Source organism: Mycobacterium sp. MS1601 (assembly GCF_001984215.1).
Lineage (GTDB): Bacteria > Actinomycetota > Actinomycetes > Mycobacteriales > Mycobacteriaceae > Mycobacterium.
On the sequence record NZ_CP019420.1, the window covers coordinates 1,873,687 to 1,929,323 of the forward strand.

The window sequence follows — 55,637 nt, forward strand, 5'->3', positions numbered from 1 at the left end:
CGAGGAACTGATCGCCATGCCCGCGCTGAACCTCGATGTGGCGCTGACCCATCTCAATCTCGGTGACGTGCACGGTAATGCGGCGTATACCGGCATAGATCCGTACTTCGACGACCTGTACCTGATGGCGGCGCAGAAGCGGCTGATGAGTGTCGAGAAGCTGGTGTCCACCGATGAGCTGGTGAAAGCCGTTCCGCCGCAGGCACTGCTGGTCAACCGAATGATGGTCGACGCGGTGGTGCAGGCACCCGGGGTGCGCACTTCACCACCGCCGAACCGGACTACCGCCGTGACGAGAAATTCCAGCGGCACTACGCCGAAGCCGCGGGCAGCCAGGACAGCTGGCAACAGTTCGTCTCGACATATCTGTCCGGCAGCGAAGACGACTACCAGGCCGCGGTGCGCGCGTTCAAGGAGGCCCAGGCATGAGCGACCCCACCCGCGCGGAGATCTGCGCCGTCGCCTGCGCCGAACTGTTCCGCGACGCCGGCGAGATCATGGTGAGCCCGATGGCGAACATGGTCTCGATCGGCGCTCGGCTCGCTCGCCTGAGCTTTGCTCCCGACATCCTGCTGACCGACGGCGAAGCCCGGATACTCGCGGACACACCGGCGATGGGCGCCGCCGGTGCCATCGAGGGTTGGATGCCGTTCGGCCGCGTCTTCGAGACCCTGGCATGGGGCCGGCGCCACGTGGTGATGGGCGCCAACCAGATCGACCGCTACGGCAACCAGAACCTCTCGGCGTTCGGGCCGCTGCAGCACCCCAAACGGCAGATGTTCGGAGTCCGCGGGGCGCCGGGTAACAGCATCAACCACACCACCAGCTACTGGGTGGGAAACCACACCGCGCGGGTGTTCGGTCCGGTGGACATCGTTTCCGGAATCGGCTGGGACAAAGTTGATTCCAACAATCCGGCCTACCGCTTCGTCAACGTCTACCGGGTGGTGACCAACCTGGGGGTGTTCGACTTCAACGGTCCCGACCATCAGATGCGGGCAGTGTCGCTTCACCCCGGAGTGGAGGCGGCGCAGGTCGCCGAGAACACCGGTTTCGAGGTGCACGGGCTACACACCGCCGAGACCACCAGGACACCCACCCACCAGGAGATCGAGCTGATCAACACCATCGATCCGAAATCTCTGCGCGACAGGGAGATTCGCGCGTGAGCAAGCTGGTCACCCCACTCACCGAATTGGTGGGCATCGAACATCCCGTGGTGCAGACCGGTATGGGCTGGGTGGCCGGCGCGCGTCTGGTGGCGGCCACGTCCAATGCCGGCGGACTGGGCATCCTGGCCTCGGCAACCATGACGCTGCAGGAACTGCAGACCGCCGTCACGAAGGTCAAAGCGGTATGTGACAAACCGTTCGGCATCAACATCCGCGCTGACGCGGGTGACGCGAACGACCGCGTGGACCTGCTGATTCGCGAAGGCGTCAAGGTCGCCTCCTTCGCGCTGGCCCCCAAACCGGACCTGATCACCAAGCTCAAAGAAGCCGGCGTGGTGGTGATCCCATCGGTCGGCCTGGCCAAGCACGCCAAAAAGGTCGCGGGCTGGGGCGCCGACGCGGTGATCGTGCAAGGTGGCGAAGGTGGCGGTCACACCGGTCCCATCGCAACGACGCTGCTGTTGCCGTCGGTGCTCGACGCCGTGGCCGGCACCGGAATGCCCGTGGTTGCCGCAGGAGGCTTTTTCGACGGCCGCGGCCTGGCCGCCGCGTTGTCCTACGGGGCCGCGGGGGTTGCCATGGGGACCCGCTTCCTGCTCACCTCCGACTCCACTGTTCCCGACGCGGTGAAGCAGCGCTACCTGTCTTCTGCCCTGGACGGCACCGTGGTGTCCACCCGCGTCGACGGCATGCCGCACCGGGTGCTGCGGACCGGACTGGTGGAGAAGCTGGAGAGTGGCTCACGCGTGCGGGGATTCTCCGCCGCGATCCGCAACGCAGGCAAGTTCAAGAAGATGTCGGGCATGACGTGGAAGTCCATGGTCACCGACGGCCTCGCCATGCGGCACGGCAAGGATCTCACCTGGTCGCAAGTGGTCATGGCCGCCAACACCCCGATGCTGCTGAAGGCCGGCCTGGTCGAGGGGAACACCGAGGCCGGGGTACTGGCCTCGGGTCAGGTGGCCGGCATCCTGGACGACCTACCGTCCTGTGCCGAGTTGATCGACGAGATCGTCCGGGATGCGGTCAAGCACCTGCAGTCGGCGGCCGGTCACATCATCAACTGATCGGGAAGGACCACCGCAGAGCGCCAAGCGGCTCCGCGGTGTCCTCGCCCGCTGCTCTCTACAAGCGTTCGATGATGGTGACGTTCGCCGTGCCACCGCCCTCGCACATCGTCTGCAGGCCGTAGCGACCGCCGGTGCGCTCCAGGGTGTTCAACATCGTGGCGAACAGCTTGGCGCCGGTGGCGCCCAACGGGTGACCGAGAGCGATGGCACCGCCGTTGGGATTGACCTTGGCAGGGTCGATCTTGGTTTCCTTGATCCAGGACAGCACCACGGACGCGAAGGCCTCGTTGATCTCGACGGTGTCGATGTCCTCGATGGTCAGGCCGGTCTTCTCCAGGGCGTACCTGGTGGCCGGGATGGGACCGGTGAGCATCAGGACCGGATCGGCACCGCGCGCGCTGATGTGGTGTATCCGCGCCCGCGGCGTGAGGTTGTGGTCCTTGACCGCCTGCTCCGAAGCCAGCAGTACCGCCGAGGCGCCATCGGAGATCTGGCTGGCCAGCGCCGCCGTCAGCCGGCCACCGTCGACCAAGGTCTTCAGCCCGGCCATCTTCTCCAGCGACGTCTCGCGAGGGCCTTCGTCGACGCTGAAGCCGTCGATCGGGATGATCTCGTTGACGAAGTGTCCACCGCGGATGGCGGCCAGCGCCCGCTGATGGCTGGAGAGGGCGAACTCCTCCATATCCTCGCGGGAGAGATTCCAGCGCTCGGCGATCATCTCCGCGCCACGGAACTGCGAGATCTCCTGATCGCCGTAGCGGTGCAGCCAACTCTTCGATTCGTTGGTGGGTGAGGTGAAGCCGTACTGCTCGCCTGCGGTCATGGCCGACGAAATGGGGATCTGGCTCATGTTCTGCATACCGCCGGCGACGATCAGATCAGCGGTGCCCGCCATGATCGCCTGTGCACCAAAGGAAATGGCCTGCTGGCTGGATCCGCACTGGCGGTCGACAGTGACGCCGGGAACTTCCTCCGGGTACCCCGCGGCCAGCCAGGAGAGTCGCCCGATGTTGCCCGCCTGGGCACCGATGGCGTCGACACAACCGGCAATCACGTCGTCGACGGCGCCGGGGTCGACGTCCACGCGGTCGAACAGGCCGCGCCAACCGGCTGCGCCCAGGTCGACTGGATGCAGGCCGGCCAGCGATCCGTTGCGCTTGCCGACCGCGGTACGCACGGCTTCGACGACGTACGCCTCTGGCATGGGGACTCCTCTAGTGTTTGTCGGCGGCTATTCCACCGAGAACGATCGAAAGATACTGTGCGCCAACCTGTTCTGCGGTAAGGCCACGATTGGGCTGGTACCAGCGCACGGAGACCCAGGTGGTGTCGCGAATGAATCGGTACACGAGGTCGACATCGATATCCGGGCGGAAGTAGCCCTCCTCGATGCCCTGGTTGAGCACGTCCACCCACATCTTGCGCTGCTCACGGTTACGCGCCTCGAGGTAGGCGAACCGGGGTTGCCCGGACAGCCGCTTGGCCTCGTCCTGATAGATCACCACCTGGGCGTGGTGATGCTCGATGGCCTCGAACGACGCCATGAACAGCCCTTTGAGCCGCTCGAGGGGATTGGGTTCGGTGTCGATGATGTGTTGGTACCGCTCGAACAACCAGTTCAGGAAGTTGCGTAACACCTCGTCGACCATTTCTTCTTTGGACTTGAAATGGTGATAGAGACTTCCCGAGAGAATCCCCGCGGCGTCGGCGATGTCACGAACGGTGGTGGCACGCAGACCACGTTCGGCCATCATCGTCGCGGCGAGCGCAAGCAGCTCGTCACGGCGGGTCGGCGCGGCGCTGTCCATCAGCCCAGAGTACCAACCAAGCACTTGCTTGGCGAACTGGTCACGCTCGTTGACTCGACACCGAGATCACCTCGCCGGTGAGGTAACTGGAGTACTCGCTGGCCAGGAAGGCAATGGTAGCGGCCACCTCCCACGGCTCGGCGGCCCGGCCGAACGCCTCGTCCGAGGACAGCCGGTCCAGCAGATCCGACGAACTGGTCTTTTCCAGGAACTTGTGCCGGGCGATGCTCGGCGAGACTGCGTTGATGCGCACACCGAACTCAACGGCCTCGATGGCGCTGCAGCGGGTCAGCGCCATCACTCCGGCCTTGGCCGCGGCGTAGTGGGCCTGAGAATGCTGGGCACGCCAACCGAGCACACTGGCGTTGTTGACGATCACTCCGCCGTGGCCGGCATCGCGGAAGTAGCGCAACGCGGCCCTGGTGGCCCGCATGACCGAGGTGAGTGTGACGTTGAGGACGCGGTCCCACTCGTCGTCGGTCATGTCGACCACCGGCGTCTGCCCGCCCAGGCCGGCGTTGTTCACCAGGACGTCCAACCGTCCGGCTTTGGCAACCGTCTCCGCGATCAGCGCGTCGACGGCGGCCGTCGAGGTCACATCACACACCACCGCCTCGACCGTGCCCAGTCCCAACGCAGCCAGCTGGTCCCGGGTCTCACCGAGCCGCCGTTCGTGATAGTCGGAGACCACCACGTCCGCGCCCTCGAGCAGAGCGCGTCGGGCGGTGGCCGACCCGATGCCCGTGCCTGCAGCCGCGGTCACCAGAACGACCTTGCCGCGCAGCAGTCCGTGGCCGTCGATCTCCTCGGGTACGTCCGCCAGAGTCATCCCTTCACCTCTCGAGGAAGTCCGAGCACCCGCTCGGCGATGATGTTGCGCTGGATCTCGTTGGACCCGCCATAGATGGTGTCCGCGCGCGAGAACAAGTACAGCCGTTGCCATTCATCGAAATCACCGCCGTCGAGGGTGAGCGACGACTTGCCCATCACGTCCATGGCCAGCTCACCAAGGCCGCGATGCCAGTTGGCCCACAACAACTTCGAGATGTTGTCCTGACCCGGCTTCTCGACATCCATGGTGGCCAGCGCGTAGGACCGCATGGCCCGCAGTCCCACCCACGCGCGGGTGAGACGCTCCCGGATCACCGGGTCGTCGACGGAACCATTGCGTTGCGCCAGGTCGACGATGCCGGAAAGCTCACGTGCGTAACGGATCTGCTGACCCAGGGTGGATACGCCACGCTCGAACGTCAGGGTGCCCATCGCAACCCGCCAACCGTCACCGGGCTCCCCCACCACCAGATCGGCATCGGTACGGGCACCGGTGAAGAACACCTCGTTGAACTCGGAGTCGCCGGTGAGCTGGACGATGGGCCGGATCTCGACACCCGGTTGATCCAACGGAACCAATAGATACGACAGCCCGGCATGACGTTTGGAGCCCTTCTCGGTGCGCGCCACCACAAAGCACCACTGCGCCCAGTGCGCCAGCGACGTCCAGACCTTCTGGCCGTTGAGGATCCAGCTGTCACCGTCCAACTCGGCGGTGGTGGACACATTGGCCAGGTCACTACCCGCCCCGGGCTCCGAATAGCCCTGCGACCACAGTTCGGTGACGTCGAGGATGCGGGGCAGGAAACGCTGCTGCTGCGCGGGCGTGCCGAACGCGATCAGGGTGGGACCCAGCAGTTCCTCACCGAAGTGGTTCACCTTGTCCGGGGCGTCGGCGCGCGCGTACTCCTCGTAGAACGCCACCCGGTGAGCCACCGACAGCCCGCGGCCGCCGTGCTCTACCGGCCAGCCGAGACAGGTCAGTCCGGCCTTGGCCAGATGCTGGTTCCACGCCCGTCGTTCCTCGAATGCCTCGTGTTCTCGTCCCGGGCCGCCGAGGCCTTTCAGCGCCGCGAATTCACCGACCAGATTGTCGGCCAACCATTCGCGGACCTCCGCCCGGAACTTCTGGACCTCCTCCATCCCTGTAGGCTAACCTACCAAGCACTTGCTTTGTTAGGAGCGTCCATGACGAGCGTCCCGCAGACCACGCCTGCGGTGTTGGACCGGATCGCACACGAATTACCCGAGCACGAAGCGCTGGTCACCGCCGAGAAGACATTCACGTTCGCACAGCTGCGCACCGAGGTCCGCCGCGCCGCCGCGGCCATGCTCGACCTCGGTCTGGCAGCCGGTGACCGGGTGGCCATCTGGTCTCCCAACACCTGGCACTGGGTGGTGGCATGCCTGGCGACGCACTACGCCGGCGGTGTCGTGGTGCCCCTCAACACCCGCTACACCGCCGGCGAGGCCGCCGACATCCTGGCCCGCACCGAGGTTCCCCTGCTGATCGCGATGGGCGAGTTCCTGGGCTCCGACCGGGTGGCCGACCTAGACCTGGCTGCGTTACCCGCGCTGCAGAACATCGTGCGCATTCCACTCGACAAGGCCGACGGCACCTGGGACGAGTTCGTCAGGCGCGGTACCGACCTCGACGCCGCCGATGCCCGCGCAGCCGCCGTCACACCGGACGACATCTCCGACATCCTCTTCACCTCCGGCACCACCGGCCGCAGCAAGGGTGTGCTGTGTGCACACCGGCAGTCACTGTCCGCACCGGCGGCGTGGGCGGCGTGCGGTGAGGTGACCAGCGCCGACCGCTATCTGTGCATCAACCCGTTCTTCCACAATTTCGGGTACAAGGCCGGCATCCTGGCCTGCCTGCAGACCGGCGCCACGCTGATCCCGATGCAGACCTTCGATCCCGAGAAGACCATGGCGGCAGTGGCCGAACACCGCGCCACCGTGCTACCGGGCCCGCCGACCATCTACCAGACCCTGCTCGATCACCCCAGGCGCGCCGACTACGACCTGTCCTCGCTGCGGTTTGCCGTCACCGGTGCGGCGGTGGTGCCGGTGGTGCTGATCGAACGCATGCAGTCCGAACTCGACATCGACATCGTGCTGACCGCGTACGGGCTGACCGAGGCCAGCGGTTTCGGCACCATGTGCCGCTCTGACGACGATGCGGTGACGGTGGCCACGACATGCGGGCGACCCATCGCCGATTTCGAGCTCCGCATCGACGACACCGGCGAGGTCCTGTTGCGCGGCCCCAATGTGATGCTGGGCTACCTCGACGACCCGACCGCCACCGCGGCCGCCATCGACACCGACGGGTGGCTGCACACCGGCGACATCGGAACCGTCGACGCCGCGGGCAATCTCAGCATCACCGACCGCCTCAAGGACATGTACATATGCGGCGGGTTCAACGTCTACCCCGCCGAGATCGAGCAGGTGCTCGCGCGTCTGGACGGGGTGGCCGAGGCCGCGGTGATCGGTGTCCCGGATGCTCGGCTGGGCGAGGTGGGCAAGGCATTCGTGGTCACCTTGCCGGACGCCGTGCTGGACGAGGACGCTGTCATCGCCTTCACAAAAACGCACCTGGCCAACTTCAAGACGCCCCGTTCGGTGGAGTTTCTCGACGTGTTGCCGCGCAATCCCGGCGGCAAGGTCGTCAAGCCACAGCTGAGAGAAAGAACCTGATGGATCTCAATTTCGGAGACGACGCCGAAGATTTCCGGGCCGAGGTACGTGCCTTCCTCGCCGACCACACCGCCGATTTCCCCACCGAGTCCTACGACACGGCACAAGGTTTCGAGCAGCACCGACGCTGGGACAAGATCCTGTTCGACGCCGGGCTGTCGGTGATCACCTGGCCTGAGAGGTACGGCGGCCGCGACGCCACGTTGCTGCAGTGGGTGGTGTACGAAGAGGAGTACTTTCGTGCGGGCGCCCCTGGACGGGCCAGCGCCAACGGCACCTCGATGCTGGCGCCAACCCTGTTCGCTCACGGAACTCAGGAGCAGCTGGACCGGATCCTGCCGAAAATGGCCAGTGGCGAACAGATCTGGGCCCAAGCCTGGTCGGAACCGGAATCCGGTAGCGATCTGGCCTCACTGCGGTCGACGGCCACCAGAACCGACGGCGGCTGGAAACTCAACGGGCAGAAGATCTGGAGCTCGCGCGCGGTGTTCGGTGAGCGCGCCTTCGGACTGTTCCGCTCCGATCCACAAGCGCAACGGCACAAAGGCCTGACCTATGTGATGTTCGATCTGAAGGCGCCCGGAGTGACGGTGCGGCCCATCGCACAACTGGGCGGCGACACCGGATTCGGCGAGATCTTCCTCGACGACGTGTTCGTGCCCGACGAGGATGTGATCGGCGAACCGCATCAGGGCTGGAAGGCCGCCATGAGCACGTCGAGCAACGAGCGTGGGATGTCACTGCGCAGCCCGGCCCGTTTTCTGGCGCCTGCCGAACGACTGGTCGCGCAGTGGAAGAGGAATCCGCTGCCGGAGTTCACCGATCGGGTGGCCGATGCCTGGATCAAGGCACAGGCTTACCGGCTGCACACCTTCGGCACCGTCACCCGGGTGGCCGGTGGAGGCGAGTTGGGCGCCGAATCCTCGGTGACCAAGGTGTTCTGGTCTGAGCTGGACGTCGACATCCACCAGACCGCGCTCGATCTGCGCGGTGCGGACGGCGAGCTGGCCGATGCGTGGACCGACGGGTATCTCTTCGCCCTCGGCGGACCGATCTATGCCGGCACCAACGAGATTCAGCGCAACATCATCGCCGAGCGACTGCTGGGTCTGCCCAGGGAGGCCAAATGAACTTCGAGATCGACGAAGACCAGCGCGATTTCGCCAAGTCCATCGACGCCGCGCTGGGCGCAGCCGACCTACCGGCTGCGGTGCGGGCCTGGTCGGACGGCGATACCGCTCCCGCCCGCAAGGTGTGGGCCACCCTCACCGATCTCGGCGTCACCGCGCTGGCCGTACCCGAGGAGCAGGACGGCATCGGAGCCCACCCCGTGGACCTGGTGGTGGCATTGGAACGGCTGGGCCGCTGGTGCGTCCCGGGCCCGGTGGCCGAATCCATTGCGGTGGCCCCGGTTCTGCTGGCCGGCGACGAGCGCAACACCGCCTTGGCGGCTGGTGAGCTGATTGCCACCGTGGCCATACCCGAGGTGCAGCCGCGCGCGGTCGACACCGAATTCGCCGGGTTGATCCTGGTCGGGTCCGGCACCGAGGTGCGCAGCGGTACCGCCGGTGAGAAGCACCGCTGCGTCGATCCGAGCCGCACCTTGTCGGACGTGAGTGCTGGTGGCGACCCGTGGACCGCCGACGTCGACCGCGCCGTCGAGTTCGGTGCGCTGGCCACTGCCGCGTTACTCATCGGTGCAGGGCAGGCCATGCTGGACATGTCGGTCGAATATGCCAAGCAGCGCAGCCAATTCGGCCGGGCGATCGGCAGCTATCAGGCGATCAAACACAAGCTGGCCGACGTGCACATCGCGCTCGAACTGGCCCGCCCATTGGTGTACGGCGCGGCCCTGTCACTGGCCGACCGATCCCCCGATACCGCCCGCGACGTCAGCGCCGCCAAGGTCGCCGCCTCCGATGCCGGGTTGCTGGCGGCCCGCTCGTCGCTGCAGACACATGGCGCCATCGGATTCACCGCCGAGCACGACCTGTCGCTGTGGTTACTGCGGGTGCAGGCACTGCGCGCGGCATGGGGTGACCCTGCCACGCATCGCCGACGGCTTTTGGAGGCCATCAGTGTCTGACGAACGCGACCTGCTCATCCAGACCCTGCGGGACCTGGTGGACAAGCACGCCGCACCGGAAGCCGTCCGCGCAGCCATGGATTCGGACAGCGGTTACGACGAGAAGCTCTGGCGACTGCTGTGTGAACAGGTAGGTGTCGCGGCTCTGCTGATACCCGAGGAACTCGGGGCGCCGGCGGCGAACTCGGCGATGCCGCGGCGGCCTTGGCCGCGCTGGCTCGCAACCTGGTACCCACCCCGTTGCTCGGCACCCTGCTGGCCGAATGGGCACTGCTGTCGGTCGACGAGCCCGACGCCGAGACGCTGGAGATGCTGGCCGCGGGCGAGGCCACCGGCGCGGTGGTGTTCGACGCCGGTTTCGTGGTGGGCGGCGTCGGAGCCGACATCGTGATCGCCGTCGAAGACGGCCAGCTGGTGCGCTGGACGGAATTCACCGCCCAACCGCTGACCACCATGGACCCCACCAGACGGCTGGCACGCGTCGAGCCCACACAGTCCGCACCCCTGGGACCCGATCCCGGGCTGGCCGACGTCGCGGCCCTGCTGCTGGCCGCCGAAGCTGTGGCCGCCGCAGGTCGCGCCCTTGAGCTCACCGTCGAGTATTCCAAGGAACGGGTGCAGTTCGGCAGGCCCATCGGCAGCTTCCAGGCCCTCAAACACCGCATGGCCGATCTGTATGTCAAGGTGCAGACAGCGGGTGCCGTCGTCGACGAGGCGGTGCAGAATTACGCGGTCGATCCGTCACCGTCGGCCGCCTCACTGGCGTTCGTCATCGCCAGCGAGGCGTTCACCGATGTGGTGGCCGACGCCGTTCAGATCCATGGCGGCATCGCGATCACGGCCGAGCACGATATCCAGCTGTATTTCAAACGGGCGCATGGCACTTCGCAGCTTCTGGGTCCGGTGCGCGAGCATCTGCGCAAGCTCGAGGATGAGGTGCTCTCGTTGGATGTGGACGAGCCCGTAATCTGAGACGGTGAAGACCGCGCTGCGGGCGGGCATCCCGCCGTTCTACGTGATGGACGTGTGGCTGGCCGCGGCGCAGCGCCAGCGCACCCACGGTGATCTGGTGAATCTGTCGGCAGGCCAGCCCAGTGTGGGAGCACCGGGGCCGGTGCGCGCCGCGGCGATGGCCGCCCTGGACAGCGGCCAGCTGGGCTACACCGTGGCGCTGGGCATCCCGGAACTTCGCACGGCCATCGCCGAGTCCTACTCGACGGCGCACGACATCTCTGTTGATGTCGACGACGTGGTGGTGACCACCGGATCCTCCGGTGGCTTCCTGCTGGCGTTCCTGGCCTGTTTCGACGCCGGTGACCGGGTGGCGGTCACCAGCCCCGGCTATCCGTGTTACCGCAACATCCTGACCGCGCTGGGCTGCGAGGTAGTCGACCTGCCGTGTGGTCCCGATACCCGCTTCCAGCCCACCGCTGCGATGCTGGCTGCCGTCGACCCGCCGTTGGACGGCGTGATCGTCGCCAGCCCGGCCAATCCCACGGGCACCGTGATCGCACGGGAGGAACTGGCCGCCATCGCCACCTGGTGCGCCGAGACCGGGGTGCGGCTGATCAGCGACGAGGTGTACCACGGCTTGGTGTATCCCGGTGCGCCACAAACCAGTTGCGCGTGGTCGACGTCGCGCGAGGCCGTGGTGGTCAACAGCTTCTCGAAGTACTTCGCCATGACAGGTTGGCGGTTGGGCTGGATGGTGGTGCCCAAGTCACTGCAGCGCGCCGTGGACCGGTTGACCGGTAACTTCACCATCTGCCCGCCGGTACTGTCGCAACACGCTGCCGTCGCGGCGTTCACCCAGGAGGCCGTCGCCGAGGCGGACAGCCATCTGCAGCACTACGGCCGCAACCGCGACCGGCTGCTGAACGGCTTGCGGGACATCGGAATCGACAAACTGGCGCCCACCGATGGGGCCTTCTACGTGTACGCCGACGTGTCGCATCTGACCGATGACTCGCTGGCCTTCTGCGCCACGCTGCTCGAAGAGACCGGAGTGGCGATCGCTCCCGGCATCGACTTCGACCCGGTGGGCGGAACCTCCTATGTCCGGCTGTCGTTCGCCGGGCCCACCGCCGATCTCGACGAAGCGGTCGGGCGGATCGGAGCGTGGATTTCGGCGTGATTACGACCGCTGACCGACCGATATCACGCCGAAATCCCGGTTACCTGGCCGACCAGCCGCCGTCCATCGTGTAGGACGCGCCGGTGACCATGCCCGCAGCGGGAGTGGACAGCCAACCGACAAGGGCCGCCACCTCAACCGGCTCGACCAGCCGCTTGATGGCGCTCTCGGTGAGCATGATCTTGGCCAGCACCTCATCCTCACCGATGCCGTGCGTGCGGGCCTGGTCGGCGATCTGCTTGGTCACCAGCGGGGTGCGCACATAACCGGGATTGACACAGTTGCTGGTGACGCCATGCGAACCACCCTCCAGCGCAGTGACTTTCGACAGACCCTCGAGTCCGTGCTTGGCGGTCACATAAGCCACCTTGTACTCCGAGGCGCGCAGTCCGTGCACGGACGAGATGTTGATGACCCGACCGAATCCCTGGGCGTACATGTGCGGCAGGGCGGCGCGCACCAGCAGGAACGGCGCTTCCACCATCAGCGTCTGGATCATCCGGAACTTGGCGGGTTCAAAGTCCTGGATGGGGTTGATGCTCTGGATACCCGCATTGTTGACCAGGATGTCGGTCTCCAGCCGCAGGTTCTCCAGTTCTGCCACGTCGAGAAGGTCTACGGCCCAGGCGGTCCCGTCGATCTCGTCGGCGACAGCCTTGGCGGCGGACTCGTCGATGTCCGCCACGGTCACAGCGGCACCACGAGTGGCGAGATCGCGGGCACAGGCCGCGCCGATCCCACTGCCGCCGCCGGTGACCAGGGCGGTCCTACCCGCAAGCTCGCTCACGCCGGCGTCCTGGGGGCATCCCTGATCTCCTCGGCATCGGCGATGTCGAGAGTCTTGAGGTCAAGTCCGTTGGTCTCCCGGACGAAGAGCACTGCCACCAGCGTCACCAGACAGGCGCCGGCCAAGTAGATGGCGACCGGCACCGAGGAGCCGTAGATGTCCAGCAGTTTCACCGCGATCAGCGGCGCCAGCGAACCGGCGACGATGGACGTGACCTGATAACCAAGAGACACACCGGAATAGCGCATCCGGGTGGGGAACATCTCGGCCATGATGGCCGGCTGCGGGGCGTACATCAGCGCGTGGAACACCAGACCGATGGTGACCGCCGCGGTGACCACGGCGAAGTTGCCACTGTCCATCATCGGGAAGGCGAAGAAGCCCCACGAGGCGCCCACGATGGCACCGGCCATGTAGACCGGGCGGCGTCCGAACTTGTCGGCCAGGTGCCCGACGTAGGGCACAACCGCGAAGTGCACCAGGTGCGCCACCAGCAGGTACCACAGGATGGACGAGGTGTCGGCCCCCACGTGGACCTTGAGATAGGTGATGGTGAAGGTGACCACCAGGTAGTACATGATGTTCTCGCCGAAACGCAGACCCATCGCGGTGAAGACGCCACGCGGGTAACGCTTCAGCACCTCGATGACGCTGAACGACGACGCCTTGATGCGCTCGGCCTCTTCCTGAGCGGCGACGAAGATGGGTGCGTCGGTGACCTTGGTGCGGATGTAGTAGCCGATCAGCACCACCACTGCCGACAGCCAGAACGCCACGCGCCAGCCCCAGGACAGGAAGGCGGCATCCGAGAGGGTGGTCGTCAGGACCAGCAGCACCACGGTTGCCAACAGGTTGCCCGCGGGCACACCAGCCTGCGGCCAGCTGGCCCAGAACCCGCGCTGCTTGTCCGGGCTGTGTTCGGCCACCAGCAAAACCGCACCGCCCCACTCACCGCCGACCGCGAAACCCTGGATAAAGCGCAGTGCCACCAGCAGGCCCGGAGCCCAGTAACCGATCTGACCGTAGGTCGGCAGGCAACCCATCAGGAAGGTGGCCGCACCCACCAGCACCAGGCTGAACTGCAGCAGCTTCTTGCGTCCGTATTTGTCGCCGTAGTGACCGAACACCACACCACCGAGTGGCCGGGCAACGAAGCCCACGGCGTAGGTGGCGAATGCAAGGAAGATCGCGTTGAGCTCGCTGGTGGTCTCGGAGAAGAACACCTTGCTGAAAACCAGGGTCGCGGCGGTGCCGTAGAGAAAGAACTCGTACCACTCGACGACCGTGCCGGCCATCGAGGCCGCCACCACTCGCCGCAGTCCTTGCGGAACAGACGAAGTTATCGGCTGGCTCATCTTGTCTCCCTCATGTGATGCCCACCACAAATCGTGTCGAGTATTGATGCAGGTTCCCGTCCACTGCAATGACCAAACACGCAGCCAACGTCTGCAAAAATGCAGATATGCCTGGTACGCAGCGAGTCAGCGCCGACGACCTGTTGATCCTCTTGGCGGTCGGGCGCACCGGCCGTTACGTCACCGCCGCCGACGAACTAGGGCTCAACCACACCACCGTCGCCCGCCGCATCAGCGCGCTGGAGCAGGATCTCGGCGGCCGGGTGCTTGCCCGGGTCGGCGGAAGTTGGGAGCTGACCGAACTGGGCCGCCACGCCCTCGGTGCGGCCGAAGCGGTGGAGTCCGCGTTGCGCTCGCTGTCGGCACCCGACGGCGCCGAACGAGCGCTCGAGGGAGTGGTGCGGATGTCGGCCACCGACGGTTTCAGCGCATACATAGCAGCCCCGGCAGCTGCCGCGGTCCAGCGTCGTCACCCCGGAATCGCGGTGGAGATCGTCGCCGCCACCCGCCGGGTGACCCAACAACGATCGGGTCTCGACATCGAGGTGGTGGTGGGCCAGCCGCAGGTGCACAGAGCGCAGGCGATTCCGCTCGGCGACTACCGCCTCGGGCTCTACGGCGCCGGCGACTACCTGACCGCCCGCGGGACGCCGCAATCGGTAACAGATCTGGCCGAGCACCGGCTGGTGTACTTCATCGACTCGATGCTGCAGGTCGACGACCTGGACCTGGCCCGCACCTTCGCCCCGGTCATGCGTGAATCGGTGTCGTCCACCAATGTGTTCGTCCACGTCGAGGCCACCCGCGCGGCCGCCGGGCTCGGGCTGCTGCCGTGCTTCATGGCCGATCGCCACGACGACCTGGTCCGGGTACTCCGCGACACCGTGGCCATTCAGCTCAGCTACTGGCTGGTGGCCCGCGCCGACACGCTACGTCGACCCGAGGTCGCTGCCTTTGTCAACGCGATCCGCGAGCGGATGCACGCGCAACACAACGTCCTGCTGGGTATGCCGTGACCTGTGAAGTACCTACGTCAGGGGACCGGACAGCCGCTCCTGTTGATCCACGGCATCTCCAACCTGCACAACTGGGACCCTGTGCTGGCCCAGCTGACGGGGCAACGCGACGTCATCGCTGTGGACCTTCCCGGGTTCGGACAGACGCCACCGCTGCCAGGCGAGGTGACCGTCGCGGCACTGACCGACGCAGTCGAGCAGTTCATCAGCGACCTCGACCTGGGCGATGTCGACGTGGTGGGCAGCTCCATGGGCGCGCGCATGGCTTTGGAGCTGGCCAGACGCGGCCACGGCGGTGCGGTGGTGGCTCTGGCCCCGGGTGGATTCTGGTCCGACGCCGCGGTGAGATTCTTCGGAGCGACGGTGGTGCCGTCCGTCACGGTGGTCCGCCACATCCAGCCGTTACTGCCCGCTCTCGTCCGCACCGCGTTGGGACGTACCGCACTGTTGGCACAGTTCTCCGCGAAGCCATGGGCGCTGGGCTCGGGCCTGGTGTTGCAGGAACTTCGCAACTTCGCCGCCTCCCCGAGCATCGACGACGCACTGAGAGCGCTGGTGCACGGCCCGAGACAACAGGGAGGATCCGTGCGCGCGCAGGTCACGATCGGGTGGGGCCGCAACGACAGGGTGACCTTCCCCAGTCAGGCGCAGCGCGCACTGGAGTTGTTCCCGGACGCCCGGCTGCACTGGTTCGACCGCTGCGGGCACTTCCCGCACTGGGACCAGACCGAAGAGGCGGTGCAGCTGATCCTGGAGTCCACCGGAACACGCTGAGCCCAACGGTTGCGGGCGCCGCTGTTGCCTGGTGCAGTCTGAGCATGCCGCACTTCGACGCTGACACCGGACGGTTCTACTACCGGCACTGGGCCGCTGCCGACCCCCACGCCGCGGTGGTCTTTCTGCACGGGTTCGGCGAGAACACTTCGCTGTATCACCGACTGGGCTTCGCGCTCAATGCCGCCGGGATCGACTTCTGGGCGGTGGACCAGCAGGGCCACGGCCTCAGCCCGGGCAAACGCGGCGATTTCGGACCCATCGCCCACAGCGCGGGGCTCGCCGAGCAGCTGACTGAGCTGGCGGAAACCACAGCCCCCGGCATTCCGCTTGTGCTGCAGGGACACTCGTTCGGCGCCGCGGTGGCACTGTCGATACTGCTGGCCAAGCCGCAGCGCTATACCGCCGGGATCATCTCGGGAGCACCCCTGGTGCCCATCCCCGAGTTGCTGAACGCGGACAGCAGTTTCGAACTGGATCTGGCGATACTGTCGGCCGACCCGTTCTACTTGGATGCTCTCGAGAACGACCCGCTGGGATTCGAGGACGCCGACGGCAGCGCGCTGGCCCGCGCGCTGGACACCATCTGGGACAGCATCGGCTCCGAGCTACCGACATTGGCGGTTCCCACCCTGGCGATTCACGGCACCGTCGACGCCATCGCCCCGGTGGGCGCGGTACGCGCCTACGCCGAACAGATCGACAACCTCGAGCTGGTCGAGTTTCCCGGGGCTCGTCACGACATCCTCAACGAAACCGTGCACCGCGAAGTGGCCGAGCAGATCGTGGGGTTCATCGAGGACACAGCGTGAAGCGCCCGGCCCTCACCGCCCGGGCGGGTGAGCTAGGCTCGCCGGATGCTGGTTCGTCTCGCCGTCGCCACCGCAGCCCTGGCACTGGCCGGCGGCGTCCTGGCAACTCCGGCATCAGCGGAGCCGATGCCGCCGTGTGAGTTCGGATTGTCGTTCCTGTGCAGCATGTTGCCGGTTGCACCCGATCTCGATGGCGACATCGACTTGACCCATGACGTGCCACCGGCGAACTCGCTGCCGGAGAATCAGGTGGCCGATCCCTGCGCGCTGGGCTGCATCTGACGCGGGCGCCTCAAAGCCAGGTGTCCGGGGTGGTGGCGGTGATGAACGCTTCGAGGTCGTCGCGCCAGTGCGCCGGGGAATTCTTGTCCGGTTCGATGCCGGTGTACTCACCGCGGTAGAACAGCAGGGGGCGCGGCTTCGTCTTCGGCACCTCCGACAGCGAGTGCACCGCTCCGAACACCACGAAGTGATCGCCTCCGTCGTGCACCGAAGCCACCGTGCAGTCGATGTGCGCCAGCGCACCGGCGATCACCGGCGAACCGAGTTTGGACGGTGCCCAGTCGATTCCGGCGAACTTGTCGGGCTCGCGGGATCCGAACCGGGCCGAGACGTCTTTCTGATTCTCGTGCAGGATGTTCACGCAGAACCGGCCGCTGGCCTCGATGGCCGCCCACGAGCGCGACAGCTTGGTGGGGCAGAACAGCACCAGAGGCGGGTCCAGGGACAGCGCGGCGAACGATTGGCACGCGAAACCGACGGGTTCAAGGTCGTCATCACCCCGAGACATCGAAGTGATGATGGTGATGCCCGTACAGAACTGCCCGAGGACATGGCGGAACGTGCGCGGGTCGATCACTGCTTCCGCCATGGCTACTTGAAGCCGACGCTGAAGTCATGCCCCCACAGGCTGACCGCGGTACTCTCCCGCGCCACCCAGTCGTCGTCATCAACTTCGAGTCCCTCACAACCGAATTCGATGTCGAAGCCACCGGGGGTCTTCATGTAGAACGACAGCATCTTGTCGTTGACATGCCGGCCGAGCGTGGCCGACATCTTGACCTTACGGCGCAGAGCGCGATCCAGACACAACCCCACGTCGTCCGCCTCACCCACCTCGACCATGAGATGCACGATGCCGCTGGGGGTCTCCCCCGGCATGAACGCAAGGCTGTGATGGCGCGGGTTGACGCCGAGGAAGCGCAGCCACGCGGGGGCTCCGTCGGCCGGCCGGCCCACGAGTTGGGGCGGCAGCTTCATCGAGTCGCGCAGGAAGAAGCCCAGCACGTCACGGTAGAAGTGCAGCGTTTCGGCATCGTCGCGAGTGGTCAGGACCACGTGCCCAAGCCCCTGCTCCTCGGTGACGAACTTGTGGCCGTACGGGCTGACCACGCGACGGTGCTGCAACGCCACCCCGTGGAAGACCTCCAGAGTGTTACCCGAGGGGTCGTCGAACACGATCATCTCGTCGACGCGCCTATCGGCCAGTTCAGCGGCCGTGGCCTCCTTGTACGGAGTGCCTTCGACGTCCAATCGTGTGCGAATGTCCTGCAGTGCTGCGGCATTGGCAGTCTCCCAGCCGGATTGCAGCAACCGGTCATGCTCACCGGGCACGATGATCAGCCGCGCGGGGAACTCGTCCATCCGCAGGTAGAGAGCGCCGTCTGGGCTTTTTCCGGGAGTCCCGTGCCCCTCGACCATGCCCAGGACCTTGAGGCCGTACTCGCGCCAGGCCCCGACATCGGTGGCCTCGATACGCAGGTATCCGAGGGATTTGATGGTCACTTTGAACCGCCTCCGAGGAAGTCAACCGTGAGCTTGTTGAACTCGTCGAACTTCTCCAGCTGCGCCCAGTGTCCGCACTGGCCGAACACGTGCAGCTGCGCCCGCTGGATCTGTTTGAGCGCCACCAGCGCACCGTCCAGTGGATTCACCCTGTCCTCGCGGCCCCAGATGAGCAGCACCGGCTGACGCAGCTTGTAGGCGTCGCGCCACATCATGCCCAACTCGAAGTCGGCGCCGGCGAACGAGCGGCCCATGGCCTTGGTGGCCGCCAGCGACTCCGGGGTGCTGGCGATCTTGAAGCGTTCCTCCACCAGTTCCGGTGTGATGAGGCTCTGGTCGAACACCATGATGCGCAGGAATTTCTCGATGTTCTCGCGCGTGGGATCGGCGGCGAACCGGCCCAACAGCTTGACCCCCTCCGTGGGGTCCGGCGCGAACAGGTTGACGCTGAGTCCACCGGGGCCCATCAGCACCAGCCGGCCCGCCCGCTTCGGATTGTCCAGTGCAAAGCGCACCGCGGTGCCGCCGCCCAGTGAATTACCCACCAGCGCAGCACGTTCGATACCCAGGTGGTCGAAAAGATTGAGCAACGCGGTACCGCTGTAACGGTTGTACTGCTCATGCTCGGCGTGCTTGTCGGAGTAGCCGTAACCGGGTTGGTCCACGGCCAGCACGTGAAAGTGCTTTGCCAGCACCGGAATGTTGCGGCTGAAGTTCGACCAGCTGGACGCTCCGGGACCGCCGCCGTGCAGCAGCACCACCGTCTCGGGATTGCCGACACCTGCTTCGTGGTAGTGCAGCTTCATGTCCTGACGGACCTGTGCATAGCGTGAGGTGGACTCGAAGGTGATCTCCTGCTGCTGGGCAGCTTCGGCGGCAAACGATGTCATCACGGCGCCCGATCAAACCATCGTGTCTGCAGGCGGCAACCCGAACTCGTCGTTGCCGAAGATCAGGTACGCACGCTCGGGTTCGTTGGCGGCATGCACCCGGCCGGCATGGGCGTCACGCCAGAAGCGCTGGATCGGCGCATCATTGGCCAGCGCGGTGGCACCGGAAGCCTCGAACAGCCGATCCACCGAGGCGATGGCACGACCGGTGGCTCGCACCTGGTCGCGACGGGCCCGGGCCCGCAGGCTGAACGGGATCTCTTTTCCCGCACTCAGCAGTGCGTACTCGTCGCCCACGTTGCCGATCAACTGGCGCCAGGCGGCGTCGATATCACTGGCAGCCTCGGCGATGCGCACCTTGGCAAACGGGTCGTCCTTGGGTTTCTCGCCGGCGAATGCCGCCCGGATGCGCTTGCCCTGGTGTTCGACGTGCGCGTCGTAGGCGCCATAGGCCATGCCGACGATGGGCGCCGAGATGGTGGTGGGATGCACGGTGCCCCACGGCATCTTGTAGACCGGCGCGGTATTGGTGGCGTAACCGCCTGCGGTGCCGTCGTTCATCGCCTTGTAGGACAGGAAGCGGTGTTTGGGGACGAACACGTCCTTGACGACGACGGTGTTACTACCCGTGCCGCGCAGACCCACCACGTGCCACACGTCGTCGATCCTGTACTCGGTGCGCGGGATCAGGAAGCTGCCGAAGTCCACCGGCCTGCCGCCCTTGATCACCGGACCTCCGAGGAACGCCCAGCTGGCGGTGTCACACCCGGAGGACCAGTTCCACGCGCCGTTGACGATGTAACCGTCACCCGCCTCGGTCACCACACCCGCACCCATCGGTGCGTACGAGGAGGACACCCGGACCGTCGGGTCGTCACCCCAGACGTCTTCCTGTGCCTGCTGGTCGAACAGCGCCAGGTGCCAGTTGTGCACGCCGATGATCGACGAGACCCAGCCGGTGGAACCGCAGGCACTCGCGATTCGACGGACCGCCTCGTAGAAGATCGTCGGGTCGGCCTGCAGCCCACCCCACTGCTCGGGCTGGAGCAGTTTGAAGAAGCCCACCTCGCCGAGTTGCGCGACCGACTCGTCCGGGATTCGACGCAGATCCTCGGTGGCCTGGGCGCGGTCGCGGAACTGCGGAAGCAGATCATCGATGCCGGCCAGCACCGACTGTGCATCACGTTGTTGAATGGAAGTCACTGCATTTCCTCCCGAGGGGTGCGGGACCCGTAAAGAACTGGGTTCAAGACTAGAACACGTTACGATTTGTGTCGAGAACCGGCCCCATGCACGCGCTGGACCTGCAGCGGACCGTTTCTGTAACCTGTTCTAGTTATGAGACCGCTGTAGAGGAGGGGGCGCGCCGGTGACGGAGCCGCTCGGTAGCCACGTTCTGGAGCTCGAGATCTCCGACGTCATCGCCGAAACCGACGATGCGCGTTCGCTGGTGTTCAAGGTGCCCGACGGAGCAGACATCACCGCCGACAAGCTGCGCTACACGCCGGGGCAGTTCCTGACGTTGCGCATCCCCAGTGATCGCACCGGGTCGGTGGCCCGTTGTTACTCGCTGTGCAGTTCCCCGCACACCGACAGTGCCCTGACGGTGACCGTGAAACGCACGGTCGACGGATACGCCTCGAACTGGCTGTGCGACAACGCCGCGCCCGGCATGAAGGTGCACGTGCTGGCACCGTCGGGCACGTTCGTCCCGAAGTCGTTCGACGGCGACTTCCTGCTGGTGGCCGCGGGCAGTGGGATCACCCCGATGATGGCGATCTGCAAGTCCGCCCTGTCGCAGGGCAGTGGCCAGGTGACGCTGCTCTATGCGAACCGCGACGAGAAGTCGGTGATCTTCGCCGAGGCCCTGCGCGACCTGTCGACCAAGTACGCCGACCGGCTGTCGGTGATTCACTGGCTGGAATCGGTGCAGGGGTTGCCCAGCGTCGCCGCCCTGGCCCACCTGGCCGGCGCACACACCGCCAGTCAGGCCTTCATCTGTGGCCCCGGCCCTTTCATGGCGGCGGCGCAGGAGGCGTTGAAGTCGCTGGACATGCCGGACAAGCAGGTGCACGTCGAGGTGTTCCGCTCACTGGACACCGACCCGTTCGCCGCGGTCACGCTCGAGCAGGCCTCAGACGATGACGAGCCGCCGGCCACCGCGGTGGTGACGCTGGACGGCACCACCCACGAACTGAGTTGGCCGCGCAACGCCAAACTGCTCGACGTCCTGTTGGACAAGGGCCTGGACGCACCGTTCTCCTGTCGCGAGGGCCACTGCGGCGCCTGCGCCGTGTTGAAGAAGGACGGCGAGGTGACCATGGAGATCAACGACGTCCTCGAACCGTCCGATCTCGAGGAGGGCCTGATCCTGGGTTGCCAGGCGCTGCCGGCGTCGGATTCCGTCGAAGTGACCTACGACGAATGACAACGGGATATTTTCGTGCGATGAAACGGCTTGCGGCAGTGCCCCTGGTTCTGGCGGCGATGCTCGCCCACCCGGCCACCGCCGCAGCCGCCGCGGACTCGGGCATGTCGTCGTTGCCCATCGACCCGGTGACACAGGTCGAGATGCACGTCAACACGAATTGTGTGGCCGCCGAGGCAAGGTGCTATTTCGACACCCAGGCCAACCTCATGACGCCGACGGGCCCCACCGGTTTCCCCGGTGACTTCTGGGCGCGGCAGACGATCACCCTGCGCAGCAACGACCGCAACGTCTGGCAGGAAGCCGAGTACAGCGCCCCGGCGGGCATGCCGCGAGAATCCAAGGGCGCCAACCACGACAACGTGCTGTCGCGGTTGTTGAAGAACCCCAGTGGCGTCGAGATCTCGGTGACCTACTTCGGCGGCGGCGGGATGGAACGCTTTCGCGTGGACGGCAGCTCCGTACCCACGGATTGGGCCACGGGCCGGCCCGCCACCGCCTCGAGCTTCATCGTGTGCTCACAGATCCAGGTGGTCTACGGCGGCCACAACGTCACCACCCGCGGGGCCTGCGGGCAGACCACCTTTTAGCTCCAACCCCGTGTGAACCGCGCAGAAGGCCAGGATCTCAGTCAGCCGCCGCGCGGATTCGATCGCTCCGTGCGCACCGTGTCCCTGCTCGGCGTGCACCCGCAGCAGGATCGGTGAGGCGCCGGTGTGCACGCTGCGCAGTGTCTCGACGAGCATCCGCGCCTGGTTCGCCGGACACCGGGGATCGTTTGCGCCGGCGATCACCAGCGTTGCGGGGTAGTCGGCCGGCTTGGCGTTGACCAACGGGTCGATGGCTGCCAGCCACTGCCGTTCCCCGGGGATCTTCGGGTCGCCGTACTCGTCGCGACCGATGGCGTACGTCAGCGGATTCTGATCCATCCCAACCAGATCCGTGATCGGCACGTCGGAAACCACCGCGGCCCACAGTTCGGGCCGCTGAGTCACCGCGACCGCGGTGAGCAGGCCACCGTTGCTGGCGCCGTACGCCGCCAACTGCGCGCTGGTGGTCCAGCCCAGTTCGATGAGTTTCTCCGCTATGGCGTAGAAGTCGTTGAACGAGTTCTGCTTGTTGTCCCGACGCCCGCCACGCCACCAGTCAGCCCCGAATTCGCCCCCTCCTCGCAGGTGCGCCAAGACATGGATGCCGCCGGCCTCCAGCCAAGCCGCATGCCCGTTGACGAAGGCCGGGAGTTCGGCCACGCGGAAGCCGCCATAGCCCATGAGGAAGGTCGGATGCGGCCGACTCAGGTCGAGGTCGGCTCGGTGGATGACGTGCGCCGGCACTTCGACACCGTCTGCGGACACGGCGGTGACATAGCTGACCGTCATGTTGTCCAGAGTGGTTGTCGGCGGTTCGAGGCATTCCAGTCGCTGGTCACCGAGCCGGTAGCGATAGATCGCCGGTGCAGTCGCGAGGTCGGAATAGAGGAACGTCACTTCCCCCTCACCCCGCTCGAACACCGGAAGCGCCGGGTGCGCAGCGTGCTCCACGAGCACCCCGATACCTCCCCGACCGGGCAGCTCGACAGGGGTTCTTGCGCCGGAGGGCAGGTCGATGACGTCGAGCGCCGCGCTGCAATCACGCAGGCTCGCCACCACCATGGTGTTGTCGAAGATCTCGAAATCGAGAATGGTGTCGGCACTCTCGCCCAGCAGTTCGGTCCAGGTGCTCGGATCTGCGCAGGTGCGCAACGGGATCTGCACGACGCGGTTGCGGGGCGCGCCGTTGTCGGTGAGCGCGACGATCGTGTCGTCGACGATGTCGCACCGGAAGAAGCCGGGAAAGCCCTCCAGCACCCGCATCACTTCCAGGTTCTCGTCGATGAGGTAGTCCACCCGGACCTCGGTGTTTCCAGAGGCGACGGCGACGTAGCGGCCGTCCTTCGACACCTTGGGGATCGGGAACGCCAGGTCCGGCGGCAGCGGGGCCACCCAGTCCGAAGCCGGCTGCCCGAGGACGAAGCGGCGAATCGGCATCATCACCTGGCCGTCGGCGACCTCTCTTGTGACGCACCAGAATTCGGTGCCGTCGGGCAGCCATGTTGGTGGCGCGCACACGTTCCACGGCACCCGGTCCGCCAGCGGGGCCCCACTGGCGACGTCCACCAGGAACACCTCGTTGATCTCGGCCCCCTGGTGGGTGATGGCATAGGCCAGCACGCAACCGTCCGGCGACGGCGACACCCATCCCAGCGCGACAGGCGGTCCACCAGGTGCGGCGTGGTCGTTGAGGTCGACCAGAACCCGCGGTTCACCGTCAACGGCGTCCCGGACCGTGACAGCCGGCAGCTCGGCTGCGGGATCGAGCCGCCTTTGCTGGAACCAGCGCTCACCGGCCCGGATCGGCGTCCACCGCCGAGCTGCATCCGAGTGACGCAGCACAGCCGATTCGAAAGCCGCATAGCTGCCGATCGAATGCAGCGCGGCCACCGCCTCGGTGGTCAGTCGAGTCTGCCAGTCGAGAGCTTCAGGGTTGTCGGTGCGCAGATCACTCATACCTAAAGTTTGTGCACACCCAAAATATTTATCAACACCCAAAGTTTTGGGCTACTTCGGCCACGCCCGCTCCAACCGGACAAACACCTCCTCGAGATGCCGGGCGATGTCGGCGGCTGTCCACGTTGCGGCGACCTCGGTCAACAGGGCCGACAACGCGGCCACAGTGGCGTGTGCGGCCAGTCGTGCCTGCAGCGGCTCCCAGTCCGGAACACGGTCGGCAAACAACTCGGCCAGCGTCTCCCCCATGTCGTAGTTGATCCGCAGATACGAACCCCACAAAGCCCCGTCGGACCGAACGGCTGCGAGATAACGCACCGTCCGCTCGGCGTCGAACACGGCGTCGCCGTCGGCGCTCTCCCGAACGATGTTGCGCAGGGCCGTGAACGGTCCTTCGCCGGCGGGCCTCGCGGCCAGCAGCTCGACGAGGTTCGTGGCGCTCGCGAGCTCGGTGACCACGGCGTCGAGAAGGTCGGCCTTGGTCTTGAAGTAGTTGAAGACCGTCGTGTCCGACACGCCGGCAAGCTCGGCGACCTCCACCATGCTGGCTCTTGCGGCGCCGTCGCGGGTCATCAACAACTGCGCGGCCCGCAGGATCGCTTCGCGGGTGGCCTGGCGGTTACGGTCCCGTTGGCTCATCCGCGCAGCGTTCCCAGGCTTGGACATGCCTGGGAGCTTAAGCCGACTACCTGGGCAGCCCCAGCAGTCGCTCCCCCGCCACCGTCAAGAGGATCTGTTCAGTGCCACCGGCGATGGTGAGGCACCGGGTGTTCAGGAAGTAGCGCACCTCGGAGTTGTCCAGCAGGCCGCCGCCGGGCGCCAACTCCATGACCCGCTCGGCCAGCGCCTGGCGGTATCGCACCCCGACAAGCTTGCGGACGCTGGATTGAGCACCGGGATCCCTGCCGCCGACGGCCATCTCGGCAATCCGCTGATCCAGAAGAGAACCGATCTGAGCGGCGGTGATCAACTGTCCCAGCGAATCCTGCTCGGCAACATCGAGTTCCAGGTCACCGACGGCGTCGATGAGGTCTTCCATCCCCTTGTCGAGTTTGCCGCCGCCACCCATGGCAACACGCTCATTCGCCAGTGTGGTGCGGGCCAGCGGCCAGCCGCCGTCCACCGGACCGACCACCAGCTCGTCAGGAACGAACACACCGTCGAGGAACACCTCGTTGAACAGTGCCTCGCCGGTGATCTCGCGCAGCGGCCGGATCAACAGTCCCGCAGCACTCATGTCGACGATGAAGTAGGTGATGCCCTTGTGTTTGGGGGCATCGGGATTGGTGCGTGCCAGACACACCGCCCAGTTCGCCTTCTGGGCGTTGGAGGTCCATACCTTTTGCCCGGTGAGCAACCAACCGCCCTCCGTACGAACGGCTTTGGTGCGCAGCGCTGCCAGATCCGAGCCGGCGCCCGGTTCGGAGAACAGTTGACACCAATAGATCTCGCCGGACAGCGTGCCGGGGATGAACCGCTCGATCTGCTCAGTGGTGCCGTGCTCGAGAATGGTGGGCGCAGCCCACCAGCCGATGGAGATATCCGGGCGATCCACCCCGGCGGCGGTCAGTTCCTCGTCGATCAGAAGCTGGACGGCCGGCGAGGCCGCCCGGCCGAACGGCGTGGGCCAGTGGGGCGCATACAGCCCGGCTTCGGCCATGGCCGCCTGCTGCTGCGCGACAGGCAACTCGGCGATCTCGGCAATCTCGGCGGCCAGCCCGGGGCGTTGATCCTCCACCTCGGACAGGTCGATGCCGAGCCGGCGACGCAGCCCGGCGGTGGTCAGCTGCGCGACGCGCCGCGACCACACCGCCCGGCCACCGAGCAGCTGCGAAATGGCATAGGCCCGGCGCAAGTACAGGTGCGCATCGTGTTCCCAGGTGAAGCCGATGCCACCGAGCACCTGGATGCAGTCCTTGGTGTTGCGGACAGCAGCCTCGACACAGGTGGCAGCGGCCACGGCCGCGGCGATGGACAACTGGCCGTGATCCGGCTCCGACGCCGCACGCGCCGCGTCGGAGGCCGTGATGGCAGCCTGCTCGGATCGCAGCAGCATCTCGGCGCACATGTGTTTGACAGCTTGGAAGCTGCCGATCGGCTTGCCGAACTGCTCGCGCACCTTGGCGTAGTCGCAGGCCGTGGTCAACGCGTAGCGCGCGATCCCGGCAGCCTCAGCGGCGAACACCGTGGCAGCCAGGTCCCGCAGCCGGTCTGGCGACACCGCGAGTTCGGTGGCCGCAACCGAGGTCAGCGTGACCCGGCCGAGCTGGCGGGAGAAGTCCGTGGGGACCCCCAGTTCGATGTCGACGCCACTGGCCCCGGAGTCCACCTGTACCCAGGCGTCGCCGGCCGGTAGCAGCAGCAGCGCGTCGGCGTCTGCGCCGAGCACGATATCGGCGGTGCCGGAGACCGTCGCACCGTCGAATACCAGGTCCGCGGACAGCGCCAGGCCCGCAGCGCGCTCGCCTGCTGCCAACGCCTCCAGCAGATCACTGTCTTGCACCACCAGCGTGGCGACCGCAGTGGGCGCCACCGGACCGGGAATCAGAGCCGCTGCCGCCTCGTCGACCATGGCGCACAGATCGCCGACGCTGCCGCCCGCACCGCCGGCATCCTCCGGGATCGCCACACCGAACAACCCCAGCTCGGCCAGACCGGCGAAAACCGGCCGCCACGCCTCGGGTTTGCCCTGCTCGATGTCGCGGATTGCGCCAATGGCGCCCGAGCCGGCGGCCCACGACCGAACCATTTCCCGCGCAGCTAACAGTTCGGCGGCACTAGCTCCAGCAACTCCAGACACCGCACGCTCCTCGGTTTCGCAGCAGTTGGCCGGTGCGGCCCACTAGAACGTGTTCTAATAGTGCCAGTGCCAGACCGTCAAGTCGACCACTGTTGCAGCAGTACACAGACGACTCTCACAGATGTCTCGGGGGCGCGGAGGTGAGAATTTCAGGTCCGCGATGCGTATCGTTTCACCCGATACGTGAAAAGAAGGAGCTGTCGGCCGCATGTCTCAGGCCTCCACGCCAGCGCAAACCGGGTCGGTTGAAGCGCAGGCCCCCCACCGCTCCGCGGCACAGCCGCGTGAGGTTCTGACCGTGGCTGTCCTCGCCGAATCCGAGCTCGGCTCCGAGGCGCAGCGCGAACGCCGCAAGCGCATCCTCGACGCCACAATGGCGATCGCATCCAAGGGCGGCTATGAAGCCGTACAGATGCGTGCCGTGGCCGACCGCGCCGACGTCGCGGTGGGCACCCTGTACCGCTACTTCCCGTCGAAGGTCCACCTACTGGTTTCGGCACTGGGCCGCGAGTTCGAGCGCATCGACGCCAAGACCGACCGCGGCCCGGTGGCCGGGGGCACTCCCTACGAGCGGCTCAACTTCATGGTGAGCAAGCTCAACCGGGCGATGCAGCGCAACCCTCTGCTGACCGAGGCGATGACCCGGGCCTACGTGTTCGCCGATGCCTCCGCCGCCGGTGAGGTTGATCACGTGGAGAAGATCATCGATTCGATGTTCGCCCGAGCCATGGCCGACGGGGAGCCGAGCGAAGACCAGTTCCACATCGCCCGCGTGATCTCCGACGTGTGGCTGTCCAACCTGCTCGCCTGGCTCACCCGGCGGGCCTCGGCCACGGACGTGAGCAAACGCCTCGACCTCGCCGTGCGACTGCTCATCGGGGACGGCGAGCACCCTAAGATCTGACGGGTGAGCCTCCCGGACGACGTCATCGCCGCTCTGTCCCGCGCCGCTGCCTCCCCGGTTCTGCTGGTGACCTCGGATTTCGACGGCACCCTTGCGCCCATCGTCAACCATCCCGGCGATGCCAGACCGCTGCCCGCGGCGGCGACGGCACTGCGGGCGCTGGCACAGCTGCCGTCCACGTCGGCGGCACTGATCTCCGGACGTGCGCTGGCTGATCTGGGCACGCTGTCCGGCCTGGCCGGCGAGGTGGCGCTGGTGGGGTCCCACGGTGCCGAGTTCGACACCGGGTTCGCCCACGAGATCGACGCGGCGTTGCTGCAGACCATCATCGACGAGCTAGACGCCATCGCTGCGCGATATCCGGGCGTCACCGTCGAACCCAAGCCGGCCAGTGTGGCGCTGCACGTCCGCAATGCGGACCCGGCCGATGGTGACGCCGCTCTGGTCGAGGCCCGCGCCGCGTCGCAGGCCTGGGACGCTCAGGCCACCGCGGGCAAGGCGGTGTTGGAGTTCGCTGTCATCACCACCGACAAGGGCGAGGCCATCGACATCCTGCGTGCGCGCTTTCGCGCAGACGCTGTGGTCTTCTTCGGTGACGACGTCACCGACGAAAAGGCGTTCCGGCGGCTGCGCGGCGGGGACGTCGGCGTCAAGGTCGGGCCCGGCGACACCGCGGCCGGTTACCGCATCAACTCCCCCGAGGATGTCGCTGCTGCACTGGAACTGCTTGTGCAGCAGCGACGTTCAACCTCAGCAGCCTGACGGCATCTGCGGGAACTCACTGACCTCGAAGTTCTTCTCGTACAGCTCGGCGAGGCCACCGTTGTCCTGTTCGGTGCACACGAAGCTGTCGAGTGCCTCCACCAGGGCGGTGTTTCCCTTCTGCACTGCCCAGGACCCGTAGCTCAGGTCCAGTGGCTCAGGCAGTTCGGCCTGCTTGAGCTGGTCGGGGTTGGCGCGCAGGAACTGGGCCAGGATGTAGTCCTCCACCACCGACGCCGCAGCACGCCCGGTGGCCACTTCGAGCAGGGCGGCGTTCTGGTCGGCAAAACCGGTCACCGTGGCATTGGGGAACGACTCCTTGGCCAGAGTTTCACCCGAGGAGCCCTGCAGCGCAGTGATCACCGTTCCGGCCACGTTGTACGCGTCCACATCGGGAGCCCTGGTGTCGGAGACGGGCACGGCGAGGACGCTGGTGTACGGCACATAGGCACGGGAGAAGTCGACGACCTGCTTGCGTTCCTCGGTGGGGGTCAGGCCCACCGACACCAGATCGAACTTCTTGCTCTGCAGACCAGGGATCAGGCCGTTGAAGTCCAGGTTCTGAATGTCGAGCTGCAGGCCCAGTGAGTCGGCCAACTTCGTCACCAGGTCGACGTCGTAGCCAGCGGGTTGGCCCTGCTCGTCGAGGTACATCTCGGGTTTGAACTGCAGATTCATCCCGACCACCAACGTGCCGGGAGTGATCAGCCCGAGTTTGTTGTCGTCGCCACCGGTGGACTCCGACGAGGACGACCCTCCGCAGGCGCTCAGCGCAACGGCCAGGACGAGAGCGAAAACGGCCAACAGGGCATGCCGTAGAGACTTGAGGGACAAGGGTTTTCTCTCTTGTTGACGGATCAGGATACGGGTGTCGGTGATGTGCCGGCGCTGGCGATCACACGCTCGATACGACGGCGCTGCGGTGCACGCAGGGCCCTTGCGACCACACCGGAGGGCGGACTGGTCATCGACTTCTCGACCAAGCGGAACACGAAGTCGATGACGAACGCCGCCAGGATGTAGATGGCGGCCGCGGCGCTGTACAACACAAATGGCTGGAACGTGGTGCTGACCAGGTTCTGGGTCACCCGCACCACCTCCAACAGCCCGATCACGGTGAAGGTGGAGGTGTCCTTGACCATGCCGATGAACATGCTGCCGACGTTGGGCAGGGCTATCTTGCCCGCCTGCGGCAGCACGACAGAGACGAAGATCCGGCTGCGCCGCAGACCCAGCGCCTGCCCCGCCTCCGTCAGCCCGGGTGGCACCGCGCTCAACGCCGAGCGGAAGATCTCGGCGAAGAACGCGCTGTAGAGCAGCGACAATGCGATCACGCCTGCTTCGAACACCGCGAAGTCGACGCCGATGGCCAGTGACACACCGAAGTACACCCAGATGACGCTGACCAGCGCCGGTACGCCGCGAAACACGTTGATGTACAACGCCGCAAGCCAGGACAGCGGTGGACCGGACATCCGCAGCATGGCCAGCAGCAGACCGAACACCGTCGAGACCACCAGGGCCACCAGGGACACCTGCAGGGCCACCACCAATCCGGACAGCAGCTGGGCCCGGTTGTCCCAGATCAACCCCCAGTCCAGACCACTCATCAGCGCACCGCCTTGATGAACTCGACAGCCCGCCGGCTGCGGCATTGGTCGTAGAAGTCGCGGCCGCCGGTTTCGACCACCACACCGTCCTCCATGAAGACATTGAGATCGCCGATCTCCCTGGCGAATCCGACCTCGTGGGTGACCACCACCATCGTCATCCCCGTTTCCGCGACCAGCCTCATGGTGCGCAGCACTTCGCCCACCAGCTCGGGATCCAGCGCCGAGGTCGGCTCGTCGAACAGCATCACCATCGGGTCCTGGGCCAGGGCACGAGCTATCGCCACCCGCTGCTGCTGACCCCCGGACAACTGCGATGGGTAGTGCCCGGCACGCTCCAACAGCCCGACGCGGCGCAGCTCCTGACCTGCCCGCTCGTCTGCGGCGCGGCGCGACAGTCCGCGCACCGAGCGCAGCGGTAGAGCCACATTGTCCAGCGCGGTCAGATGCGGGAACAGGTTGAACTGCTGGAAGACCATGCCGACGGTGCGTCGCAACCGTAGCGGCTTGCCGGCAGGCCGGGCGGGATCGCCCGGCGCCGCGGTGCCGTACTGATGACCGTCGACCACCAACGACCCAGCAGTCGGCGGCTCCAACAGATTGATGGTGCGCAACAAGGTCGACTTGCCCGAGCCCGAGGGGCCCAGCAGGACCACGTGTTCGCCGGCATTGACTGTGAGGTCGATGCCCTTGAGCACTTCAAGATCGCCGAAACTCTTTCGTATACCGCGCAATTCGATGACCGGCCGGGCATCGTTCATGGTGATCTCCTCGGTCAGCGTGGCCGATTCGGCGGTCACGGGTTGATCCCACCGTCGGTGCGCTGATACCAGCTCAGTATTCGGTCGACTCCGGTGCGCAGGTCCTCCATCGAGCTGGCCAGCGACAGCCGAAGGTGGCTGCGCGCTGTGCTACCGAACGCCGTGCCGGGTGCCGTCGACACTCCGTGCCCCACCAGATCCAACGCGGCACGCCGCGAGTCCACCCCCTCGGCCAGCGGCATCATCAGATAGAACGCTCCGGCGGGGACCTGGACGCCGAGGCCTGCCCTGGCGAACTGGTCGACCACCTGGTCGCGGCGGGCCTGGTAGGTCTCACGCATCTCGCGCACACAATCCTGCGGGCCGGACAACGCCGCAAGCGCGGCCGCCTGCGAGCCCGCCGACACCGAGGACAGCAACGGCTCCTGCAGGGTGGCCACCGTCGGAGTCAGCCACCGGGGTCCGACGAGGTAGCCCACCCGAGAGCCCGTCATGGCGTAGGTCTTGGAGAAGCTGAACACGCTGACCACATGGTCGGGGGCGATCCGGGCGGCGTTGGTGTGCGCGCCGTCGAAGATCAGTTCGTCGTACACCTCGTCGGCCACCACCGTGACTCCTGCCGAGGCCGCCGCCTCGACCAGCGCGGTCACCATCTCCGGTGGGAACACCGCCCCGGTGGGATTGGAGGGCGAGTTGATGATCAGCACGCGGGTGCGGGGGGTGATCAGTGCGGCGACCTCGTCGACGTCGGGCAGGAATCCCGCCTCGGGCCGCAGCGGGTAGTGCACGGCGGTGGCACCGTGCAGGATCACCTGCATCTCGTAGTTGGGCCAGGCAGGGTCGGGCACCAGGACTTCGTCACCGGGAGCGACGGTGGCGGCCAACACCGCGTCCAGGCACTGGACAGCACCCTGCCCCACCACCACGTCGTCGGCGCCGACGGCAAGTCCGTATCGGTGGCGCAGTCGGTCGGCGAGTGCGTCCCGCAGGATCGGCATACCCGCGCTGTGGGTGTATCGATTGGCCCGGGCCGTCTGCAGGTGACCGGCCTCGACGATGTGCGCCGGGGTGGCGAAGTCGGGCTCGCCGATCTCCAGGCGCACGACATCGTGGCGGCCTGCGGCCAGGTTCACGATCTCGCGGATGCCCGACGGCGGTACCGCGGCGGCGATCGAACTCACCTCGGGCACCAGTGCTGCACTCATGACTTCCTCTCACGTCACCGAACCGCCAAGCGGCTTGGTTCGACACAGACGGTACGAACGCTGTATTTCATAGATAGGCCACGAACGTTACGGGCATGATAAATGCATGGTCCTGATGTGATTCGGCTTTCATTTGAAAGCTATCGTGGAGATATGACCTTCCAGAGAGCATTCGGCGCGTGGTCCAGCCTGGCCGCCGGCGGAACTGCAGACATCTTGGCCGCCTCAGGGCCGGACTGGTTGGTCCTCGACGCCCAACACGGCACCTACGACGACGGCGGCGTGCGCGCGGCGTTGGGCACGCTCGGTCACCGCGGCGTTCCCGTCTGGGTACGGGTGTGCGACGACTCCGCATCGGGCATCGGCCGCGCCCTGGACGCCGGTGCGCACGGGGTGATCGTGCCCATGATCGACACTGCCGCCCAGGCCGAGCGTGCCGCCAAGGCGTGCCGCTACCCGCCGCGTGGAACGCGGAGTTTCGGCCCCATCGGGGCCCTGCTGGGCCGACCGACGCCGACGCCGGAAACGGCGAACAGCACCATCACCTGCGCGGTGATGGTGGAGACTCGGACCGCGGTGACCAACGTCGACGAGATCGCCGCCACACCAGGGGTGGACATGGTGTTCGTCGGCCCGTTCGACCTGGCGATGGCCCACGGGATCACAGTCGACGAACTGCTGCGCGACGGCATGGTCCTGGAGCGGATCATCACTTCCTGCAACAACAACAACGTCCGCGCCGGGGTGTTCGCCGGCACCGCCGAGCGGTCTGGGCAGTTGTTCGACCTCGGCTTCACCGACGTCGCGGTGTGCACCGATGCCGGCTTGCTGGCCAGCGGTGCGGCCGCCGAACTGGCCCGTTGGCGCGGGATCGGCGCCACGGCGGCACGCAGCGGGTACTGACCGCCTCACCCGGCTCGGGCCCGCAACGTCTGCACATCGGCGCCAGGATCGCCGAACGGATCGCTGTCGACGATGATCTCGTGCACTCCAGCGACAGCCAGCTCCGGCAGCATCTCAGCCAATTGTCTTGCCTTGCCCGACGATTCGACGATGCGCACCACGATGTGCAACTGGTCGGGCACCGCGGCCGCAGCCCGCACCGCGGCGATGTCCGCCGCCAGCGCCGCCGGATCCAGCGTGGCCAGTGACTGCTGCCCCAGCCAGCCGTCACCGAGGCGGCCGGCGCGGCGCAGCGCCGCGGGCGAGTGGCCACCGGGATAGATCGGGATCGAGGCCGCAGGCAACATGAGCAGGTCTCCCGGAGTGCCTGTCCAGCACTCCCGAAGTCGACGGATTCCGTCGGCGGTGGCTGCTCCCCTTGTCTCGAAAGTGGCTCCAAGAGCGTCGAATTCCTCACGCAACCAGCCCGCGCCGACGCCGAGGCGCAGACGCCCGGGTGCCAGCGCGGCGATGCCGGCAGTCTGTTTGGCCAACAGCAACGGGTTGCGGATCGGCAACACCAGTACCGCGGTGCCCAGCCGGACCGTCGTGGTGACCGCCGCCGCGGCGGCCAGGGTGGTCAGCGCCTCCAGGTACGGGACGTCGGTGCGCCACCGGGCCACACCGTCACGCTCGAACGGGTAGTGCGAGCCGACGGTACGCGGCAGAACAATGTGGTCACTGACCCACAGCGATTCGAATCCGGCTCGCTCCAAGAGGATTGCCGCCTCCGGGACCCGGCCCGCGGTGACTGTCTCTGCGGTGTGCGGCAGCTTGGCGCCGATCATGATCGCCATCTCAGCCCGCCGCCAGCCAGCCGCCATCCACCGGCAAGTAGGCCCCGGTGATGTAGGAGGCCTGATCAGAGGCCAGAAAGGCGACAGCAGAGGCGATCTCGTCCGGCCGTGCCGGGCGAGCCATCGGGATACGGGCCATCATGGCCTCACGCCTGGCCGGGTCACCCAAGGTGCCCGCCGACATCGCGGTGTCGGTGACCCCGGGACCCACCACATTGACGGCCACCCCATGCCGGGCCCAGTCCACGGCCAGCGCCTTGGCCAGCGTCAGCACCGATCCCTTGGAGGCGGCATAGGCAGCCTGACCGGGCAGCGCGATCACCGAGTTCACCGACCCGATCAGCACGATCCGACCGCCGCCACCCTGGGCCACGAACCTTCGACAGGCCGCTGCCGCGGTGTCGAAGCTGCCGATGACGTTGACGTCCAGAGACTTCCGCACGGCCGCCGTGGTCAGCTCTTCAGCGGGCCCGCCGATCTCGATGCCCGCGCACGTCACCACCGCGTCGAGGCGACCGAACGCGTCGACGGCGGCGGCCACAGCGGCCTCCCCCGCGCCCTCGGCGGTGACATCGACAGCCACTGCGGCGCCACCTATCTCATCGGCGACCCTCGCTGCGGCGACACCGTCGCGGTCGGCGCACACCACCCGGTCCCCGCGGGCGGCCAGCGCACGCGCCACGGCGGCACCGATACCCGCGCCCGCCCCGGTGATCAGACTCACGGTCATGCCAGCCACCCCCCGTCGACCACCAGGACCTCGCCGGTGATGTAGGAGGCCTGGTCCGAGGACAGGAACGCAACGGCATCGGCCACTTCGTCGGTGCGCCCCAGCCGTCCGAGCGGAATTCGGGCGGCGGCCATGGCCGCCAGGCTGTCATCGTCGGCACCCAGGCCCCGCATCAGCGGGGTGTCCATGGTGCCCGGTGCCACGCCGTTGACCCGGACTCCGGTGGGCCCGAGCTCCCTGGCAGCCGCGGCGGTCATCATCCGGACCGCCGCCTTGGACAGGTCATAGGCGATCATCGGGGTACTCGATGCGGTGAAACTCGATGTCGAGCAGATCGTCACGATGGCGCCGGCGCCACGAGCGGCCATCACCGCAGCCGATGCTCGCAGCACCGCGTACGCGCCTCGGACGTTGACGGCCAGGGTGAGGTCCAGGTCCGACATCGGCGCAGTCAGCAGTGGCGTGGATTTCGCCACGCCGGCACTGATCACTGCCGTGCCCAGCGGACGTTGGGCATCAACTCGAGCCACCAGCTCGGCCACGGCCTCGGCATCGGTCACGTCCAGCGGGACAGCTTCGGCACTGCCTCCGGCCTGGTGCACCAGCTCACGGGTCGCGGTAGCACCCTTGCCGTCGCGGTCGGCGATGATGACATGGTCACCGCGGCTGGCCAGACACAGGCAGACCGCTCGACCCAGCCCGCTTCCACCGCCGGTTACAAGCGCAGCGCGCTCTCCCGAATTGGATTGCATATGCACATCAAACATCATTTTGACTGCGCATATGTTAAGCATAGTGCCGCTTGTGACTTATATCCGAAACATTCTCCCGCTACCCTTCCTCACGTTGTAGCGCGAAGGAGCAGTTGATGAAATTCGGAGCGGGTCTGTACTGCCTGCAATCCACGGCGTCGACGCCACGCCATGCCACCGTGCCGTACCGGGAGCTGCTGGCCGACGCCCGGTTGCTCGACGAACTGGGCTACGAGGGCATGTGGCTCTCGGAGCACCACTTCTTCTATGACGGCTACTGCCCGGCCCTCTTGCCGGTCGCCGCGGCAGCGCTGGCTGTCACCTCCCGGCTGCGAGTCGGCACGGGCATGATGCTGCTGCCGCTTCAGGACGCGCAGCGGGTGGCCCGACTGTCCGCCGACATCGCCGCGCGCTCGGGCGGCCGCCTCGACGTCGGGGTGGGTCTGGGTTACCGCGATATCGAGTTCGACGGCAAGGGCATGGCCCGCAAGGACCGAGTGGCCCGGCACCGGGCCGGTGTTGCAGCCCTGCAGGAAATCGCGGTACCTGCGGGCGCCACGCTGTGGAACGGCTCGGCCACGCCGGCGGGAATCGCACGGGCCGGTGCCCGCGGCCACGGCGTGCTGTTCTCCGGAGCCAACCCCATCTCACTGGTCCGCGAGCTCGCCACCGCACATCGCACGGGCTGGGAAGAGGCGGGCCGCCCCGGTGGCCAACGTCCCAGAGTGGCGGCGCTGCGGAACTTCTGGCTCACCGACAGCAGCTCCGAACGCGACGCGGTACTGGACTGGCAGCGAGCCAGTTACGTGCTCTACGCCGGCCTGGGATGGAGTGTGGCCCAGCGGGAGTCCACCGAGGCCATGGACTTCCGCGCCGATGCAGATGCCGCCGTCGCGCAAGCCGTTGCCACCTCCACGGTGGGACCCGCGGGTGCGATCATCGAAGCCCTGCATGAGGTTTCGGAGGCAGGCGTCGACGATGTGGTGTTGCGGGTGCTCATCGAGGGTGCCCCGCAGGAAGCGGTGCAGCGGATGCTGCGACGGATGGCCGAGGAGGTCATCCCGGTGATGGACACGGTGGTGGCAGCGTGAGAATCGGAACCCGTTGGACGGCCATGCCTGCCGTCGACGACATCTGCGCGGCTGAACGTTCCGGCGCGTTCGCACTGTGGGCGGACGTGGCTACCAGTGCCATCGCGGCCGCCTCCGAGCTGGCCGCGCTGACCACCGACCCGCGCATCCTTGTGCGCATCGTCCTGGGCACCGAGCATCCGGTGACGCTGGCCGAAGAGGCCGCGGTGCTCGACCACCTCTCGGCCGGGCGCGTGGTGTGTGTGGTGGACAGTGGTGCGCTGTCACTGCAGGACGCCATCGAGGACCTGCAACTGCTGCGGGCCTGCTGGTCGGGCCGACCGGTACGCCACCGTGGTCGGCGCTGGCAGGTGCCTGCGGGCCTGGCTGACGACATGCCCGACAGCGTGGCGGTGACGCCCAGTCCCAGCCAGGTCGAGCTGCCGGTGTGGCTGACCGGAGAACATGCCGCCGGGTTGGCCGCCGACTTCGGATTGGCTTTGCTGGCAACCGAATACGGAGACGTATCCGCGGTCCCTCAGGTTCAGCCCGGGTGTGTGGAGCTCACCGGCGAGGTGAACGCCGATCGCGAACTGGTCAGCCGGTGGGCAGCGGCCGGGGCCACCCATCTGCTGGTACGACCACCCGTTGCCGTCGGACCCGACCTGTTCAGCGGTTACATCGCGCGCTACCTGCAGCCCGAGGTCGCCATGCCCCACTTCCCGAGAATCATGGCGGAATCCGATCCGCCCGCACGATGGCTTCCGGCATGAGTACCTCCGAGGGCGGCGACAAGCGACGCGGCCCACGCGGCGGCAAGCCGGTCCGTGGCTCCATGGCCGGGCTGTCCGGCGCCATCGAGCGTCAGGGCCCAGCGGTGCCGCTGGACGACATCGATCGCCAGCTACTACAGCGACTTTCCAAGGATCCACGGATCTCCCAGCGCCAACTCGCCCGCGAGGTCAACATGTCGGGCCCCGCGGTGGGTGAACGCATCGCACGGTTGGAGCGGCTCGGGGTGATTCGCGGCTACACCGTCTCGATCGACTGGGCAGCACTCGGGTATCCGATGATGGTCTACATCCCGATGAGCATCGAACCGGGTGCCGACCTGACAACCATTCTCGAGGAGTTGCGTGACATCGACGAACTCGAGGAACTGGTGGTGGTCACCGGCACCTTCGACCTGATCGCCCGGTTCCGGCTGCGTGACCACTCGCATCTGCAGACCCTGCTGTTCGAACAGCTCTGGCCCATCTACGGCTTGCAGCGCATCGAGACCTTCCTGAGCCTGGGCACAGTGCTCGACGGCAGCGTCCTGGAACGGGTGCTGAACGCCGGACCAGCGCCCGAGCAGTGACGCCCTGGTCCTGTTCGGTAGCCCGGCCGACCTAGCCGGGCGGACCTGCGGTCCGGCCGCGGATCAGTTCGGTGGGCAGCACATCGATCACAGGCAATCCGTCCCGTGGCGGTCTGTGCAGTAAACCACCTGCGCGCCTGCCCTTTTCGTGACTGGGCTGCGACACCGTGGCCAGGCCGCGTTTGATCGCTTCGGGGATGCCGTCGAAGCCGGTCACAGTGATCTGCCCGGGCACATAGATGCCTCGAGCGCGCAGATAGTCCATGGCCGAGAGCGCCAGTACGTCGGCGGTGCACATCAGCGCGGTGATACGCGGGTTGGCCTGTAGCGCCACCTCGGCCGCGCCGCCACCGGAAGCGGGGCCGTGCTCGAAGCTCTCGACGATGGTGAGACCCGACGGATCCAGACCCGCGGCAGCCATGGCGTCCTGCACGCCGCCGATCCGTTCGCACTGCACGTGAAACCGTTTGTCGGTCAACCGCTCCGGGGCCACGGTGCTGGCAGAGGCATCACCGGTGCTCGGTTCGCGGCCCAGTCGCATGGTCAACAGTCCCACTTCGCGGTGCCCGAGACCGAAGACGTAATCGGCCATCTCGCGCATGGCGGCCCGGTCGTCGATGCACACCAGGGACGTGCCGGGCACGTCCCGCGGCTGGTCCACCAGCACTACCGGCAGTCGCCGGTCCAGCACCGTCTGCAGGTAGGGATCGTCATCCGATGCCGAGTAGACCACAAAGCCGTCCACTCCCGCCGACAGCACCGAACCGGCGCCCTCGTCGAGGCTGCGGCTGGGACCCACCGCCACCAGCAGCAGTCCCTGCCCCACCTCCTCACAGGATTCGGCCAGGCCGGCGACGAAGTTCAGCGCGGCGGGGTCGCTGAAGGAGTAGGTCAGCGGTTCGGTGATGACGAGTCCGACCGCACCGGCCTTGCGGGTGCGCAGCGACCGCGCCACCGGATCGGGGCCGGCGTAACCCAACCGCTTGGCGGTGGCGAAGACACGCTCACGCAGATCGGCCGACAGCTGGTCGGGGCGGTTGTAGGCGTTGGAGATGGTGGTGCGTGACACCTTGAGCTCGGCGGCCAATGAAGCCAGGGTGGCCCGCCTGCGCGGGGCCGGACTTCTGGACATGCTCTGTGACGTTAGTTCATGTGCCCCGACGGCTGACTCTTCGCCACGGTGCTGGTGCGTTGCACCACCGACCAGACGACAAACCAAACCGCGCACACGATCGCGACGATGACGAAGCTGGGCGGCAGATCGAACATCGATGACAGCACCAGCCCAGCCCACACCGCCAACAGGGAAAGGACTGTCGACACCAGCATCGCCACCACCGGCCTGGCGGTCAGCATGATCGCCGTCGCCGCCGGGGTGACCACCAGCGCGAACAGCAGCAGGGTGCCCACGGCCTGTACCGCCATCGTGATCGCCAGACCCAGCAGCGCCATGAAGATCATGGACAGCGCACGCACCGGGACGCCCTTGGCCTCGGCGACCTCGGCGTTGACCGACGCGAACAGCAGCGGACGGAAGATCGCGGAGATGGTGACGGCCAAGACTGCGACCAGGACCGCGAAGACGATGAGCTGCTCGTGGGTGACCGCGAGCAGGTTGCCGAACAACACGTTGGTGACGGTGCTGCTGCTCTTGGTGGCCAGCGAGCTGAAGAACAGCCCCAGGCCGGTGGCCGCAGCCAGCACGGTACCGGTGGCGATCTCGCGGTCTTCGGCCTTCTTGCCCAGCGCGCCGATCACCAGCGCACCGCCGATGCAGAAGACGCCGAGGCCCACCGTCACCGGCACCCCGAGCAGCACAGCGCCGGTGGCTCCGGGAAAGCCGATGTGCGCCAGCGCATGTGCTGCGAAGGCGGTGTTGCGCACGACGATGAAGTAGCCGATGAGACCTGCCGCCAACGCCACCAGGGTGCCGCCGATCAGCGCGTTGCGCATGAACGCCGATGTCAGGATGTCCCACCAGTTCTCCTGGTAGCCCAGGGCGACCAGCTCGGTGGCCACTACACGCTCCTCATGTACAGCTCGCCCTGCGGGGTGTGGACCACCTGGATCGAGGTGCCGTACAGGTGGCTGAGCAGCTGCTCGTCCACCACCTGGTTCATCTGGTCGAAGTGGGCGTGGCCGTCGAGCAGGTAGATGGCGCTGTCCAGCACACCGAGCAGCGGGTTCAGGTCGTGTGCCACCACCAGGATGGTGACTCCGAACTCGTCGCGGATACGGCCCAGCAGCCGCACGATCTCGCGCTGGTTGCGCAGATCGATGGCGGCCAGGGGCTCGTCGAGGATCAGCAGCCGCGGCCGGCTGACCAGAGCCTCGGCGATGGCCACCCGCTGCCGCTGGCCGCCGGACAGTTCGGAGAGCCTGCGACCGGCGAAGTCGACGGCGCCGACGGCCTCGAGGGTCTCCGTCACACGATTGCGCTGCTCAGCCGAAGGGGCGGCAAAACCCCACCGGTTGCCGATCAGACCGAGCATCACCGCGTCGGCGGCCCGGATGGCGTTTCCAGCTGCGGCGGCGTAGTTCTGCGGCACGTAGCCGATCAGATCGGTGGCCTGCCCGGCGGGGCGACCCAGGACCTTGACCGACCCCGATGCCACCCGCAGCAGCCCGAGCACCACCTGCAGCAGCGTGGTCTTGCCGGAGCCGTTGGAGCCGATGACTGCGGTGATTCCGCCGGCGGGTACGTCGAACGTGCCTTCGGACCAGATCAGGCGTCCGCCGCGGACCACGCTGACGTCGTCGAAGGACAGCGCAATGTCGGAAGCGTCAGACACCGAGGGCCTTGGCGAGGGCATCGAGTTGTTGCACCTGCCAAGCTTCGAACGAATCGGTGCCGGGCGGCACGGTTTCGGTGACATCGACCACCGGGATGCCTGCGCTCTCGGCCGCGGCGCGAATCTGCTCCGGCACGGATCCTTCGGTCTGGGTGTTGTAGATCAGCACGTCGGCGCCCCGGGATTCCAGCAGGCCCAGGACGGCCTGCAGGTCGGCCGGGGATGGGTCGGTCTCGTTGGCCGACGACGCCTGGTACCCGGCCGGGGTGACGTTCACCAGCCCGGTTGCCTCAGCCATGTCGTCGAAGACGCTTTCGGTTGCGACGTAACGTTTTCCGTCGGCCTTGCTCTTGAGTTCGGCGATCTTGTCGGTGTACGGCGCCATCTCGGTGGTGAACTCGTCGCGGCGGCCCTCGAAGTAGTCGGCGGCCTCGGGCGCGAGCTTGGCCAGTTCGGCGGTCACGGAGTCGGCCAGCGTCATCACCGCGGTGGGGCTGTACCAGGCGTGCGGGTTGGTTCCGGCTTCGTCGTTGTCGTGGTCGTGGTCGTGGTCGTGCCCGTGCTCGTCTTCGTGCGCATGTTCCTCTTCGTGCCCATGCTCGTCGTCGTGAGCCTGGCCCGTCTCCGACAGTGCGGCCACGACGGGAGCGTCGGGCGCCGACGTAGCAGCCAGCTTGGCAGCCCACTCGTCGTAGTGGCCGCCGTTGATGACCACCAGCTGGGCACCTTCGAAGGTGGCGGCGTCCGAGGGTGACGGCTCGTAGTCATGCGGATCCACCGACGACGACGCCAGCACCGTCTTCACGTCGGCGCACGCGCCGCCCAGGTCGGACACGATGTCCCCCCACTGGTCGACGCTGACCACCACCGCCACCGGGGTGACGGGGCAGTCGCCTGACGCGACAGCCGATGTCGAGGTGTCCGCGGCGGGCTCACTGCCGCCAGAGCATGCCGCCAATCCGAACGGGGCCGCCAACATCGCAACTGCTATCAAGCCAAGCCGCGACGAGTTCACACGAGTCATGCGATAACGATAACGGTTTCCAATTCACTTAAGCCAGTCGGGGGCTAACTTAATGACAATGATTATCATTAAGGCATGCCCACTACCGAACTTCTTCCTGTCACCGTGCTCTCCGGATTCCTGGGCGCGGGCAAAACCACCTTGCTCAACCACATCCTCGCCAACCGGTCCGGCCTGCGAGTGGCCGTGATCGTCAACGACATGAGCGAGATCAACATCGATGCGGCGCTGGTCGCCGGCCAGGGCCATCTGGACCGCACTCAGGAAAAGCTGGTGGAACTCACCAACGGCTGCATCTGCTGCACCCTGCGCGAGGACCTGGTGGAGGCCGTGGGAGCACTGGCCCGCCAGCAGCGGTTCGACCAGCTGGTCATCGAATCCACCGGCATCTCCGAACCGATGCCGGTGGCCGCGACCTTCGAGTGGGAGTTCGAGAACGGATTTTCACTCGGCGACCTCGCCAGGCTGGACACCATGGTGACCGTCGTCGACGTCTCGACCTTCCTGCCCGAAGTGGTCCGCGGTGAAACGCTGAACCAGCGCGGAATGGGTGCGGCCGACGGCGATGCCCGCAACATTTCCGATCTGCTGGTGGATCAGGTGGAGTTCGCCGACGTCATCCTGCTCAACAAAACCGACCTGGTGAGCCCGGCGCACCTCGGCGCCGTCGAGGCGACCGTCCGCAGACTCAACCCCCACGCTCGGCTGATCCGGACCGACCACGGCGTCGTCGAGCTGGGCGAGGTGCTGCAGACCGGTCTGTATGACCCGATGCGTGCCGCCACGGCTCCGGGGTGGGACGAGGAGATCGCGCTCGGCCACACCCCGGAGACGCAGGAGTACGGCATCAGCTCGATGACGTTCCGCGCTGACCGTCCCTTCCACCCCAACCGACTGGCGGCCACTCTGCCGCAGCTTCGTGGAGTGTTGCGCAGCAAGGGATTCTGCTGGATCGCCAGCCGACCGGACATCGCCGCCATCTGGTCCCAGGCCGGGCCCAACCTGGTCATCGAGCCCGCGCAGTACTGGAGCACCACAGACCTGGCGGCAGGCCAGGAGATCGTGCTGATCGGGCTTCGCCTCGACGGGGCCGCCGTCACCGCGATGCTGCGCGCGGCGCTGCTGACCGATGACGAGATCTCCGAGGGAGCCGACGCGTGGCGGAGATATCTCGACCCACTGCCCGCATGGGGAGCCACCCACTCCCACTAGCCTCCCGGCGTCAGCCACGGGGAGGCCGGTACCCGAGTTTCCCGAACGCCCGGCGTGGATCACCGGGCGTTCGGGCGGTCACTCGATGAGTTCGTCACCGAGAACCGGTACCGATCTCGGTCAGTGCGCTATCGGTCCGTTGAGTTCATTGGGGGTGTGCGGCAACGTCGCGGTCCGGGTGATCTCACCGTCCTCGACGTCGACGAGGTGGATCTCGGCCGACGCCGGATCTGTCACGTAGACATCGTGATCGCGGACGAACACCGTCGGCCGCGGCTGCTGCCAGTCGTCGGGCTCGGTCCACGGCGTCACCACGTCGATGCTGCGCACCAGAGCCGCGGTGGCCGGATCGAACACGTGCAGCTTGCCGTCGGTACCGAGCATCAGCGCCTCGGCATGTGGACCCCTGGCCAGTGACCGGAACGAGTAACTCGCCCCTTCCGGCATCGGGACCAACCTCAACTGCTCGGCCTCGGTGTCCACCAGCGCGAACTGCGTGGGCCGTTCCAGTTCGGCATCGGGATCTGTCTTGTAGTCGGTGAGCGCGACCGGTGAGTCCGGATGACCCTTGATGTTTCCGGTGCGGCCGTAGGGATCCGGACTGGGGATCTTGGTGAAGGCACCGGCCTGGTAGACGATCGGACCGTTCTGGCAACCGAACACGACAGCCTCGTCGGCCACCACGGTCTCACCGTGCAGTCCGAGGCAATCCTCCGTACGGGCGATCTCCTGGCCACTGGCGTCCATCGCGATCGCACCGGTACGGCCGTCTTCGGTGCCTTCACTGATCAACCGGGTACCGTCGGCGAGAACAACGGCGACACCGTGATGTGCCGCGGAAGCGGAGAACGTCTGGGTCTGCGGTTGTCCCCCGGCTTCCAGGTCGTGCGGATCGAACACCGTGACCTCCCCGGTGCCGTCGGCGAACAGCACGGTGTTCTCCCCATGCACCACAACGTGTCCCGGCTTGGCAGCGGGGAAGACCACGTCGGTGAGCGAGCCCGATGCCGCGTCGAGCACCTGGAAGCCCTCGCCGGTGGACACCATCACGTGGCTGTCATCGCCCGCCGGGTTGATCCGCAGGAAGCCGGTCATCGGGATGTCGGCCTTGGCTTCGAGGGTTTCACCGTCGAGCACCATGATGCCGCCGTCATACGTGACCGCCACCGGCTCGGCGATGGTGACATCGGCGGCCGGCGACTGCGCCGTCTGCTCGGCACCGCCGCTGCATCCTGCGGCCACGAGCACCGTCAGGACCGCACCCGTTGCCAGGGCAACCGGATTTCGTGTTGACATGTGTTCTCCTATCTCTTTGTGAAGCAATTGTTTTCAGGAGAGACCGGCGACGATCCGGTCGGTGTTGGCACGCATCATGTCTATGTAGGTGCCCGCTTCGGTTCCTGGCTCGGACAACGACTCGCTGTAGAGGGACACCACCTCGACGTCCACTCCTGCCTGCGAAGCCAGCGCCCGCGCCAGGCGGTCCGGCTGGCTGGTGTCGACGAAGATGGTGCCGACCCCGGCGTCGCGGATGGCGTTGGTGAGCGACGCGAGGTCCGACGGAGCCGGGGACGCGAGTGTCGTGCCGCTGGGCACCACGGCGCCGACGACGGTGAAGCCGAAGCGCTGGGCGAGGTAGCCCAGTACGTGATGGTTGGTGACCAGCGCGTGGCGTGGCAAATCTGCGAAGCGCTGCTCCATCTCGTGTGAGAGTTGTTGCAGCCGTGCGCGATAGGCATCGGCATTGGCGGTGATGCCACTGGCGTCCGGCAGGCGCTCGATCAGTGCTGCCTCGATGGCGTCGACCGCGGCGATCATGCGGTCCGGGTCGGTCCAGAAGTGCGGATCGGGCGCCCCGGCGGTGTCGCCCTCGGAGTAGGCGATCGCGTCGACGCGGTCCCCGATCGCCAGTGTCGGCACACCGCGCTCGGCGGCGGCGTCGACGTGGTGCTGCACACCCTCTTCCAGCCCCAGCCCGTTGTAGACGATCAGGTCGGCACGCGAGGTGACATCGGCCTCCTGTGCCGACAGCTGGAACGAATGGGGATCGGCATTGCGTTTCATCAGCACTGTGACATCGGCGATGTCACAGGCGATGTTCTCCACGACGTCACCCAGGATGTTTGTGGTCACGACGATATGCGCTGTGTCGTCTGATTGCACACTGCTGCAACCGATCACCAACAGCAGGGCCATGACGACTGCGGGCCATCTGATCACCGGCCGGTCTCCGACATCAGATCGGGCGTCACGGTGGTGCGCAGCGTCCGGGCCAGACGCAGGCCATCGCGGTAGTCGATCTCGTAGACGGCTCTGGCAGCTGCATCGTTGACGTAGGCCCTGTCGCGGTCGACCTCGATCACCCCGTCGGGCGCACCCAATGCCAGTTCTGCGGTCTGCGTCGCAGCGGCGACGTCGAACAACCGCAGGATCCCGTCGGTCGTGAGCACCAGAACCTGCCCGTCACCGGCCGAGTTCGCCGCCGCAGCACCCGGAACCGTGACCACGTCCCAGGTGTGCTTGGCGCTGGTCAGCATCCACACCTGGTCACCGTCGAGACCGACGATCTCCCCTCCCCCGCCCCGGTTGGCCAGCAGACCCAGTTCGGGCGTCTGGCCGGCCGGAAAGGGGATGGCGGTGGCGTCCTCGCCGCTGACCCGAACCGCGCCATCACGGCACGCCAGCACCGTGGCGGTACGCGTGGCGGCAACGCCACCGGTTGCCTGACACCGGACGGGCATCACCATGGAGCAACCGTCCTCGTCGACCACCAGCAGTTCACCGGCATCGGTCGCGACGATCAGCGAGTCCCCTTGCGGCACCGCCACCCTGACACCGCCGGGACCTTCCTCCGGGCGAATATCGCCATCAGCCAGGGCATTCCGATCCAACGTCATCACATCGCCACCTGCTGTACGCAGTGCAACCCGGTGGGCGTCAGCGGTCACCGCAACGGCAGCGTCGGCGCTGCCCACCACCGCGGGTGGTCGTTCGTAGTAGTGGTTGTGGTCACCGTGGTCGAAGGTCCATGCCCCGGAATCCACGACGGCGGTGCCATCGGATCCCATCAGGTAACCGAACCGGCCGTCACCGACGAGGGTGTGTACCGGGCCGAACTCGCCGACCCGGACCGCCGTTTCCTCCACTGCGTCGATGACTTCGGTTGCACCGGTGGCGGAGTCGGCGACGATAAGGCGGGTGGGAGCGTCGTCGAGTTCCTGCACTTGCGGCGAGCTCAGATTGTGTTCCGCCCCCTCCGGAGCGCCGGCCGGTGGCGAAGCCGGGCTGCACCCGGCGAGCCCGATGCCGGCCACCGCGATCACCGCACCGCGGCGCAGGCGAGCCGGCAGCTCATGCAGGGCCAGCGACAGGAAGAACAGCACCACCGCCGTGGCGGCGATCGTGGCTCCGCCGGCAGTGCCCGCATGCCACGAGACGATGAGGCCCAGTGTCACCGCGGCGGAGCCGACAACTGCTGCGCCGACCATGATCTGAGGCACGCTGCGCGCCCATACCATCGCCGCGGCCGGGGGTGCCACCAGCAGGCCCAGCATCAGCAGCGTGCCGACCACCCGGAAGGACGCGACGATGGCGGCAGCCATCAGGACGGTGAGTGTTGCCGTCGCCAACCGCGGGTGCAGCCCCAACGTCACTGCCTTGCGGACGTCGAAGGTGGCGGCGGTGAACGCCCGCCTGCCCACGAACGCGACAGACCCGATGACAACCAGGGCGACCGTCAGCCAGAGTACGTCAGAGGTGTTGGCGGCCAACACATCACCGAACAGCAGCGCAGTCAGATCGGTGGCATGGCTGCGCGAATGCGACACCACGATGACACCGAGGGCAAGCATCCCGACCAGAAGCAGCCCGATTCCGGTGTCGGCGGACAGTCGTCTGGAGGAACCGAGGGCGGACACCCCGTAGGCCATGGCAAGTGCGGCTGCCATGGCGCCGAACACGATGTTGCCGCCCATCACCGAAGCCAGCGCGACACCAGGGAGCACACCGTGCGACATGGCTTCGCCGAGAAAGGCCGCGCCACGCAGCACCACCCAGGTGCCGACGATCGCACAGATGGCGGTGACCACCAGACCGGCTGTCAGTGCATTCCTGACGAGGGGGGATTCGAATGGTTCGCTCAGCCAACCCAGCACCCGCTAGACTTTAAATGGTAACGATAACCATTACTAATTAGATGTGGTGCATGACTGGAAGCTACGTATCCCTGACCTCAGTGTCGTTCGGCTACAACCACATCCAGGTACTGAACGACTTCACCGTGAAGATGCGGGCCGAGTCGGCAACCGCGGTGGTCGGGGCCAACGGCTGCGGGAAGTCGACAGTGCTCGGTTTGATTGCCGGAGTCCTGAAACCATCGGCCGGCACCGTGGACTGCGCATCGGAGGTGGCGCTGGCCCCGCAACACAGCCAGGTTGCCGAGAGCTTTCCCATCACAGTGGCCGAGGTGGTCGCCATGGGCCGGTGGCGCAAGCTCGGCCTGTTGCGCCCGATGACAACCGACGACCGGCGCATCGTCGACCACTGGATCAGAACTCTCGGACTGGACCCGCTGCGCAGGCGCCGCATCGGCGAACTGTCCGGCGGGCAACGCCAGCGCGCCCTGGTGGCGCAGGCCTTTGCCCAGCAGGCGCCCGTCGTTGCTCTCGACGAGCCGACCACCGGGATGGACGACGCATCGAAGAAACAGGTGATCAACGCCATTCGTGAACTGGTCGCAACCGGCCACACGGTCGTGGTGGCCACCCATGACCCGGACCTGGCGCGGGCCTGCGACCACACGGTGGCTCTACCCTGAGGACATGGCTGCAATCGATCTGAACGCTGATCTGGGCGAAGGCTTCGGCGTGTGGGATCTGGGCGACGACGACGCGATGCTGGCAGTTGTGACCAGCGCGAACGTGGCGTGCGGCTTCCACGCCGGCGACCCGGCCCGGCTGGCCAGGACCTGCCGCGCCGCCGCAGAGCACGGCGTTCGGATCGGCGCACAGGTGAGCTATCGCGACCTGGCCGGATTCGGGCGTCGGTTCATCGATGTCGACATCGATGATCTCCGGGCCGACGTGATCTATCAGATCGGAGCGCTGGACGCTCTGGCCCGCGTCGCCGGATCGTCGGTGGCCTATGTCAAACCCCATGGGGCGCTCTACAACTCGATAGTCAAGCACCGTGACCAGGCACGCGCCGTCGCCGAGGCCGTGGCAGCGGTGAACCCGGCACTGCCGGTGCTGGGCCTGCCCGGATCGGTGTTTCTCCAACAGGCGCGACAACTCGGGTTGCGCACCGTCGCCGAGGCATTCGCCGACCGCGCCTACACACCCGACGGGCAACTGGTGTCCCGTCGCGAACCCGGCGCAGTCCTGCACGACCCGAACCAGATCGCCGACCGCGTGCTGGCCATGATCGAGACCGGACACCTCACCGCCGTCGACGGCTCCGCCACCCCCGTCCGCGCGGAGTCGGTGTGCGTACACGGCGATTCTCCCGGCGCGGTGCAGATAGCCAACGCCGTCCGGGACCGGTTGACGGCCGCCGGCGTCGAACTGACGCCGTTCGTCTAACGTTCGCGGCCATCCAGCTCGTAGCGAATCAGCCGGGAGCTGTTGGCCACCACGGCCACCGACGAGGCGTTGTGCAGGATCGCCGCCATGACCGGTGACAGACCACCGCCGGCTCCGAGCAACAGACCGAAGGCATTGACGGCAATGGACATCGCGTAGTTCTGCCGGATCACCTCGACCGCGTGTCCACCGAGAGCGCGCACGTCGAGCAACCGGCGCAGATCGTCACCGGCCAACGCCACGTCGGCGGTCTCGACGGCGACGTCGGTGCCGCCCAGTCCCATGGCGATCCCGATATCCGCGGCCGCCAGCGCAGGGGCGTCGTTGACGCCGTCGCCCACCATGGCCACGATGTAGCCCTCGTCGTGCAGCATCCGGACGGCATCGAGCTTGTCCTCGGGCAGCACCTCGGCGCGCCACTCCGTGATGCCGAGTTCTTCTGCAACGGCACGAGCGGTCTCCGGGTGATCACCGGTCAGCATGACGATCCGTTGAACTCCACTGGCGCGCAAGGCGTCCAGAACCGGCTTGGCCTCCGGCCGAACTTCGTCGCGCAGGCTGATCAACCCCACCAGGGTGCCGTCGACCGCCAGCAACAGCGGTGTCTCCGCCTCGGCGCGCAACCGGTGCACCCAGTCCTCGGCGGCGGTCGTGACGTCGACATTCTCACGGGCCAGCAACGCCGGGCTGCCCAGCAGCAACACCCTGCCGTCGGCCTGGGTGCGCATGCCGAGACCGACGAGCACCTCGCACTCCTCATGCGGCGGGATCGCGATGTGGCGTTCCTCGGTGGATCGGATGACCGCTTCGGCAAGCGGGTGACGGGAATGGATCTCAGAGCTGGCGGCATAGGCCAGCACCTGCTCGGGCAGCCAATCGTCGTGAAAGCTCACGATGTTGGTGACGACGGGTCGGCCGTTGGTGAGGGTGCCGGTCTTGTCGAACACGATGGCGTCCACACGACCGGCCTCTTCGAGATGCGCTCCGCCCTTGATCAGGATGCCGCGCCGTGCCCCGTTGCCGATGGCGGCGCTGATGGCCGTCGGCGTGGACAGTCCCACCGCGCAGGGGCAGGCCACCAACAGCATGGTCATCGCCCGTCGGACGTCGCCTGTCAGCAGCAGGGTGATTCCGGATACCAGGAACGACGCGGGCACAAAGCGCCTCGAGAAGTTCTCTCCCACAGTCTGAATGGGCGCCCGGTGCTGCTGCGCCTCCTCGACCCGGCTGACGATCCTGCCGATGGTGGTGTCCTTGCCCACAGCCGTCGCCCTGACCACCAGTCGGCCGCGCACCAGCACGGACCCGGCGTGCACCCGACTGCCGTCGGTGAGGGTGACCGGCAGATTCTCCCCGGTGATGGCTGACTGGTCCACCACGGCTTCGCCGGCGACGACCTCGCCGTCGACGGGTACCGCCACCTGTTCGTGCACCACCACATGGTCGCCGACCCGCAGCGCGTCGATGGACACCTGGACCTCGGTGCCGTCCGGCAGTTGGGTCCACGCGGTGTCCTGATTGCCCTGCAACAGGTTGGCGATGGCCCGACGGGTGCGGCGCAGCGTCAGATCCTGCAGGTACTCACCGATGTTCAGCAGCCACAGCACCGTCAGGGCCACCACGTTCTCCCGCAGCACCAGGCTGGCCACGGTCGCCGCGGAGACCAGCAGGTCCGTACCGGCGGCCTTGCCCCCACGCAGTGAACGCAGCGCACCGCGCAGGAACGGGTAACCGGTGGCGATGGTGACACCGGTGGCGAAAGTGCGACTGGCGGGCCCCAGCAGCGGCGTGCGGCGCAGTCCGTACCTTCGGAAACCCAACAGCGCCAAGGCCGCACCGCCCAGCGCTATCCGCACGACGTCACCGTTGCGGATGTCCGCCGAACGGGGCGTACGTGCCGGGACAAGGCTGCGGTCCACATCCATCGCGTCGCGCAGAGTGGCCAAGACGGCGGCGGTGTCACACCGCGACGGCGAGTACCAGACCACCACCGAACCCGTGCGCGGGTAGGCGTGCACGGTCCGCACACCCACCACTTCGTCGATGGCGTCTTCGATGGCCACTGCGCGCAGCGGATCAGCGCGCAGCGCGGGCACCTCGACCCGCAGCCGGCCCGCCGCGTCGGAGAGCAGCGTCAGATCCGACACCGGTCAGTGGTCGTGATCGTGCTCGACGGCCACCGCGGGCGGTGCCACTTCCTCGCCGATGCGTTCCTTGGCCTCGGCCACCACGTCGGCCACCTTCAAGCGGGCAGCTTCGGCCCCCTCTTCGGCCTTGCGGGCGCCGCGCAGGGCGACCGCTGTGGTGGACACCGCCGCCTCATGGAGGGGCGCCTTGGCGACGGCCTTGCGGACCAGTTCGTAGGCCGCCACCCCGACAGCCCCGGTAACCACCGTGGATGCAGCTTTGGCAAGAAAGCCGGACAGAACCATGGCACCCTCCTCAGGGAATTGGCAACGATTACCAATAACCTACCTCCATGTCGGCTCCCATGGGCAACCGCACCAGCGACCGGTCGATGGTGCTGCTCATCGGCGTACTCCTGTTGGCGGCGCTGGCCAGCGGCCTGTTCCGCGAGGTGGTGCTCGATCAACCCCGCCTGGCCACCGCCGCCACGGTGTTCAGCGGTGTCTTCGTCCAGGCGCTGCCATTCCTGGCGTTCGGTGTGGTGATCAGCGGTCTGGTGGCCGCGTTCGTCACGCCGGATCTGTTGACCCGCCGGCTGCCCAGGCGCACCACCCCCGCGGTACTGGTCGCAGGTGTGGGCGGGGCCGCCCTGCCAGGATGTGAATGCGCGTCGGTCCCGGTGGCGCGCCGACTGTTCGGCGACGGCGGTGATGACTCCGGGCAAGTCGCCGGGCACAACTCCCGGCAGGGCGCCGCCGCGCTGACGTTCATGCTCTCGGCGCCCGCCATCAACCCGGTGGTACTGGTGTCCACCGCGGTGGCCTTCCCCGGCCATCCGGAGATGGTGCCCGCACGATGCGGCGCCTCACTGCTGACCGCGGTCATCATGGGATTGGTGTGGGCCCGGTGGGGCAAGGCCCGATGGATCACCCGGACTCCGCCGAAGCTCGACGTTGACAACGCATCTCGCTCGACGGTGTTCATCGAGGCCGCCCGTCACGACTTCCTGCAGGCAGGCGCCTATCTGGTGCTCGGCGCAGCCGCAGCAGCCCTGTTGCACGTGCTGGTGCCGTCCTGGGTGTACACCCATCTGGCCGGCCAGCTGATACTCGGCATCCTCACCATGGCGGTGCTGGCCGTGGTGCTGTCGCTGTGCTCGGAGGCCGACGCCTTCGTGGCCGCCAGCCTGTCGATGCTGCCACTGGTGCCACGGCTGGTGTTCCTGGTGGTGGGACCGGCCGTCGATGTGAAACTGTTCGCCATGCAGGCCGGGATGTTCGGGCGTGCGTTCGCGATCCGTTTCGCACCCGCGACGTTCGCGGTCGCGACAGTCTGCGCCAGTGTGGTCGGCTTGGTGACGGTCGGATGACCCGCGAGGCCGAGAACATGCTGCTGCTCCTGGTGGGTCTGAGCGGCGTGATGATCGCCGCGACCGGCGCCTACACCCGCTACGTGAAGCCGACGATGCTGCCGTGGCTGCTGGCGGGCTCAATCGTGGTGGTTCTGCTGGCGGTCCTCGCGATGGTCGCCGACATCCGCCGCGGCGGGGCGCCCGGCCACCAGCACCGCTCCCCCATGCTGTGGCTACTGGCCCTGCCCGTGGTGATCCTGCTGTTCATCAGCCCACCCCCCATCGGAGCCCGGGCAGTCGACACCACCGCGGCCGCGACACCGGTCACCGCACGCCATCCGTTTGCGCCGCTGCCACCCGGTCCAACGCCGGACGTCAGCGTTCCCGACGTGCTGATGCGCGTGGCGCAGGACAGCGCGGGCACTCTGGACCACAGGCGGATCTCGGTGACCGGCTTCGTAATTCACGCCGGCGACAACGTAGATCTCGGGCGAGTGGTGATAATCTGCTGCGCCGCCGACGCCCAGCTGGCGCGCCTTCGCCTCGGCGGCACCGCTGCCACGGAGGCAGCCCGGTTTCCCGACGACACGTGGTTGCGGGTCGAAGGTGAGGTCCAGCCCGGTCCGGTTCTCGACATCGACTCCGTCACGCAGATCCAGACGCCATCCAACCCGTACGCGTACTGACCCTTAGGGTTGACGGGTGCACGTGCGACTCGGCAGACCCCAGATCTCGGGACATGCCGGGAAGTTCGACGTTCCTGCCGCGACACCGCAGTCACCGCTGTCGGTGACCTGGATGGGGGTGTCCACGCTGCTGATCGACGACGGCGCCTCGGCAATCCTCACCGACGGATTCTTCTCCCGGCCCGGTCTGGCGCGCGTGGGTTTCGGCATGCTCGCACCGTCGATCCCCCGGATCGAGGGCTGCCTGACCCGAGCCGGCATCCGCCGACTGGACGCGGTGCTGCCGGTGCACACTCATTTTGATCACGCCCTGGACAGCGCCGCCGTGGCAGAACGCACCGGCGCGCTGCTGGTCGGCGGAGAGTCGGCGGCCAACATCGGCCGCGGTCACGGTCTGCCGGAAGACCGGATCCTGGTCGCGTCGTCAGGCGAGGCGATCGAGCTGGGTTCCTTTCAGGTGACCCCGGTGGCGTCGCACCACTGCCCACCCGATCGGTTCCCCGGCGTCATCGCAGCTCCCGTGCGCACCCCCGCAAGGGCCTCGGCGTACAAATGCGGAGAAGCCTGGTCGCTGTTGATCCTGCATCGCCCCACCGGGCGCACGCTGTTGATCCAGGGCAGCGCCGGATTCATCCCCGGGGTGCTGGCGGGGCTGCACGCCGAGGTGGCCTATCTCGGGGTGGGGAACCTCGGAGTGCTGCCCGAGAACTACCTGCGGGACTATTGGGAGCACACGGTTCGGGCCGTCGGCGCCAGGACGGTCATCGCAATCCACTGGGACGACTTCTCGAGGCCACTGTCGAAACCCTTGCGGGCGTTGCCCTTCGCGATTGACAACCTGGACTCCTCGATGCGGGACCTGCAGGCGCTGGCCGACATCGACGGAGTGTCACTGCACCTGCCAAGTGTCTGGCGACCTGAGGATCCCTGGGGGTGACCGGCACCCTGCTTCTGTCGCTGACACTGCTGGTCCTGGTCCTGGGCTTCGCGATCGCCCGGCCCAAGGGGTGGCCCGAGGCGGTGGCCGCGGTACCCGCCGCACTGCTGCTGATCCTGATCAGCGCCGTCTCGGTGGACGACGCGTTGGCCGAGACCGAGCGGCTGCTGCCGGTGGTGGCCTTCCTGGCCGCAGTGCTGGTGCTGGCACAGCTCTGTGATGACGAAGGGCTTTTCGGGACGTTCGGGGCGCTGATGGCCCGCGCCAGCGCGGGCGCGCCGAAGCGGCTACTGGGCCAGGTGTTCCTGCTCGCGTCTGCCACCACCGCCGTGCTGTCCCTGGATGCGACGGTGGTACTGCTGACCCCCGTGGTGCTGGCCACTGCCGCCACGCTGCGGGTTCCGTCGCGTCCGCACGCCTACGCCACCGCGCACCTGTCGAACACCGCGTCTTTGCTGCTCCCGGTGTCCAACCTGACCAACCTGCTGGCATTCGCCATGCTGGACATGTCGTTTGTGCAGTTCACGCTGTTGATGGCCGCGCCGTGGGTAGTTGCGGTCGCTGCGGAGTACGTACTGTTGCGGGTGGTGTTCCGCAAGGACCTGGCGCCGGTGGCACGCACCGAGCCGGCGGAAAAACCCGAACTGCCGGTGTTCGTGCTGGTGGTCTTGGGGCTGACACTGGCCGGTTTCGCCGCCACCTCCTTTGTCGGAGTCGATCCGGTGTGGGCGGCGCTGGCCGGTGTGTTGGTGTTGGGTGCCCGCAGTCTGGCCCAGAGACGAAGCACACTGGCCGGGATCGCCCGTTCGGCGAACGCACCGTTCCTGGCCTTCGTGCTGGCGCTCGGCGTCGTGGTCCAGGCAGTCATGACCGCCGGTCTGGAGTCCGCGATGCAGCGAGTGCTGCCGTCGGGAACCGGGCTGGCGGCGCTGCTGGGGTATGCGATCGTGGCGGCCGTGCTGGCCAACCTGGTGAACAACCTGCCCGCCGTGCTGGTGCTGTTGCCCTTGGTGTCGGCGGCCGGTCCGGCTGCGGTGCTGGCAGTGTTGATCGGCGTCAACATCGGACCCAACCTGACCTATGTCGGTTCCCTGTCGAACCTGTTGTGGCGCAGGGTGTTGACCAGTCGCGGCACCCGCACCAACGCCGCCGAGTTCAGTCTGCTCGGACTTCTGACGGTCCCGGTGTCACTGGTGCTTGCGGTGATTGCGCTGTGGGGTGCCGTGCAGGTGTTCGGCGTCAGCTGAGCCGCTGATACGCCGGCGGCAGCGCCATACCGCGCTCGGCCATCACCTGGCGCAGCAGCGTCGGGTAGTCGGTGATGATGCCGTCCACCCCGTCATCGATCAGTACGCGCATGGTGTCGGCGTCGTTGACGGTCCACGGCACCACGGTCAGCCCCGCGGCGTGCGCCCGCTGCACCAGGGCGGCGTCCACCAGCTTGTAGTAGGGCGAGGCGATGTCGGCACCCACGGCCAGCACGCCCTCGATCGGATCGGTGATCACCGCGGGATCGATACCGTTCAGCCATGGCGATCCGGGCACCCAGGTGGTGTCGTCCCACAAGGCCACCAGCGGGATCGACGGTTCAGCGGCCCGGACCATCGGCAACGTGCGCCAGTCGAAGCTCTGGATCTCCACCTTGTCCGTCTTGCCGGCGACCCGCACGGCGTCGAGGATGACCTCGACAAAACGCTGTGGTGGCGCGGACTTCTCGGGCGCGTCCGCCTCGACCTTGGTCTCGATGTTGTAGCGCACCTGCGCACCGTAGGAGGCCGCCAGTGCGAACACCTCGGGCAGCATCGCGATCCGGTTGCCATGCACCACTTCGGCATCGGGGTAGGCAGCGAGCAGCTTTCCGCAGTCCAGGGTGCGCAGCTGATCGGCGGTGAGGTCCACGACCAGCTTGCCGACGTACGGGTAGGCCGGGTCACCCGGGAACACCGGCGCGGTATCGGCACACTTGTCCGCCTGGATCACCGGATCGTGCCACACCATCGGTTGGTCGTCGGCCGACAGCACGATGTCGAGTT

Annotated in this window: 55 protein-coding genes and 2 pseudogenes (2 of these 57 only partly in view); 27 read left to right on the forward strand and 30 right to left on the reverse strand. The window is 66.9% G+C overall.

The features are described 5' to 3' along the window. The 3 genes and pseudogenes from ipdA to ipdC all read left to right on the forward strand — a co-directional run. A pseudogene (ipdA, locus tag BVC93_RS09185) lies at positions 1-429 on the forward strand (cholesterol ring-cleaving hydrolase subunit IpdA); it begins 449 nt to the left of the window's first position. Further along, positions 426-1,169: a cholesterol ring-cleaving hydrolase subunit IpdB gene (gene ipdB, locus BVC93_RS09190; RefSeq protein ID WP_083736893.1), complete on the forward strand. Its 744-nt coding sequence runs from the start codon at positions 426-428 to the stop codon at positions 1,167-1,169. Before ipdA ends, ipdB begins: the two are co-directional and overlap by 4 nt. After that, positions 1,166-2,239, forward strand: coding sequence for a (3aS,4S,5R,7aS)-5-hydroxy-7a-methyl-1-oxo-octahydro-1H-indene-4-carboxyl-CoA dehydrogenase (ipdC, locus tag BVC93_RS09195; RefSeq protein ID WP_083736894.1), 1,074 nt, complete (start codon positions 1,166-1,168; stop codon positions 2,237-2,239). Before ipdB ends, ipdC begins: the two co-directional genes overlap by 4 nt. 58 nt (positions 2,240-2,297) lie before the next feature. Here the strand turns inward: ipdC and fadA6 are convergent, their stop codons facing one another. Genes fadA6 through ipdE1 form a run of 4 tightly spaced genes read right to left on the reverse strand, consistent with a single transcriptional unit; the run spans position 2,298 to position 6,024 of the window. After that, positions 2,298-3,446 carry a steroid 3-ketoacyl-CoA thiolase FadA6 gene (gene fadA6, locus BVC93_RS09200; protein ID WP_083736895.1) on the reverse strand — a complete coding sequence of 383 codons (1,149 nt, stop codon included), beginning with the start codon at positions 3,444-3,446 and terminating at the stop codon, positions 2,298-2,300. A gap of 10 nt (positions 3,447-3,456) precedes the next feature. Continuing rightward, a complete protein-coding gene (kstR2, locus tag BVC93_RS09205) occupies positions 3,457-4,050 on the reverse strand; it encodes a TetR family transcriptional regulator KstR2 (protein WP_083736896.1) in 594 nt (197 codons plus the stop codon). A gap of 40 nt (positions 4,051-4,090) precedes the next feature. Next, positions 4,091-4,879, reverse strand: coding sequence for a (5R,7aS)-5-hydroxy-7a-methyl-1-oxo-2,3,5,6,7,7a-hexahydro-1H-indene-carboxyl-CoA reductase (ipdF, locus tag BVC93_RS09210; protein ID WP_083736897.1), 789 nt, complete (start codon positions 4,877-4,879; stop codon positions 4,091-4,093). Next, entirely contained in the window at positions 4,876-6,024 is a 1,149-nt protein-coding gene (gene ipdE1 / locus BVC93_RS09215; protein ID WP_083736898.1) for an acyl-CoA dehydrogenase IpdE1, read from the reverse strand. Before ipdE1 ends, ipdF begins: the two co-directional genes overlap by 4 nt. Before the next feature lie 45 nt (positions 6,025-6,069). Between ipdE1 and fadD3 the strand changes: the two genes are divergently transcribed. The 5 genes and pseudogenes from fadD3 to BVC93_RS09240 all read left to right on the forward strand — a co-directional run bounded on the left by fadD3 (position 6,070) and on the right by BVC93_RS09240 (position 11,810). Next, positions 6,070-7,590, forward strand: coding sequence for a 3-((3aS,4S,7aS)-7a-methyl-1,5-dioxo-octahydro-1H-inden-4-yl)propanoate--CoA ligase FadD3 (gene fadD3 / locus BVC93_RS09220; protein ID WP_083736899.1), 1,521 nt, complete (start codon positions 6,070-6,072; stop codon positions 7,588-7,590). After that, positions 7,590-8,720, forward strand: coding sequence for an acyl-CoA dehydrogenase family protein (locus BVC93_RS09225; RefSeq protein WP_083736900.1), 1,131 nt, complete (start codon positions 7,590-7,592; stop codon positions 8,718-8,720). Before fadD3 ends, BVC93_RS09225 begins: the two co-directional genes overlap by 1 nt. Continuing rightward, positions 8,717-9,676, forward strand: a complete 960-nt coding sequence (locus tag BVC93_RS09230) for an acyl-CoA dehydrogenase family protein (RefSeq protein ID WP_083736901.1) — start codon at positions 8,717-8,719, stop codon at positions 9,674-9,676. Before BVC93_RS09225 ends, BVC93_RS09230 begins: the two co-directional genes overlap by 4 nt. Continuing rightward, a pseudogene (gene ipdE2, locus BVC93_RS09235) lies at positions 9,669-10,648 on the forward strand (acyl-CoA dehydrogenase IpdE2). The gene BVC93_RS09230 and the pseudogene ipdE2 overlap by 8 nt, the downstream one beginning before the upstream one ends. Positions 10,649-10,694: 46 nt before the next feature. Next, positions 10,695-11,810, forward strand: a complete 1,116-nt coding sequence (locus BVC93_RS09240) for a pyridoxal phosphate-dependent aminotransferase (protein ID WP_083740925.1) — start codon at positions 10,695-10,697, stop codon at positions 11,808-11,810. Positions 11,811-11,850: 40 nt separating this feature from the next. Here the strand turns inward: BVC93_RS09240 and BVC93_RS09245 are convergent, their stop codons facing one another. Beyond that, positions 11,851-12,597, reverse strand: a complete 747-nt coding sequence (locus tag BVC93_RS09245; RefSeq protein WP_083736902.1) for a 3-hydroxybutyrate dehydrogenase — start codon at positions 12,595-12,597, stop codon at positions 11,851-11,853. After that, positions 12,594-13,952: an MFS transporter gene (locus BVC93_RS09250; RefSeq protein WP_083736903.1), complete on the reverse strand. Its 1,359-nt coding sequence runs from the start codon at positions 13,950-13,952 to the stop codon at positions 12,594-12,596. The genes BVC93_RS09245 and BVC93_RS09250 overlap by 4 nt, the downstream gene beginning before the upstream one ends. A gap of 107 nt (positions 13,953-14,059) precedes the next feature. Between BVC93_RS09250 and BVC93_RS09255 the strand changes: the two genes are divergently transcribed. Genes BVC93_RS09255 through BVC93_RS09270 form a run of 4 tightly spaced genes read left to right on the forward strand, consistent with a single transcriptional unit; the run spans position 14,060 to position 16,836 of the window. Further along, positions 14,060-14,968, forward strand: coding sequence for a LysR family transcriptional regulator (locus tag BVC93_RS09255; RefSeq protein ID WP_442929032.1), 909 nt, complete (start codon positions 14,060-14,062; stop codon positions 14,966-14,968). Between the two features lie 3 nt (positions 14,969-14,971). Beyond that, complete coding sequence (locus tag BVC93_RS09260) at positions 14,972-15,742, forward strand: alpha/beta fold hydrolase (protein ID WP_083736905.1); 771 nt, start codon at positions 14,972-14,974, stop codon at positions 15,740-15,742. Between the two features lie 44 nt (positions 15,743-15,786). After that, on the forward strand, positions 15,787-16,554 hold the full coding sequence (locus tag BVC93_RS09265; protein WP_083736906.1) for an alpha/beta hydrolase: 768 nt from the start codon (positions 15,787-15,789) through the stop codon (positions 16,552-16,554). Between the two features lie 45 nt (positions 16,555-16,599). Next, positions 16,600-16,836 (forward strand): hypothetical protein, encoded by a 237-nt coding sequence (locus BVC93_RS09270; RefSeq protein ID WP_083736907.1) that lies wholly within the window; start codon positions 16,600-16,602, stop codon positions 16,834-16,836. Positions 16,837-16,846: 10 nt separating this feature from the next. Here BVC93_RS09270 and hsaB read toward each other — a convergent pair whose 3' ends face one another. From hsaB to hsaA, 4 genes are read right to left on the reverse strand one after another with little or no spacing between them, the layout of a single operon-like run. After that, entirely contained in the window at positions 16,847-17,425 is a 579-nt protein-coding gene (hsaB, locus tag BVC93_RS09275) for a 3-hydroxy-9,10-secoandrosta-1,3,5(10)-triene-9,17-dione monooxygenase reductase subunit (protein WP_083736908.1), read from the reverse strand. A 2-nt stretch (positions 17,426-17,427) separates the two neighbouring features. Next, positions 17,428-18,339, reverse strand: coding sequence for an iron-dependent extradiol dioxygenase HsaC (hsaC, locus tag BVC93_RS09280; RefSeq protein ID WP_083736909.1), 912 nt, complete (start codon positions 18,337-18,339; stop codon positions 17,428-17,430). Continuing rightward, positions 18,336-19,229, reverse strand: coding sequence for a 4,5:9,10-diseco-3-hydroxy-5,9,17-trioxoandrosta-1(10),2-diene-4-oate hydrolase (gene hsaD / locus BVC93_RS09285; RefSeq protein ID WP_083736910.1), 894 nt, complete (start codon positions 19,227-19,229; stop codon positions 18,336-18,338). The genes hsaC and hsaD overlap by 4 nt, the downstream gene beginning before the upstream one ends. A 12-nt stretch (positions 19,230-19,241) precedes the next feature. Continuing rightward, positions 19,242-20,432: a 3-hydroxy-9,10-secoandrosta-1,3,5(10)-triene-9,17-dione monooxygenase oxygenase subunit gene (hsaA, locus tag BVC93_RS09290; RefSeq protein WP_083736911.1), complete on the reverse strand. Its 1,191-nt coding sequence runs from the start codon at positions 20,430-20,432 to the stop codon at positions 19,242-19,244. Between the two features lie 166 nt (positions 20,433-20,598). Here hsaA and BVC93_RS09295 point away from each other — a divergent pair, with 166 nt between their 5' ends. Beyond that, entirely contained in the window at positions 20,599-21,657 is a 1,059-nt protein-coding gene (locus tag BVC93_RS09295; protein ID WP_083736912.1) for a ferredoxin--NADP reductase, read from the forward strand. 20 nt (positions 21,658-21,677) lie between these two features. Further along, positions 21,678-22,247: a hypothetical protein gene (locus BVC93_RS09300; protein ID WP_083736913.1), complete on the forward strand. Its 570-nt coding sequence runs from the start codon at positions 21,678-21,680 to the stop codon at positions 22,245-22,247. Here BVC93_RS09300 and BVC93_RS09305 read toward each other — a convergent pair. Genes BVC93_RS09305 through BVC93_RS09315 form a run of 3 tightly spaced genes read right to left on the reverse strand, consistent with a single transcriptional unit; the run spans position 22,176 to position 26,952 of the window. Continuing rightward, the gene (locus BVC93_RS09305; RefSeq protein WP_083736914.1) at positions 22,176-24,203 is read right to left on the reverse strand and encodes a prolyl oligopeptidase family serine peptidase; all 2,028 of its coding nucleotides are present in this window, start codon (positions 24,201-24,203) and stop codon (positions 22,176-22,178) included. The two genes, BVC93_RS09300 and BVC93_RS09305, sit on opposite strands and share 72 nt — an antisense overlap. Before the next feature lie 51 nt (positions 24,204-24,254). Next, complete coding sequence (locus BVC93_RS09310; RefSeq protein ID WP_083736915.1) at positions 24,255-24,869, reverse strand: TetR/AcrR family transcriptional regulator; 615 nt, start codon at positions 24,867-24,869, stop codon at positions 24,255-24,257. 19 nt (positions 24,870-24,888) lie between these two features. Then, positions 24,889-26,952 (reverse strand): acyl-CoA dehydrogenase, encoded by a 2,064-nt coding sequence (locus BVC93_RS09315; protein WP_083736916.1) that lies wholly within the window; start codon positions 26,950-26,952, stop codon positions 24,889-24,891. Positions 26,953-27,301: 349 nt separating this feature from the next. Between BVC93_RS09315 and kstR the strand changes: the two genes are divergently transcribed. After that, on the forward strand, positions 27,302-27,907 hold the full coding sequence (gene kstR, locus BVC93_RS09320) for a cholesterol catabolism transcriptional regulator KstR (protein WP_192860241.1): 606 nt from the start codon (positions 27,302-27,304) through the stop codon (positions 27,905-27,907). A gap of 3 nt (positions 27,908-27,910) precedes the next feature. Then, positions 27,911-28,669, forward strand: coding sequence for a trehalose-phosphatase (otsB, locus tag BVC93_RS09325; protein WP_083736918.1), 759 nt, complete (start codon positions 27,911-27,913; stop codon positions 28,667-28,669). On the opposite strand, the gene BVC93_RS09330 is transcribed toward otsB, so the two are convergent. Genes BVC93_RS09330 through BVC93_RS09345 form a run of 4 tightly spaced genes read right to left on the reverse strand, consistent with a single transcriptional unit; the run spans position 28,658 to position 32,245 of the window. Then, complete coding sequence (locus BVC93_RS09330; protein ID WP_157516832.1) at positions 28,658-29,503, reverse strand: transporter substrate-binding domain-containing protein; 846 nt, start codon at positions 29,501-29,503, stop codon at positions 28,658-28,660. The two genes, otsB and BVC93_RS09330, sit on opposite strands and share 12 nt — an antisense overlap. A gap of 23 nt (positions 29,504-29,526) precedes the next feature. Further along, positions 29,527-30,279 (reverse strand): amino acid ABC transporter permease, encoded by a 753-nt coding sequence (locus tag BVC93_RS09335; RefSeq protein ID WP_192860242.1) that lies wholly within the window; start codon positions 30,277-30,279, stop codon positions 29,527-29,529. Then, the gene (locus BVC93_RS09340) at positions 30,279-31,040 is read right to left on the reverse strand and encodes an amino acid ABC transporter ATP-binding protein (protein WP_083740926.1); all 762 of its coding nucleotides are present in this window, start codon (positions 31,038-31,040) and stop codon (positions 30,279-30,281) included. The genes BVC93_RS09335 and BVC93_RS09340 overlap by 1 nt, the downstream gene beginning before the upstream one ends. Before the next feature lie 35 nt (positions 31,041-31,075). Then, positions 31,076-32,245, reverse strand: coding sequence for a pyridoxal phosphate-dependent aminotransferase (locus BVC93_RS09345; protein WP_083736921.1), 1,170 nt, complete (start codon positions 32,243-32,245; stop codon positions 31,076-31,078). Positions 32,246-32,398: 153 nt separating this feature from the next. On the opposite strand from BVC93_RS09345, the gene BVC93_RS09350 reads away from it, so the two are divergent. Continuing rightward, positions 32,399-33,148: an HpcH/HpaI aldolase family protein gene (locus BVC93_RS09350; RefSeq protein WP_192860243.1), complete on the forward strand. Its 750-nt coding sequence runs from the start codon at positions 32,399-32,401 to the stop codon at positions 33,146-33,148. Between the two features lie 5 nt (positions 33,149-33,153). On the opposite strand, the gene BVC93_RS09355 is transcribed toward BVC93_RS09350, so the two are convergent. From BVC93_RS09355 to BVC93_RS09365, 3 genes are read right to left on the reverse strand one after another with little or no spacing between them, the layout of a single operon-like run. Beyond that, the gene (locus BVC93_RS09355) at positions 33,154-33,984 is read right to left on the reverse strand and encodes a TIGR03619 family F420-dependent LLM class oxidoreductase (protein ID WP_192860244.1); all 831 of its coding nucleotides are present in this window, start codon (positions 33,982-33,984) and stop codon (positions 33,154-33,156) included. 1 nt (position 33,985) lies between these two features. Then, complete coding sequence (locus tag BVC93_RS09360; RefSeq protein ID WP_083736924.1) at positions 33,986-34,714, reverse strand: SDR family NAD(P)-dependent oxidoreductase; 729 nt, start codon at positions 34,712-34,714, stop codon at positions 33,986-33,988. Further along, positions 34,711-35,466 (reverse strand): SDR family NAD(P)-dependent oxidoreductase, encoded by a 756-nt coding sequence (locus BVC93_RS09365; RefSeq protein ID WP_192860245.1) that lies wholly within the window; start codon positions 35,464-35,466, stop codon positions 34,711-34,713. The genes BVC93_RS09360 and BVC93_RS09365 overlap by 4 nt, the downstream gene beginning before the upstream one ends. A gap of 116 nt (positions 35,467-35,582) precedes the next feature. Between BVC93_RS09365 and BVC93_RS09370 the strand changes: the two genes are divergently transcribed. From BVC93_RS09370 to BVC93_RS09380, 3 genes are read left to right on the forward strand one after another with little or no spacing between them, the layout of a single operon-like run. Further along, entirely contained in the window at positions 35,583-36,557 is a 975-nt protein-coding gene (locus tag BVC93_RS09370) for an LLM class flavin-dependent oxidoreductase (protein WP_083736926.1), read from the forward strand. Continuing rightward, a complete protein-coding gene (locus BVC93_RS09375; protein WP_157516833.1) occupies positions 36,554-37,309 on the forward strand; it encodes an LLM class flavin-dependent oxidoreductase in 756 nt (251 codons plus the stop codon). The genes BVC93_RS09370 and BVC93_RS09375 overlap by 4 nt, the downstream gene beginning before the upstream one ends. After that, positions 37,306-37,896 (forward strand): Lrp/AsnC family transcriptional regulator, encoded by a 591-nt coding sequence (locus BVC93_RS09380; protein ID WP_192860246.1) that lies wholly within the window; start codon positions 37,306-37,308, stop codon positions 37,894-37,896. Before BVC93_RS09375 ends, BVC93_RS09380 begins: the two co-directional genes overlap by 4 nt. 31 nt (positions 37,897-37,927) lie before the next feature. Here the strand turns inward: BVC93_RS09380 and BVC93_RS09385 are convergent, their stop codons facing one another. From BVC93_RS09385 to BVC93_RS09400, 4 genes are read right to left on the reverse strand one after another with little or no spacing between them, the layout of a single operon-like run. Beyond that, positions 37,928-39,028 carry a LacI family DNA-binding transcriptional regulator gene (locus BVC93_RS09385; RefSeq protein ID WP_083736929.1) on the reverse strand — a complete coding sequence of 367 codons (1,101 nt, stop codon included), beginning with the start codon at positions 39,026-39,028 and terminating at the stop codon, positions 37,928-37,930. Positions 39,029-39,039: 11 nt separating this feature from the next. Next, a complete protein-coding gene (locus BVC93_RS09390; RefSeq protein WP_083736930.1) occupies positions 39,040-39,915 on the reverse strand; it encodes a metal ABC transporter permease in 876 nt (291 codons plus the stop codon). Then, positions 39,915-40,709: a metal ABC transporter ATP-binding protein gene (locus tag BVC93_RS09395; protein WP_083736931.1), complete on the reverse strand. Its 795-nt coding sequence runs from the start codon at positions 40,707-40,709 to the stop codon at positions 39,915-39,917. Before BVC93_RS09395 ends, BVC93_RS09390 begins: the two co-directional genes overlap by 1 nt. Beyond that, positions 40,681-41,712 (reverse strand): metal ABC transporter solute-binding protein, Zn/Mn family, encoded by a 1,032-nt coding sequence (locus BVC93_RS09400; RefSeq protein WP_157516834.1) that lies wholly within the window; start codon positions 41,710-41,712, stop codon positions 40,681-40,683. Before BVC93_RS09400 ends, BVC93_RS09395 begins: the two co-directional genes overlap by 29 nt. Before the next feature lie 75 nt (positions 41,713-41,787). On the opposite strand from BVC93_RS09400, the gene BVC93_RS09405 reads away from it, so the two are divergent. Beyond that, on the forward strand, positions 41,788-42,924 hold the full coding sequence (locus tag BVC93_RS09405; RefSeq protein ID WP_083736933.1) for a GTP-binding protein: 1,137 nt from the start codon (positions 41,788-41,790) through the stop codon (positions 42,922-42,924). A 120-nt stretch (positions 42,925-43,044) separates the two neighbouring features. Here BVC93_RS09405 and aztD read toward each other — a convergent pair whose 3' ends face one another. The 3 genes from aztD to aztB are packed head-to-tail and all read right to left on the reverse strand — an operon-like array spanning position 43,045 to position 47,078. Next, positions 43,045-44,220 carry a zinc metallochaperone AztD gene (aztD, locus tag BVC93_RS09410; RefSeq protein WP_083736934.1) on the reverse strand — a complete coding sequence of 392 codons (1,176 nt, stop codon included), beginning with the start codon at positions 44,218-44,220 and terminating at the stop codon, positions 43,045-43,047. A gap of 33 nt (positions 44,221-44,253) precedes the next feature. Beyond that, entirely contained in the window at positions 44,254-45,120 is an 867-nt protein-coding gene (locus BVC93_RS09415) for a metal ABC transporter substrate-binding protein (protein WP_083740928.1), read from the reverse strand. A 20-nt stretch (positions 45,121-45,140) separates the two neighbouring features. Then, complete coding sequence (aztB, locus tag BVC93_RS09420) at positions 45,141-47,078, reverse strand: zinc ABC transporter permease AztB (protein WP_236950304.1); 1,938 nt, start codon at positions 47,076-47,078, stop codon at positions 45,141-45,143. Between the two features lie 50 nt (positions 47,079-47,128). Here aztB and aztA point away from each other — a divergent pair, with 50 nt between their 5' ends. Continuing rightward, the gene (gene aztA, locus BVC93_RS09425; RefSeq protein WP_236950305.1) at positions 47,129-47,740 is read left to right on the forward strand and encodes a zinc ABC transporter ATP-binding protein AztA; all 612 of its coding nucleotides are present in this window, start codon (positions 47,129-47,131) and stop codon (positions 47,738-47,740) included. A 4-nt stretch (positions 47,741-47,744) separates the two neighbouring features. Further along, positions 47,745-48,503: a LamB/YcsF family protein gene (locus BVC93_RS09430; protein ID WP_083736936.1), complete on the forward strand. Its 759-nt coding sequence runs from the start codon at positions 47,745-47,747 to the stop codon at positions 48,501-48,503. Here BVC93_RS09430 and BVC93_RS09435 read toward each other — a convergent pair. Together BVC93_RS09435 and BVC93_RS09440 are read right to left on the reverse strand one after the other, a co-directional pair. After that, positions 48,500-50,650, reverse strand: a complete 2,151-nt coding sequence (locus BVC93_RS09435; RefSeq protein ID WP_083736937.1) for a heavy metal translocating P-type ATPase — start codon at positions 50,648-50,650, stop codon at positions 48,500-48,502. The genes BVC93_RS09430 and BVC93_RS09435 overlap by 4 nt on opposite strands. Positions 50,651-50,653: 3 nt before the next feature. Beyond that, positions 50,654-50,935: a DUF1490 family protein gene (locus BVC93_RS09440; protein ID WP_083736938.1), complete on the reverse strand. Its 282-nt coding sequence runs from the start codon at positions 50,933-50,935 to the stop codon at positions 50,654-50,656. A 47-nt stretch (positions 50,936-50,982) separates the two neighbouring features. On the opposite strand from BVC93_RS09440, the gene BVC93_RS09445 reads away from it, so the two are divergent. Genes BVC93_RS09445 through BVC93_RS09460 form a run of 4 tightly spaced genes read left to right on the forward strand, consistent with a single transcriptional unit; the run spans position 50,983 to position 54,851 of the window. Next, the gene (locus tag BVC93_RS09445; protein ID WP_083736939.1) at positions 50,983-51,999 is read left to right on the forward strand and encodes a permease; all 1,017 of its coding nucleotides are present in this window, start codon (positions 50,983-50,985) and stop codon (positions 51,997-51,999) included. Beyond that, positions 51,996-52,667: a TIGR03943 family putative permease subunit gene (locus BVC93_RS09450; RefSeq protein WP_083736940.1), complete on the forward strand. Its 672-nt coding sequence runs from the start codon at positions 51,996-51,998 to the stop codon at positions 52,665-52,667. Before BVC93_RS09445 ends, BVC93_RS09450 begins: the two co-directional genes overlap by 4 nt. 16 nt (positions 52,668-52,683) lie before the next feature. Next, positions 52,684-53,604 carry an MBL fold metallo-hydrolase gene (locus BVC93_RS09455; RefSeq protein ID WP_083736941.1) on the forward strand — a complete coding sequence of 307 codons (921 nt, stop codon included), beginning with the start codon at positions 52,684-52,686 and terminating at the stop codon, positions 53,602-53,604. Between the two features lie 8 nt (positions 53,605-53,612). After that, positions 53,613-54,851, forward strand: coding sequence for an SLC13 family permease (locus BVC93_RS09460; protein ID WP_083740929.1), 1,239 nt, complete (start codon positions 53,613-53,615; stop codon positions 54,849-54,851). Here BVC93_RS09460 and BVC93_RS09465 read toward each other — a convergent pair. After that, a protein-coding gene (locus BVC93_RS09465; protein ID WP_083736942.1) for a glycerophosphodiester phosphodiesterase crosses the window boundary here: on the reverse strand, positions 54,844-55,637 show its 3' portion. It continues 175 nt past the right edge of the window; only the last 794 of its 969 coding nucleotides appear in the window; the start codon falls outside the window, past its right edge — the gene reads right to left on this strand; its stop codon occupies positions 54,844-54,846. The genes BVC93_RS09460 and BVC93_RS09465 overlap by 8 nt on opposite strands.

Excerpts from the sequence above, each read along its gene's own strand:
- ipdB (WP_083736893.1), top strand. The coding sequence starts at position 426 with ATGAGCGACCCCACCCGCGCGGAGATCTGCGCCGTCGCCTGCGCCGAA.
- fadA6 (WP_083736895.1), bottom strand. The coding sequence starts at position 3,446 with ATGCCAGAGGCGTACGTCGTCGAAGCCGTGCGTACCGCGGTCGGCAAG.
- kstR2 (WP_083736896.1), bottom strand. The coding sequence starts at position 4,050 with ATGGACAGCGCCGCGCCGACCCGCCGTGACGAGCTGCTTGCGCTCGCC.
- ipdF (WP_083736897.1), bottom strand. The coding sequence starts at position 4,879 with ATGACTCTGGCGGACGTACCCGAGGAGATCGACGGCCACGGACTGCTG.
- ipdE1 (WP_083736898.1), bottom strand. The coding sequence starts at position 6,024 with ATGGAGGAGGTCCAGAAGTTCCGGGCGGAGGTCCGCGAATGGTTGGCC.
- fadD3 (WP_083736899.1), top strand. The coding sequence starts at position 6,070 with ATGACGAGCGTCCCGCAGACCACGCCTGCGGTGTTGGACCGGATCGCA.
- BVC93_RS09225 (WP_083736900.1), top strand. The coding sequence starts at position 7,590 with ATGGATCTCAATTTCGGAGACGACGCCGAAGATTTCCGGGCCGAGGTA.
- BVC93_RS09230 (WP_083736901.1), top strand. The coding sequence starts at position 8,717 with ATGAACTTCGAGATCGACGAAGACCAGCGCGATTTCGCCAAGTCCATC.
- BVC93_RS09240 (WP_083740925.1), top strand. The coding sequence starts at position 10,695 with ATGGACGTGTGGCTGGCCGCGGCGCAGCGCCAGCGCACCCACGGTGAT.
- BVC93_RS09250 (WP_083736903.1), bottom strand. The coding sequence starts at position 13,952 with ATGAGCCAGCCGATAACTTCGTCTGTTCCGCAAGGACTGCGGCGAGTG.
- BVC93_RS09255 (WP_442929032.1), top strand. The coding sequence starts at position 14,060 with ATGCCTGGTACGCAGCGAGTCAGCGCCGACGACCTGTTGATCCTCTTG.
- BVC93_RS09265 (WP_083736906.1), top strand. The coding sequence starts at position 15,787 with ATGCCGCACTTCGACGCTGACACCGGACGGTTCTACTACCGGCACTGG.
- BVC93_RS09270 (WP_083736907.1), top strand. The coding sequence starts at position 16,600 with ATGCTGGTTCGTCTCGCCGTCGCCACCGCAGCCCTGGCACTGGCCGGC.
- hsaB (WP_083736908.1), bottom strand. The coding sequence starts at position 17,425 with ATGGCGGAAGCAGTGATCGACCCGCGCACGTTCCGCCATGTCCTCGGG.
- hsaD (WP_083736910.1), bottom strand. The coding sequence starts at position 19,229 with ATGACATCGTTTGCCGCCGAAGCTGCCCAGCAGCAGGAGATCACCTTC.
- BVC93_RS09300 (WP_083736913.1), top strand. The coding sequence starts at position 21,678 with ATGAAACGGCTTGCGGCAGTGCCCCTGGTTCTGGCGGCGATGCTCGCC.
- BVC93_RS09305 (WP_083736914.1), bottom strand. The coding sequence starts at position 24,203 with ATGAGTGATCTGCGCACCGACAACCCTGAAGCTCTCGACTGGCAGACT.
- BVC93_RS09310 (WP_083736915.1), bottom strand. The coding sequence starts at position 24,869 with ATGTCCAAGCCTGGGAACGCTGCGCGGATGAGCCAACGGGACCGTAAC.
- BVC93_RS09315 (WP_083736916.1), bottom strand. The coding sequence starts at position 26,952 with ATGGTTCGGTCGTGGGCCGCCGGCTCGGGCGCCATTGGCGCAATCCGC.
- BVC93_RS09335 (WP_192860242.1), bottom strand. The coding sequence starts at position 30,279 with ATGAGTGGTCTGGACTGGGGGTTGATCTGGGACAACCGGGCCCAGCTG.
- BVC93_RS09340 (WP_083740926.1), bottom strand. The coding sequence starts at position 31,040 with ATGAACGATGCCCGGCCGGTCATCGAATTGCGCGGTATACGAAAGAGT.
- BVC93_RS09345 (WP_083736921.1), bottom strand. The coding sequence starts at position 32,245 with ATGAGTGCAGCACTGGTGCCCGAGGTGAGTTCGATCGCCGCCGCGGTA.
- BVC93_RS09350 (WP_192860243.1), top strand. The coding sequence starts at position 32,399 with ATGACCTTCCAGAGAGCATTCGGCGCGTGGTCCAGCCTGGCCGCCGGC.
- BVC93_RS09355 (WP_192860244.1), bottom strand. The coding sequence starts at position 33,984 with ATGGCGATCATGATCGGCGCCAAGCTGCCGCACACCGCAGAGACAGTC.
- BVC93_RS09360 (WP_083736924.1), bottom strand. The coding sequence starts at position 34,714 with ATGACCGTGAGTCTGATCACCGGGGCGGGCGCGGGTATCGGTGCCGCC.
- BVC93_RS09365 (WP_192860245.1), bottom strand. The coding sequence starts at position 35,466 with ATGCAATCCAATTCGGGAGAGCGCGCTGCGCTTGTAACCGGCGGTGGA.
- BVC93_RS09370 (WP_083736926.1), top strand. The coding sequence starts at position 35,583 with ATGAAATTCGGAGCGGGTCTGTACTGCCTGCAATCCACGGCGTCGACG.
- BVC93_RS09380 (WP_192860246.1), top strand. The coding sequence starts at position 37,306 with ATGAGTACCTCCGAGGGCGGCGACAAGCGACGCGGCCCACGCGGCGGC.
- BVC93_RS09385 (WP_083736929.1), bottom strand. The coding sequence starts at position 39,028 with ATGTCCAGAAGTCCGGCCCCGCGCAGGCGGGCCACCCTGGCTTCATTG.
- BVC93_RS09395 (WP_083736931.1), bottom strand. The coding sequence starts at position 40,709 with ATGCCCTCGCCAAGGCCCTCGGTGTCTGACGCTTCCGACATTGCGCTG.
- BVC93_RS09400 (WP_157516834.1), bottom strand. The coding sequence starts at position 41,712 with ATGACTCGTGTGAACTCGTCGCGGCTTGGCTTGATAGCAGTTGCGATG.
- BVC93_RS09405 (WP_083736933.1), top strand. The coding sequence starts at position 41,788 with ATGCCCACTACCGAACTTCTTCCTGTCACCGTGCTCTCCGGATTCCTG.
- aztD (WP_083736934.1), bottom strand. The coding sequence starts at position 44,220 with ATGTCAACACGAAATCCGGTTGCCCTGGCAACGGGTGCGGTCCTGACG.
- BVC93_RS09415 (WP_083740928.1), bottom strand. The coding sequence starts at position 45,120 with ATGGCCCTGCTGTTGGTGATCGGTTGCAGCAGTGTGCAATCAGACGAC.
- aztA (WP_236950305.1), top strand. The coding sequence starts at position 47,129 with ATGACTGGAAGCTACGTATCCCTGACCTCAGTGTCGTTCGGCTACAAC.
- BVC93_RS09430 (WP_083736936.1), top strand. The coding sequence starts at position 47,745 with ATGGCTGCAATCGATCTGAACGCTGATCTGGGCGAAGGCTTCGGCGTG.
- BVC93_RS09440 (WP_083736938.1), bottom strand. The coding sequence starts at position 50,935 with ATGGTTCTGTCCGGCTTTCTTGCCAAAGCTGCATCCACGGTGGTTACC.
- BVC93_RS09445 (WP_083736939.1), top strand. The coding sequence starts at position 50,983 with ATGTCGGCTCCCATGGGCAACCGCACCAGCGACCGGTCGATGGTGCTG.
- BVC93_RS09450 (WP_083736940.1), top strand. The coding sequence starts at position 51,996 with ATGACCCGCGAGGCCGAGAACATGCTGCTGCTCCTGGTGGGTCTGAGC.